48 protein-coding genes, 1 pseudogene and 1 riboswitch (2 of these 50 cut by a window edge) are annotated in these 57,671 nt (G+C 59.2%); of the genes and pseudogenes, 21 read left to right on the forward strand and 28 right to left on the reverse strand.

Annotated elements, in window-relative coordinates; genetic code table 11:
* Positions 1-1,075 carry the 3' portion of a TrkH family potassium uptake protein gene (locus AO068_RS23940; RefSeq protein ID WP_058409652.1) on the forward strand. 380 nt of this gene lie to the left of the window's left edge, so the window shows 1,075 of its 1,455 coding nt (coding positions 381-1,455); the start codon falls outside the window, past its left edge; its stop codon occupies positions 1,073-1,075.
* A gap of 184 nt (positions 1,076-1,259) precedes the next feature.
* Here AO068_RS23940 and AO068_RS23945 read toward each other — a convergent pair whose 3' ends face one another.
* The 5 genes from AO068_RS23945 to AO068_RS23965 form a co-directional block, all read right to left on the reverse strand.
* Positions 1,260-2,798: a DHA2 family efflux MFS transporter permease subunit gene (locus tag AO068_RS23945; RefSeq protein ID WP_005731352.1), complete on the reverse strand. Its 1,539-nt coding sequence runs from the start codon at positions 2,796-2,798 to the stop codon at positions 1,260-1,262.
* Between the two features lie 63 nt (positions 2,799-2,861).
* Positions 2,862-4,070 carry an HlyD family secretion protein gene (locus tag AO068_RS23950; RefSeq protein ID WP_058399936.1) on the reverse strand — a complete coding sequence of 403 codons (1,209 nt, stop codon included), beginning with the start codon at positions 4,068-4,070 and terminating at the stop codon, positions 2,862-2,864.
* Between the two features lie 76 nt (positions 4,071-4,146).
* Positions 4,147-4,635, reverse strand: coding sequence for a MarR family winged helix-turn-helix transcriptional regulator (locus tag AO068_RS23955; protein WP_058409653.1), 489 nt, complete (start codon positions 4,633-4,635; stop codon positions 4,147-4,149).
* Positions 4,636-4,788: 153 nt separating this feature from the next.
* On the reverse strand, positions 4,789-5,400 hold the full coding sequence (locus tag AO068_RS23960) for a tRNA-(ms[2]io[6]A)-hydroxylase (protein WP_058409654.1): 612 nt from the start codon (positions 5,398-5,400) through the stop codon (positions 4,789-4,791).
* An 84-nt stretch (positions 5,401-5,484) separates the two neighbouring features.
* Complete coding sequence (locus AO068_RS23965) at positions 5,485-5,955, reverse strand: DUF1289 domain-containing protein (protein ID WP_002554470.1); 471 nt, start codon at positions 5,953-5,955, stop codon at positions 5,485-5,487.
* Between the two features lie 402 nt (positions 5,956-6,357).
* Between AO068_RS23965 and acnB the strand changes: the two genes are divergently transcribed.
* Both acnB and mntP read left to right on the forward strand, forming a co-directional pair.
* A complete protein-coding gene (gene acnB / locus AO068_RS23970) occupies positions 6,358-8,958 on the forward strand; it encodes a bifunctional aconitate hydratase 2/2-methylisocitrate dehydratase (RefSeq protein ID WP_005731348.1) in 2,601 nt (866 codons plus the stop codon).
* Between the two features lie 107 nt (positions 8,959-9,065).
* Positions 9,066-9,231: riboswitch (yybP-ykoY riboswitch) on the forward strand.
* A 6-nt stretch (positions 9,232-9,237) separates the two neighbouring features.
* Positions 9,238-9,807: a manganese efflux pump MntP gene (mntP, locus tag AO068_RS23975; protein WP_058409655.1), complete on the forward strand. Its 570-nt coding sequence runs from the start codon at positions 9,238-9,240 to the stop codon at positions 9,805-9,807.
* A gap of 86 nt (positions 9,808-9,893) precedes the next feature.
* Here the strand turns inward: mntP and AO068_RS23980 are convergent, their stop codons facing one another.
* A complete protein-coding gene (locus AO068_RS23980; RefSeq protein WP_058409656.1) occupies positions 9,894-14,753 on the reverse strand; it encodes an NAD-glutamate dehydrogenase in 4,860 nt (1,619 codons plus the stop codon).
* 368 nt (positions 14,754-15,121) lie between these two features.
* Here AO068_RS23980 and AO068_RS23985 point away from each other — a divergent pair, with 368 nt between their 5' ends.
* The 10 genes from AO068_RS23985 (at position 15,122) to AO068_RS24030 (ending at position 28,233) form a co-directional block, all read left to right on the forward strand.
* On the forward strand, positions 15,122-15,481 hold the full coding sequence (locus tag AO068_RS23985; RefSeq protein ID WP_057402596.1) for a hypothetical protein: 360 nt from the start codon (positions 15,122-15,124) through the stop codon (positions 15,479-15,481).
* A gap of 46 nt (positions 15,482-15,527) precedes the next feature.
* Positions 15,528-16,274, forward strand: a complete 747-nt coding sequence (locus AO068_RS23990) for an amidohydrolase family protein (RefSeq protein ID WP_058409657.1) — start codon at positions 15,528-15,530, stop codon at positions 16,272-16,274.
* Positions 16,275-16,484: 210 nt separating this feature from the next.
* Positions 16,485-17,444 (forward strand): AAA family ATPase, encoded by a 960-nt coding sequence (locus tag AO068_RS23995; protein WP_002554476.1) that lies wholly within the window; start codon positions 16,485-16,487, stop codon positions 17,442-17,444.
* Positions 17,445-17,448: 4 nt separating this feature from the next.
* Entirely contained in the window at positions 17,449-18,393 is a 945-nt protein-coding gene (locus tag AO068_RS24000) for a DUF58 domain-containing protein (protein ID WP_002554477.1), read from the forward strand.
* A complete protein-coding gene (locus tag AO068_RS24005) occupies positions 18,390-18,884 on the forward strand; it encodes a DUF4381 domain-containing protein (RefSeq protein WP_004660770.1) in 495 nt (164 codons plus the stop codon). Before AO068_RS24000 ends, AO068_RS24005 begins: the two co-directional genes overlap by 4 nt.
* Positions 18,877-19,935, forward strand: a complete 1,059-nt coding sequence (locus AO068_RS24010; RefSeq protein WP_002554479.1) for a vWA domain-containing protein — start codon at positions 18,877-18,879, stop codon at positions 19,933-19,935. Before AO068_RS24005 ends, AO068_RS24010 begins: the two co-directional genes overlap by 8 nt.
* Positions 19,932-21,650, forward strand: a complete 1,719-nt coding sequence (locus AO068_RS24015) for a VWA domain-containing protein (protein ID WP_058409658.1) — start codon at positions 19,932-19,934, stop codon at positions 21,648-21,650. The genes AO068_RS24010 and AO068_RS24015 overlap by 4 nt, the downstream gene beginning before the upstream one ends.
* Positions 21,647-23,305, forward strand: coding sequence for a BatD family protein (locus AO068_RS24020; RefSeq protein WP_058409659.1), 1,659 nt, complete (start codon positions 21,647-21,649; stop codon positions 23,303-23,305). The genes AO068_RS24015 and AO068_RS24020 overlap by 4 nt, the downstream gene beginning before the upstream one ends.
* A gap of 42 nt (positions 23,306-23,347) precedes the next feature.
* Positions 23,348-24,592, forward strand: coding sequence for an exonuclease SbcCD subunit D C-terminal domain-containing protein (locus AO068_RS24025; RefSeq protein WP_005781813.1), 1,245 nt, complete (start codon positions 23,348-23,350; stop codon positions 24,590-24,592).
* The gene (locus AO068_RS24030; protein ID WP_058409660.1) at positions 24,589-28,233 is read left to right on the forward strand and encodes an AAA family ATPase; all 3,645 of its coding nucleotides are present in this window, start codon (positions 24,589-24,591) and stop codon (positions 28,231-28,233) included. Before AO068_RS24025 ends, AO068_RS24030 begins: the two co-directional genes overlap by 4 nt.
* Before the next feature lie 279 nt (positions 28,234-28,512).
* Here AO068_RS24030 and AO068_RS24035 read toward each other — a convergent pair whose 3' ends face one another.
* From AO068_RS24035 to AO068_RS24055, 5 genes are all read right to left on the reverse strand, one after another.
* Positions 28,513-28,707 (reverse strand): hypothetical protein, encoded by a 195-nt coding sequence (locus AO068_RS24035; protein WP_004665916.1) that lies wholly within the window; start codon positions 28,705-28,707, stop codon positions 28,513-28,515.
* Between the two features lie 177 nt (positions 28,708-28,884).
* The gene (locus AO068_RS24040; protein WP_058409661.1) at positions 28,885-30,057 is read right to left on the reverse strand and encodes a lactonase family protein; all 1,173 of its coding nucleotides are present in this window, start codon (positions 30,055-30,057) and stop codon (positions 28,885-28,887) included.
* Between the two features lie 80 nt (positions 30,058-30,137).
* Positions 30,138-30,422 (reverse strand): DUF5629 family protein, encoded by a 285-nt coding sequence (locus AO068_RS24045; RefSeq protein WP_003368505.1) that lies wholly within the window; start codon positions 30,420-30,422, stop codon positions 30,138-30,140.
* Positions 30,423-30,549: 127 nt separating this feature from the next.
* Positions 30,550-31,542 carry an AraD1 family protein gene (gene araD1 / locus AO068_RS24050; RefSeq protein ID WP_058399924.1) on the reverse strand — a complete coding sequence of 331 codons (993 nt, stop codon included), beginning with the start codon at positions 31,540-31,542 and terminating at the stop codon, positions 30,550-30,552.
* Positions 31,543-31,577: 35 nt separating this feature from the next.
* Positions 31,578-32,891, reverse strand: a complete 1,314-nt coding sequence (locus tag AO068_RS24055; protein WP_057402602.1) for an MFS transporter — start codon at positions 32,889-32,891, stop codon at positions 31,578-31,580.
* 214 nt (positions 32,892-33,105) lie between these two features.
* Between AO068_RS24055 and AO068_RS24060 the strand changes: the two genes are divergently transcribed.
* From AO068_RS24060 to AO068_RS29395, 5 genes are all read left to right on the forward strand, one after another.
* Positions 33,106-34,848 (forward strand): IlvD/Edd family dehydratase, encoded by a 1,743-nt coding sequence (locus AO068_RS24060; RefSeq protein ID WP_058409662.1) that lies wholly within the window; start codon positions 33,106-33,108, stop codon positions 34,846-34,848.
* A gap of 93 nt (positions 34,849-34,941) precedes the next feature.
* Positions 34,942-35,655: a FadR/GntR family transcriptional regulator gene (locus AO068_RS24065; protein WP_002554489.1), complete on the forward strand. Its 714-nt coding sequence runs from the start codon at positions 34,942-34,944 to the stop codon at positions 35,653-35,655.
* A 330-nt stretch (positions 35,656-35,985) separates the two neighbouring features.
* Complete coding sequence (locus AO068_RS24070) at positions 35,986-36,570, forward strand: PAAR domain-containing protein (RefSeq protein WP_058399921.1); 585 nt, start codon at positions 35,986-35,988, stop codon at positions 36,568-36,570.
* 6 nt (positions 36,571-36,576) lie between these two features.
* Positions 36,577-37,503 carry a DUF6402 family protein gene (locus tag AO068_RS24075; protein ID WP_058409663.1) on the forward strand — a complete coding sequence of 309 codons (927 nt, stop codon included), beginning with the start codon at positions 36,577-36,579 and terminating at the stop codon, positions 37,501-37,503.
* Positions 37,494-37,940 (forward strand): hypothetical protein, encoded by a 447-nt coding sequence (locus AO068_RS29395; RefSeq protein WP_080394826.1) that lies wholly within the window; start codon positions 37,494-37,496, stop codon positions 37,938-37,940. The genes AO068_RS24075 and AO068_RS29395 overlap by 10 nt, the downstream gene beginning before the upstream one ends.
* Here the strand turns inward: AO068_RS29395 and AO068_RS29400 are convergent.
* The 17 genes from AO068_RS29400 to AO068_RS24160 all read right to left on the reverse strand — a co-directional run bounded on the left by AO068_RS29400 (position 37,878) and on the right by AO068_RS24160 (position 56,294).
* Complete coding sequence (locus tag AO068_RS29400; protein ID WP_236717214.1) at positions 37,878-38,660, reverse strand: hypothetical protein; 783 nt, start codon at positions 38,658-38,660, stop codon at positions 37,878-37,880. The two genes, AO068_RS29395 and AO068_RS29400, sit on opposite strands and share 63 nt — an antisense overlap.
* A 217-nt stretch (positions 38,661-38,877) precedes the next feature.
* Positions 38,878-41,268 carry an efflux RND transporter permease subunit gene (locus tag AO068_RS24085; protein ID WP_058409664.1) on the reverse strand — a complete coding sequence of 797 codons (2,391 nt, stop codon included), beginning with the start codon at positions 41,266-41,268 and terminating at the stop codon, positions 38,878-38,880.
* A 27-nt stretch (positions 41,269-41,295) separates the two neighbouring features.
* Positions 41,296-42,339: a WD40/YVTN/BNR-like repeat-containing protein gene (locus tag AO068_RS24090; protein WP_058409665.1), complete on the reverse strand. Its 1,044-nt coding sequence runs from the start codon at positions 42,337-42,339 to the stop codon at positions 41,296-41,298.
* A 232-nt stretch (positions 42,340-42,571) separates the two neighbouring features.
* Complete coding sequence (locus tag AO068_RS24095; RefSeq protein ID WP_058409666.1) at positions 42,572-43,927, reverse strand: DUF1329 domain-containing protein; 1,356 nt, start codon at positions 43,925-43,927, stop codon at positions 42,572-42,574.
* 505 nt (positions 43,928-44,432) lie between these two features.
* On the reverse strand, positions 44,433-45,590 hold the full coding sequence (locus AO068_RS24100) for a glutathionylspermidine synthase family protein (protein WP_058409667.1): 1,158 nt from the start codon (positions 45,588-45,590) through the stop codon (positions 44,433-44,435).
* A gap of 11 nt (positions 45,591-45,601) precedes the next feature.
* Positions 45,602-46,348 carry a DUF1190 domain-containing protein gene (locus tag AO068_RS24105; RefSeq protein ID WP_058409668.1) on the reverse strand — a complete coding sequence of 249 codons (747 nt, stop codon included), beginning with the start codon at positions 46,346-46,348 and terminating at the stop codon, positions 45,602-45,604.
* A gap of 27 nt (positions 46,349-46,375) precedes the next feature.
* A complete protein-coding gene (locus AO068_RS24110) occupies positions 46,376-46,801 on the reverse strand; it encodes a DUF350 domain-containing protein (RefSeq protein WP_004657435.1) in 426 nt (141 codons plus the stop codon).
* A gap of 13 nt (positions 46,802-46,814) precedes the next feature.
* On the reverse strand, positions 46,815-47,480 hold the full coding sequence (locus AO068_RS24115; RefSeq protein ID WP_058409669.1) for a DUF2491 family protein: 666 nt from the start codon (positions 47,478-47,480) through the stop codon (positions 46,815-46,817).
* 82 nt (positions 47,481-47,562) lie between these two features.
* Positions 47,563-48,117, reverse strand: coding sequence for a rhomboid family intramembrane serine protease (locus AO068_RS24120; protein WP_058399913.1), 555 nt, complete (start codon positions 48,115-48,117; stop codon positions 47,563-47,565).
* Between the two features lie 30 nt (positions 48,118-48,147).
* Positions 48,148-48,855 carry a PspA/IM30 family protein gene (locus AO068_RS24125; RefSeq protein ID WP_058399912.1) on the reverse strand — a complete coding sequence of 236 codons (708 nt, stop codon included), beginning with the start codon at positions 48,853-48,855 and terminating at the stop codon, positions 48,148-48,150.
* 26 nt (positions 48,856-48,881) lie between these two features.
* Positions 48,882-49,535 carry a YjfI family protein gene (locus AO068_RS24130; RefSeq protein ID WP_058399911.1) on the reverse strand — a complete coding sequence of 218 codons (654 nt, stop codon included), beginning with the start codon at positions 49,533-49,535 and terminating at the stop codon, positions 48,882-48,884.
* 230 nt (positions 49,536-49,765) lie between these two features.
* Positions 49,766-52,432: an aminopeptidase N gene (gene pepN / locus AO068_RS24135; protein WP_058409670.1), complete on the reverse strand. Its 2,667-nt coding sequence runs from the start codon at positions 52,430-52,432 to the stop codon at positions 49,766-49,768.
* Between the two features lie 12 nt (positions 52,433-52,444).
* Positions 52,445-53,278, reverse strand: a complete 834-nt coding sequence (locus tag AO068_RS24140) for a DUF2797 domain-containing protein (RefSeq protein WP_004665926.1) — start codon at positions 53,276-53,278, stop codon at positions 52,445-52,447.
* Positions 53,275-53,535 carry a YeaC family protein gene (locus AO068_RS24145; RefSeq protein ID WP_002554502.1) on the reverse strand — a complete coding sequence of 87 codons (261 nt, stop codon included), beginning with the start codon at positions 53,533-53,535 and terminating at the stop codon, positions 53,275-53,277. Before AO068_RS24145 ends, AO068_RS24140 begins: the two co-directional genes overlap by 4 nt.
* A gap of 28 nt (positions 53,536-53,563) precedes the next feature.
* Positions 53,564-54,436, reverse strand: coding sequence for a rhomboid family intramembrane serine protease (locus AO068_RS24150; protein ID WP_058409671.1), 873 nt, complete (start codon positions 54,434-54,436; stop codon positions 53,564-53,566).
* Positions 54,433-55,404, reverse strand: coding sequence for a metallophosphoesterase (locus tag AO068_RS24155; RefSeq protein WP_054098078.1), 972 nt, complete (start codon positions 55,402-55,404; stop codon positions 54,433-54,435). Before AO068_RS24155 ends, AO068_RS24150 begins: the two co-directional genes overlap by 4 nt.
* A complete protein-coding gene (locus tag AO068_RS24160; RefSeq protein ID WP_003409651.1) occupies positions 55,404-56,294 on the reverse strand; it encodes an NAD(+) kinase in 891 nt (296 codons plus the stop codon). The genes AO068_RS24155 and AO068_RS24160 overlap by 1 nt, the downstream gene beginning before the upstream one ends.
* Positions 56,295-56,530: 236 nt before the next feature.
* On the opposite strand from AO068_RS24160, the pseudogene AO068_RS24165 reads away from it, so the two are divergent.
* The 3 genes and pseudogenes from AO068_RS24165 to AO068_RS24175 form a co-directional block, all read left to right on the forward strand.
* Positions 56,531-57,034, forward strand: a pseudogene (locus AO068_RS24165) (PAAR domain-containing protein); the annotation flags it as partial.
* A 79-nt stretch (positions 57,035-57,113) separates the two neighbouring features.
* Positions 57,114-57,551, forward strand: coding sequence for a hypothetical protein (locus AO068_RS24170; RefSeq protein WP_058409672.1), 438 nt, complete (start codon positions 57,114-57,116; stop codon positions 57,549-57,551).
* Positions 57,552-57,614: 63 nt separating this feature from the next.
* Positions 57,615-57,671, forward strand: the beginning of a protein-coding gene (locus AO068_RS24175) for a DUF1853 family protein (protein ID WP_058409673.1). Its footprint extends 927 nt past the window's final position; the window shows 57 of its 984 coding nt (coding positions 1-57); it begins with the start codon at positions 57,615-57,617; the stop codon falls past the right edge of the window.

The following is a 57,671-nucleotide window of genomic DNA, read 5'->3' on the forward strand; positions in this document are numbered from 1 at the left end:
GGGCATTCTGATCTGGCGTTCGATGCTGCACTGGCTTGGCGGTATCGGCTTCATCGGTATGGCCGTGGCGATTCTGCCGTTGCTGCGCATTGGTGGCATGCGCCTGTTCCAGACCGAATCCTCGGACCGCTCGGAAAAGGTAATGCCCCGCTCGCACATGGTGGCCAAGTTCATTGTGCTGGCCTATGTCGGCTTTACCGCGCTGGGCAGCCTGGCCTTCTGGGCGGCGGGCATGAGCCTGTTCGATGCGATCAACCATGCGATGTCGGCCATTTCCACGGGCGGGTTCTCTACCTCCGACCTGTCGCTGGCCAAGTGGCCGCAGCCTGCGGTGCATTGGGTCGCGATTGTGGTGATGATCCTCGGCAGCCTGCCCTTTACCCTGTATGTCGCGACCCTGCGCGGTAATCGCAAGGCGTTGATCAAGGATGAGCAGGTGCAGGGGCTGATCGGGCTGCTATTGGTCACCTGGCTGGTAATGACTGTCTGGTACGCCAACACCACCGACCTGCCGTGGACCGAGACGCTGCGTCACGTGGCGCTGAACGTGACGTCGGTGGTGACAACTACCGGTTTTGCACTCGGTGACTACAGCCTGTGGGGCAACTTCTCGCTGATGTTGTTTTTCTATCTGGGTTTCATCGGCGGCTGTTCGGGCTCGACGGCGGGCGGGGTGAAGATCTTCCGCTTTCAGGTCGCCTATATCCTGCTCAAGACCAACCTTAATCAACTGATTCACCCACGCGCGGTGATGAAGCAGAAATACAACGGCCATCGACTGGACGACGAAATCGTTCGCTCGATTCTGACCTTTTCGTTTTTCTTCACCATCACTATCTGCCTGATCGCACTGATGCTGTCGCTGCTCGGGCTGGACTGGATGACTGCACTGACCGGCGCTGCCAGCACTGTGTCCGGCGTAGGGCCGGGGCTGGGCGAGGTGATTGGGCCTGCGGGCAACTTCTCTACCCTGCCCGATGCTGCCAAGTGGATTCTGTCCGGCGGCATGCTGCTTGGCCGACTGGAGATCATTACCGTGCTGGTGCTGTGTGTACCGGCGTTCTGGCGGCATTGAGGTCTGGCTGGGCGCAGGAGCGGACCAGACGACGCTTCGCTTATTCGCGAAGACGGCATTTGATTTATCGTTCCCACGCTCCGCGCAGTAATGCAGTCGCACTCTGCGTCGTCAATGCCATCGCGGTTGAAAAGCGCCTTGGGGCAATTTGGCCAAGGCACGGTTCAGTCAGGCGCATAAGCAACTAGTGCCCGCCCCCCGCCGCTGGCCCCGCCTTGGCACCAAACGGCGGTTTGGCCAGCCAGACCAGCAGAATCAGCCCCGCAAATACCCAGCCCAGCAGGTAGAAGTAGTCCACCGTGGACATCATGTAGGCCTGCGCGTTGAGGGTGCGTTCCAGCTGGGCGTAGGCCTGCGGGCTCGCGCCGCCCAGGCTGTCGAGGGCATGCCGGGTTGTCGGGTCGAAGGTGCTGATGTTTTCACTCAGGTAGGCATGATGCTGGTTGGCGCGGCGAATCCAGATCCAGGTGGTGAGCGAGGCTGCGAAGCTGCCGCCCAGGGTGCGCAGGAAGGTTGCCAGCCCTGAACCATCGGCGATCTGATTGGGCGGCAGGTCGGACAGCAGAATGCTCAGGGTGGGCATGAAGAACAGCGCCACACCAATGCCCATGAACAACTGCACCATTGCCACGTGCTCGAAGTCCACGTCAGTGTTGAAGCCGGCACGCATGAAACAGCTCAGCCCCATCGCCAGAAACGCCAGCCCTGCCAGCAGACGCAGGTCGAATTTGTGCGCGTACTTGCCGACAAAGGGCGACATCAGCACCGGCAGGATGCCAATCGGTGCGACGGCCAGCCCCGCCCAGGTCGCGGTGTAACCCATCTGGGTCTGCAACCACTGCGGCAGAATCAGGTTGATACCGAAGAAGCCTGAATAGCCGCCGATCATGACCAGCGTACCGATACGGAAATTGCGGTAGGCAAACAGCCGCAGGTTGACGATCGGATGCTTGTCGGTCATTTCCCAAATCACGAAGAAGACCAGCGCGACCAGCGAAATCAGCGAACCGAAGATGATGAAGTTCGACTCGAACCAGTCCAGATCATTGCCTTTGTCGAGCACTATCTGCAACGCGCCGACACCGACAATCAAGGCCAGCAAGCCGATGTAATCCAGCGGTTGATGAGCGGTGCTGACCGGCCTTTTAGCCATCTGCGAACGCACCACCAGCACAGCGAACAGGCCGATGGGGATGTTGATAAAGAAAATCCACGGCCAACTGTAACTGTCAGTGATCCAGCCACCGAGGATCGGCCCGGCGATAGGCGCAACCACCGTCACCATCGCCAGCAATGCCAGCGCCATGCCCCTTTTCGCCGGAGGATAAACCGCGATCAGCAATGTCTGGCTCATCGGATAAAGAGGACCGGCCACCATGCCCTGCAACGCCCGGAACCCCACCAGTTCCGGCATGGACTGGGAAATGCCACACAGAAACGACGCCATCACGAACAGAATGGTGGCCCATAGAAACAGCTTCACCTCGCCAAAGCGGCGACTGAGCCAGCCGGTCAGCGGCAAGGCAATCGCGTTGCTGACTGCGAACGAGGTAATAACCCAGGTGCTCTGCTCGGAGCTGACCCCCAGGTTGCCGGCGATGGTCGGCAACGCCACGTTGGCAATCGTGGTATCGAGCACTTGCATGAAGGTCGCCAGCGACAGACCGATGGTGCACAGCAACAGGCTTGGCGGGGTGAAAGAAGCGGGGGCGTTGTTGCTCATCGCAAATCCCTGAAGACGAGTGCGACACCCCGGCCAAGCGGCCGGGGTTCACGGATTGGCGGTTCAGCGCTGAACGGCAGTCTTGCCACTGGAAGCACTGTTCTCGTGAATCAGACGGGCGATCAACGCATCAGCGTCGGCCAGCTGCGCGGCGTAAACCTGAGTACTGAAAGCGGCCTGCTTGCGCGGCTGTTGCGCCAGCACCGGACCGCTCTGGTCATGCAGATTGACCTCGACGGTGGTCGACAGACCGATGCGCAACGGATGCTTCGCCAGCTCTTCAGGGTTGATATGTACACGGACCGGCACACGCTGGACGATCTTGATCCAGTTACCCGTCGCGTTCTGTGCCGGCAACAGCGCAAAGGCACTGCCGGTGCCAGCCCCCAGGCTGTCGATAGTGCCGCTGTACTTCACATCGCTGCCATACAGGTCGGAGCTGATTTCCACCGGCTGACCAATGCGCATCTTGCCCAGTTGGGTTTCCTTGAAGTTGGCATCGATCCACAACTGATCCAGCGGGATCACAGCCATGGTCGCGGTGCCCGGCTGAATGCGCTGGCCCAGTTGCACGCTGCGCTTGGCCACATAACCGGTGACCGGCGCTACCAGCGTACTGCGTGCATTGGCCAGAAAGGCCTGACGCAACTGGGCGGCAGCAGCCTTGACGTCGGGATGTGAAGAGACAACCGTGTCATCGACCAGCGCCACGCTGGTGCTCAATTGCTGCTGAATATTGTTCAACTCACTTTGCGCGCTGGTCAGGCTGTCTCTGGAATGCGACAGCTCTTCCTGGGAAATCGCCCCGCCCGCGGCCAGACTGCGCCGCCGGTTATAGTTCTCCTGAGCGGTCTGCACGGCGGTACGCTGCGCAGCCAGTTGTGCCTTCATGCCATCGACATTGCTGTACAAACCACGCACCTGACGTACAACCTTGCCCAGATTGGCCTCGGCGCTTTGCAGCGAGACTTCGGCATCGCTCGGGTCGAATTTGAGCAGTACCTGCCCTTCGTGCACCAGATCCCCGTCATCGGCACCAATGCTGATAACGGTTCCGGTGACCAACGGGGTGATTTCGACGACGTTGCCATTCACGTAGGCGTCATCAGTCTCTTCGCTCCATTGGCCGTAAAACTCGTACCAGGCCCAGATGGCCAAACCAAGAATCACGACGATGACGGCGAGCCCGATCAGCAGGAACTTGCGCTTGCCGGGCTTCGGCGTTTGCTGTGAGGACGGGGCAGATGTGTTTTCAGTGGCGGCAGTGGCCATGGCAGTTACCTTTTTATCAGCGAAGCGGCGAGACAGGGACGAGGGGCAGGCGCACGCCTGCCGACAGGTCTGCCGCTCAGCTTTTAGCTTTGGGGTTGAAGCTCAGACGAGTCAGGGTGATGTGGTCATCGGCGGCCACCAGTACTTTGGTGAGAATCCTTGTCAGGGTCTCGACCTCTTCACTGTCGAGCGCGGCGAACGTGTCATTCATCGCGTCGGCGCCAATCTGCGGCAACAGATCGGAAAGCGCCTGTCCCTGCTCGGTCAGCGCCAGACGCACCTGACGACGATCGGTCGCGGAGCGCTTGCGCACCACCAGCCCTTTCTGTTCCAGACGATCGAGCATGCGGGTCATCGAACCGCTGTCCAGTGACAGGTGCCGACACAATTCCACGGGGGTATCGGTAGAAAACTGGGCAATGATGATCAGCACCTTGAACTGCGCGAACGTCACGTCATAGGGCAGCAGGTACTTGTCGAGCATGCGGTCTTTGAGCGCATTGGTACGACCGACCAGCAGCCCGATGAGGCTGGATTCGAAATTGTCGGGGCTGAAATGTTTCACGGATTGACCCAGATAGCTGCCTAGGCAGTGATTGCAAAATATTACTGCCTAGGCAGCCGTTGTCAAAGCATTTATTAGTGTGCTTACTAAATCCCCATAAAAAAACGACCGCTGGCAAGGCGGTCGTTTTGGGGGGCGGACGTGCGAGAGGAATCAGGCGGCGACAGGGACGCCACTGTGAAAGCGGAACTCTTCGTCAGGGCTTTCGATCAGCTCACGCTCGGCCAGACGGATCTCCTCGATCTTGGCATCGATATCAGCCTTGTCGCCATAGCTGTAAGCCAGCTTGAGGTAATCCTGAAAGTGCCGCGCTTCGGACTTCAGCAGACCGCCATAGAATTTGGCCAGCTCTTCGTCAAGATGCGGCACCAGCGCGGCGAATCGCTCACAGGAACGAGCCTCGACGATGGCACCGACGATCAGCGCATCGGTCAGCCGGTAGGGGTTGTGATTGCGCACCAGCTTGCGCAGCGCTCCGGCATAACGGGCCGAGCTGATGTTGGCCATGGGGATCTCGCGCTTTCTGATAATGCTGATGACTTGCTCGAAGTGGCGCAGCTCTTCCCGGGCCAGACGCGACATCTTGCTCAACAGGTCGAACTTGTCGTTGTACTGAAACATGAACTGGAACGCAGCCCCGGCGGCCTTCTTCTCGTTGTTCGCATGGTCGATCAGCAGGATGTCCAGATTGCGCAGCGCGGCCTGGACCCAGCTGTCGGGGGTGCGGCAAAGCAGAAAGGCTTCGATTTCAGGGATCGGGTACATAGGCTCACAGAATGACGGAGAGGCACGGCCGCGCATTATACGAGGAGCCACGGTACCTCGCGACACAAAAGCATGCCGGTTTTGTCACGCGCCGAATGCGTCGCGCAGAAAGCCCGGCGCGATATAGCGCTGATAGTGCGCCTCGGAGAGCAGGAAAAACTCGCGGTCGATGGCATCGCGCAGTTCCGGCAGCGTCCAGTCGCGAAACTCCGGCAACAACACGAAACCGTAGGCCTCGACCTGGCTGATGACCCGTGCGCCACGGGCGATCAACTGGTAAGCCCAGCAGTATTCGGACTGGTGTGGCACAAAGCGGATCTTGCGCTGGGTCAGCTGCGCACGCAGCTTGTCGGCATCGAAGACTTCGAGCTTGGCAGTCATCACCTGGACCAGCAGTTGCTCCAGACGCAGCCAGACCGCTCTTTTTTCATCCTCGTTATAGCCGTTCCAGTGGATGACCTCGTGGTGGAACCGCTTGCAGCCACGGCACACCAGGTCCCCGTAAACAGTGGAGCAAAGGCCGACGCAGGGGGTTTTGATAATGTAATCGGGCATGTCAGGCAGGACTGGGGAAGGCGAAACAGGGGCTCATGTTAGCCCTTTGTCTAAGCAAGTTCACCCCCGAAGATGTAGGGGCTAACTTACCTTTAGCGAAGTTTTGGCGTAGAATCAGCGAGCCTTTTAAGGCGCCAATGTCCGTTGGAAGCTGTTTTCAAAGCGTCACGAGCACAGTCAGGTTAACCCCGCATTGCGGCGTCGACAGGCCATTCCCTCATCAAGAATGGCCGTGTCGACCGTCACTCCCCCCGTTCTGCAGGCGTAAAACTTTGAAAACAGCTTCTGTTAGGAATCGCCGACACCCTGCCAACAAGGCTCAATAAGCCTTGCGTGGGTACGGACGATTTCTGGATGAGCGTCCCGGACACCCATTTGGGACCACTGATGAGGGTTAATACTGTGCTTGAAGCCTACCGTAAACACATCGAAGAGCGTGCCGCCCAGGGCATCGTGCCCCAGCCGCTTAACGCCGAACAAACTGCAGGCCTGGTCGAGCTGCTGAAGAATCCCCCGGCTGGCGAAGAAGCTTTCCTTGTCGATCTGATCACCAACCGCGTTCCGCCAGGCGTTGACGAAGCCGCTTACGTCAAGGCCGGTTTCCTGTCTGCCCTGGCCAAGGGCGAAGCCACTTCTCCCCTGATCGACAAAAAACGTGCAACCGAACTGTTGGGCACCATGCAGGGCGGCTACAACATCGTCACCCTGGTTGAACTGCTCGACGACGCCACCCTCGCGCCGGTCGCCGCCGAACAGCTCAAGCACACCCTGCTGATGTTCGATGCCTTCCACGACGTGGCCGAAAAAGCCAAAAACGGCAACGCTCACGCCAAGGCTGTCCTGCAGTCCTGGGCTGACGGCGAGTGGTTCAAGAAGCGTCCGACGCTGGCCGACAAGATCAGCCTGCGCGTCTTCAAGGTCACCGGCGAAACCAACACCGACGACCTGTCCCCGGCACCTGATGCCTGGTCCCGTCCAGACATCCCGCTGCACGCCCTTGCCATGCTGAAAATGGCCCGTGACGGCATCGTTCCAGACGTTCAGGGCTCTATCGGCCCGATGAAACAGATCGAAGAAATGCGCGGTCAGGGTTTCCCTATTGCCTACGTCGGCGACGTGGTCGGTACCGGTTCCTCGCGTAAATCGGCAACCAACTCGGTACTGTGGTTCTTCGGCGACGACGTTCCTTACGTACCGAACAAGCGTGCCGGTGGTTTCTGCTTCGGCAGCAAGATTGCCCCGATCTTCTACAACACCATGGAAGATGCCGGCGCCCTGCCAATCGAATTCGATGTCTCGAACATCAACATGGGTGACGTGATCGACGTTTACCCGTACGCCGGCAAGGTGTGCAAGCACGACAGCGACGAAGTCATCACCACTTTCGAAATGAAGACTCCGGTGCTGCTCGACGAAGTTCGCGCAGGCGGCCGTATTCCGCTGATCATCGGTCGCGGCCTGACCAGCAAGGCGCGCGCCGAACTGGGCCTGCCTGAGTTCGACCTGTTCAAGACCCCTGACCAGCCAGCCGAAAGCACCAAGGGTTACACCCTGGCGCAGAAGATGGTCGGCAAGGCGTGCGGCGTTGCAGGCGTTCGTCCTGGCACCTACTGCGAGCCGAAGATGACCACCGTCGGTTCCCAGGACACCACTGGCCCGATGACCCGCGACGAGCTGAAAGACCTGGCATGCCTGGGCTTCTCGACCGACCTGGTCATGCAGTCGTTCTGCCACACTGCAGCCTATCCAAAGCCTATCGACGTCAAGACGCACCACACGCTGCCTGACTTCATCATGACCCGCGGCGGCGTTTCCCTGCGTCCGGGCGACGGCATCATCCACAGCTGGCTGAACCGCATGCTGCTGCCGGACACCGTCGGCACCGGTGGCGACTCGCACACCCGCTTCCCGATCGGTATCTCCTTCCCGGCCGGTTCCGGTCTGGTGGCGTTTGCCGCTGCCACCGGCGTCATGCCGCTGGACATGCCTGAGTCGATCCTGGTTCGCTTCAAGGGCAAGATGCAACCCGGCATCACCCTGCGCGACCTGGTTCACGCCATTCCTTACTACGCGATTCAGGCTGGCCTGCTGACCGTAGAGAAGAAAGGCAAGAAGAACGCATTCTCCGGCCGCATCCTGGAAATCGAAGGCCTCGACAACCTGAGCATCGAGCAGGCTTTCGAGCTGTCCGACGCCTCTGCCGAGCGTTCGGCTGCCGGTTGCACCATCAAGCTGGCCAAAGAGCCAATCATCGAATACCTGAATTCGAACATCACCCTGCTGCGCTGGATGATCGAACAGGGTTACGGTGATCCGCGCACCCTGGAGCGTCGTGCTCAGGCGATGGAAGCCTGGGTTGCCAACCCGGAGCTGCTGGAAGCCGACAAGGACGCCGAGTACGCCGAAATCATCGAAATCGATCTGGCCGACGTCAAAGAGCCTGTGCTCTGCGCGCCGAACGACCCGGACGATGCCCGCCTGCTGTCTTCGGTACAGGGCGAGAAGATCGACGAAGTGTTCATCGGCTCCTGCATGACCAACATCGGCCACTTCCGCGCTGCGGGCAAGTTGCTGGATCAGGTCAAGGGCCAGCTGCCGACGCGTCTGTGGCTGTCGCCGCCGACCAAGATGGACGCTCACCAACTGACCGAAGAAGGCTACTACGGCATCTACGGTAAAGCTGGCGCGCGTATGGAAATGCCGGGCTGCTCGCTGTGCATGGGTAACCAGGCACGCGTAGAACCGAACTCGACCGTAGTGTCGACGTCGACCCGTAACTTCCCGAACCGTCTGGGTGACGGCGCGAACGTCTATCTGGCCTCCGCCGAGCTGGCGTCCGTTGCTTCGATTCTGGGTCGCCTGCCGACCGTCGAAGAGTACATGGGCTACGCCAACCAGATCGACACCATGGCAGCGGACGTGTACCGCTACCTGAGCTTCGATCAGATCGCCGAGTTCCGTGAAGCCGCTGCGAACGCCAACATCCCGGCCGTTCAAGTGTAAGCACGAAAGCAGGCACCATAAGAACCCCATCCTCGCGATGGGGTTTTTTTTGCCCTCAATCGAACACGTACATATATTTTTCACATTCACATGGCTATAGTGGCGGCCCTTGTTGGGGAGTAGCCTGCTCTTGACTCCGGTCACAGAGCGTTCGCATCAACATTCTCGGCAGCATGCCGTGGTGCGAACACCTTCTGGTTGGCGAGACCAACGATGCATCCATGCCTAAAGTCGGGCGTGTGGTTGCGTCGTTGACTCATAGCCCGACTGGATATAACCGTGAATCCGATTTCCCTCCTCTTTCTCGCGCTTGCCATGTCCACGGACGCCTTTGCTGCGGCCCTTGGTAAAGGAGCAAGCCTGCATAAACCGCGCTTTATCGAAGCGTTGCGTACCGGTTTGATATTCGGCGCTATCGAGACCATCACCCCGGTGATCGGTTGGGGCATCGGCCAGGTCGCCGCCCGCTTCGCTGAAAGCTGGGACCACTGGATTGCCTTCACCTTGTTGCTGGTACTGGGCCTGCACATGATCTACAACGGCATCAAACACGATGACGATGAAGAGCAGGAAAAACCCGGCCAGCACTCGTTCTGGATTCTCGCCGTCACCGCATTCGCCACCAGCATCGATGCACTGGCGGTCGGCGTAGGTTTGGCATTTGTCGACGTCAATATCGTGATTGCCGCCCTGGCGATTGGTATGGCAACCACGGTAATGGTCACCATCGGGGTGATGCTGGGCCGGGTGCTCGGCACCATGGTCGGCAAGCGCGCTGAAATCGTCGGCGGCATCGTATTGATCATCGTCGGCGCGACGATTCTGTACGAGCATCTGTCAGCGGCTTGATCGACAGCCTGAAGCCTGTAACCACGCACAAAAAAACCGCATCTTTCGATGCGGTTTTTTTGCTTACGGCCTTGCTACGACAGCGGTCAGACCGTCAGGGCCTGCCCACTCATGGCCAGGTCCAGCAGCTCACGGTTGGCAACGGCGTACATGGCGTAATCCGTGCCGCTTGCCGCACGAAGCTCGACCAGCATGGCACGCCAGCGCTCGACCATCAGCGAGTGCTGCTCCAGCCACAGGGCCAGACGCGCATCGATTTCCGAAGGACCGTCAGCCATTTGCAGGACCGACACGGTGATCGCCCGCTGTTGCCAGTCAACATCGTCACGGAACGCTTCACGCGCCAGGGCCTGCCAGTTGTTTTCCACCGGCAGGCTGCTGATCTGTTGCAAGTACCAGGTGATGTCCAGCGCGCTGCCCACGGCAAAGTACGCCTTGGCCACGTCGGCAGCGTTCTGCCCGGTCACGTCGGAGGCTTCGATAATCGGCAGCAGCGTGTACAGGTGCGTCGTACCCGCCACCATACGCGCCAGCAGTTCCGGCACACCGGCTTCGACATAAGCCTGATAACGCGTCTGCCAGATCTCGCGGGTAGGCCCGTCTTCCAGCAACTCGTCAAGCTTGAGGCCCAGTGCAGCAAGGTGCGGACCGAAGTGCGCCACGTCACGACCGGCATCCAGCTCGTTGCGGCGACTGCGCAGGAACCAGCGCGTCGCACGACGCCCCAGACGCATCAGTTCATCCATCAGCGCCAGCTGGATCTCGGCGGAAACCTTGTAGTCCAGCGCTTCGATCTGACGGAACCAGTGCGGCAGGTGGAAGATGTCGCGCACAATCACGTAAGCACCGGCCACAGCCGCAGCACTCATGCCGGTCGACTCCTTGAGCCGCTGCACGAAGGTGATGCCCATGTGGTTGACCAGATCGTTGGCGATCTGCGTGCTGACAATTTCGCGTTTCAGACGATGACTGCGCATGGCCGTTGAAAATCTGGCACCCAGCGATGGCGGGAACGCAGTTTCCATATCGCGCGCCAGATAATCGTCATCCGGCACACGGGATTCCAGCAATGCTTCCTTGAGGTCGATCTTGCTGTAGGAGATCAATACCGACAGCTCGGCACGACTCAAGCCCTGTTTGGCCGCCACGCGCTCGGCAATCTGTTCTTCGGCAGGCAGGAACTCGATGGCCCGGTCGAGCTTGCCACGGGCCTCCAGGTCATTCATCAGACGTTTGTATTCGGCAATCCGCTCGTAAGCGCGGCGTGCTGCCAGCGACAGTGCCTGAGTCTGCTTGTAGTTGTTACCCAGCACCAGGTGGCCCACTTCGTCGGTCATGCTTTCGAGCAACTGGTTGCGCTGCTTCTCGGTCATGTCACCGGCCTGCACCACCTCGTTGAGCAGGATCTTGATGTTCACTTCGTGGTCGGAGCAGTCCACACCACCGGCGTTGTCGATGAAGTCGGTGTTGGTCGCGCCGCCATTGAGGCCGAACTCGACACGGCCCAGTTGGGTCATGCCCAGGTTGCCGCCCTCGCCCACCACCTTGCAGCGCAGCTCGTTGCCATCGACGCGCAGCGCATCGTTGGCCTTGTCGCCCACGTCGGCGTGCGACTCTTCGCTGGACTTCACGTAGGTGCCGATACCGCCGTTCCACAACAGATCGACCGGAGCCTTGAGCAGCGCGTGGAGCAATTCGGTCGGGGTCAGCTTGTCAGCCTTGATGTCGAAGCGCGCCTTCATCTGCTCGGTAATGGCGATGCTCTTGAGGCTGCGCGGGAAGATCCCGCCGCCAGCGGACATGATGCTGGTGTCGTAGTCGGTCCAGGACGAGCGCGGCAGATTGAACAGGCGCTGGCGCTCGACAAAGCTGCTGGCCGGGTCCGGATTTGGATCGATGAAAATGTGCAGGTGGTTGAATGCGGCAACCAGTTGCAGCTTGTCGGACATCAGCAAGCCGTTGCCGAATACGTCACCGGCCATGTCGCCGATGCCGATCACACTGATGCTGTCCTGCTGCACATTGATGTCGCGCTCACGGAAGTGACGCTGCACGCCTACCCACGCGCCCTTGGCGGTGATGCCCATCTTCTTGTGGTCATAACCGGCCGAACCACCGGACGCGAACGCGTCACCCAGCCAGAAGCCGTAGTCGATGGCGATGCCGTTGGCGATGTCGGAGAAGGTCGCGGTGCCCTTGTCGGCGGCAACCACCAGATACGGGTCATCGTCGTCATGACGCACCACATTGACCGGCGGCACCAGCACGCCTTCCTTGAGGTTGTCGGTGATGTCCAGCAGCCCCGAGATGAAAATGCGGTAGCAGGCAATCGCTTCAGCCTGCACCTCATCACGGTTGCCGGTGGTCGGCAGACGACGCGGCACAAAACCGCCCTTCGCGCCGACTGGCACGATGACCGAGTTCTTCACCTGCTGGGCTTTTACCAGGCCCAGCACTTCGGTACGGAAGTCTTCTTCGCGATCCGACCAGCGCAGGCCTCCACGCGCCACGTTGCCGAAGCGCAGGTGCACGCCTTCGACGCGCGGCGAGTAGACGAAGATTTCAAACTTGGGCACCGGCTTTGGCAACTCGGGGATCAGGCGCGGGTTGAACTTGAAGCTGAAGTAGCCCTTGCTATGCCCGTTGGCATCAGCCTGATAGAAGTTGGTCCGCAGGGTGGCCTTGATCAGGTCCAGATAACGACGCAGGATGCGGTCTTCGTTGAGCACCTGAACGTCGTCCAGGGCAGTCAGAATCGCCTGTTCCAGGCGCAACTGCTTGTCATCAAGATCATCGGAACCCAGCTTGCGCGCCAGGTAGAAACGGGTCTTGAACAGACGCGTCAGCTCGCGGGCAATGCCGGTGTGGTTGTTCAGGGTGCTGGCGATATAGCCCAGATCGAAACCCAGACGAATCTGCTTCAGGTAGCGCGCATAAGCACGCAGCAGGGCCACGTCGCGCCACGGCAGGCCGGCAGTCAGCACCAGACGGTTGAACGCATCGTTTTCAGCGTCGCCGCGCACGATATGCACGAACGCATCCTGCAAGGTGTCATTGAGCTGCTGGATATCGAGGTTCAGACCTTCGCCATAGGTAAAGGCGAAGTCATGAATCCAGAATTCGCGACCATTGGCGTGGTGCAGACGGTACGGGAACTCGCCCAGTACACGCAGCCCGAGGTTTTCAAGAATCGGCAGCACATCGGACAGTGCCAGCGGCGTGTCGGCGTGATACAGCTTGCAATGCAATTGCTGGCGGCCACCGGCCAGTGGCTGATAGAAGCTCATCACCAGCGGATTGGTTTCGCTCAGGCTCAGCACGTGCTGCATGTCGACCACCGCCGAATGCGCAGCAAAGCGCTCGCGGTAGCCGGCCGGGAAACCTTTCGGGAAATCGGCCAGCACGTTGGTGCCGTGGGCCTCGCCAAAGCTCTCGACCACCAGACTGGCGTAATCGTCTTTCCACGAGCGGCAGGCCTGAATGACTTCGTTTTCGAGCTGGGCAACGTCGATGTCCAGATTGACCTTCGGATCGACCCGCAGGATCAACTGCACGCGCGCCAGCACGGATTCAGAGAAGAACGTCCAGAACTCGCAATCGCTGGCTTTCAGGCGATCCATCAATACCTGCTGGATCTTCTGACGCACTTCGGTGGAGTACACGTCGCGCGGCACATAAGCCAGGCAGTAGCAGAAACGGCCGTACGGGTCCTTGCGCAGGAACACGCGAATCTTGTTGCGCTCCTGAATCTGCACGATGGACATGACCGTGGTGAACAACTCGTCCACCGGCGTCTGGAACAGGTCGTCACGGGGCAGCACTTCGACGACCTGCGCCAGTTCCTTGCCCAGGTGCGCCTTGGCGTCGAAGCCGGAACGGCGCTCGACTTCTGCGACCTTGCGACGGATATACGGGATCTGCCGTACGCTCTCGCCGTAAACCGACGAAGTGTACAGGCCCATGAAGCGGCATTCCTTGATGACCTTGCCCGAGGCGTCGATCTGCCGGATCGATACATAATCCGGGTAGGCCGGACGGTGTACGCGGCTAGGATGCGCAGCCTTGGCAAACGACAGCAGCACCGGCTCTTGCAGGTATTTCACTGCGTAGTCTTCGATGTGCAGCTCTTCGCGGGTCAGGCCCGGGCGCAGCAGTCGGGTCAGGCCCAGGAAGGACGACTCGTCGTAGACCAACTGGCCGCCTTCGGCGTCGTTGCGCACTTCAAACTCTTCGTAGCCCAGAAAAGTGAAGTGGTTATCTACCAGCCATTGCAGGAAGACCTTGATCTCGGCCTTCTCTTCGACATCGGTGTTGGACTCGTTGGCATCGATGCTGGCCAGCAGCTCGTGCAGACGCGCTTTCATCGGCCCGAAGTCTTCGACGGCAGCACGCACCTCGCCCAGCACCTGCTCCAGCTCGCGAGCCAGCACATTCAACTCGCTGACGTTGGCGCAGCGGTCGATCTCCAGGTACATCAGCGATTCCTGCAGCACGTCCTCGCCGGTGGTGCCCTTGGGCAGCAGCTCCAACAGTTCGCCAGCAGCGCCGCGACGCACGCTCAGTACGGTGGTCTGCAGGGTGTGGATGCTGTAACCGCGACGGTTCAGCTCGGTACGCACGGAGTCGACCAGAAACGGCAAGTCGTGATGCAGCACTTCAACGGCAGTATGAGTCGACTGCCAGCCGTGGCGCTCGTAATCAGGGTTGTAGACCCGGACCTGCGGGTGAGCATGTTCGAAACGCTCCAGCAGGCGCCATGCGGACAAGGTGCAGCCTGCCAGGTCGGACAGACGCCGCTGGGTGAGTTCGTCGAGGGAAATGATGCCGAAGAATTGCTCGGCAAACAGCGCCACTTGTGGCAGTGCCTGTTCGCTGATGTGCTGAGCCAGTGCCGCTTGCAGTTGATGCTGGAAGTCGGCCTTGCTGGCTGCGGTGAAGAACGCCATCTGTGGTACTCCGCTTTGGCTTTTATTGGGGAGGCTTGAAGAAGGTGTTGCGACCGGTGTGCCCTTACATTCAATTGCGTGGGCATAACCTGATCGAGTGTAAAGCTAAAGTACTAACGCGCGCTGTGTCAGGGTAGTCACATTTGAATGCGGGAATAAAAAAAACTGCGCGCATCCGACACCGTACACCACTCGTCTGCCATGCAGCTTAACGAGAGCTGACGGCGTGCTGCTTACGAGGCTGCGACATATTCGGTCATCAGGTCGCGTTAAAATACGCACGATGGTGCCAACATCCCCCGACAAAATTGACTCGGGACTGGCAAAATCCACCTCACGCCTCAACTGCTTAGACCCGGAGCCCCACCATGCAAATCAAGACCGCCAGCCTCATCGCCAACCCGTGCGACGACGAATACGACGACATGGCGCTGCTTTGCTGCCACGCAGAGAACGGCGTGCTGTTTTCCCTGACCCGCTTCCCGGACGAGAATGAAGTGGAAATCACTGTCAGCGATGAAAAGTCACTGAATGTGTCCAGCCTGAAAGTCAGCTTCAGTGCCGAGCGTCTATTGGTGGAAATCACCCCGGAGGACGCTAAGCAGCTCGATGGCCATCACCAGTATGAAATTCTCCACAGCACCGACGCAGCCGAGCTGCAGGATGTTCACCAAACGTTACAGATCATTCTTGAAAACGTGGGCGAGTACACCAGCACGATCAGTTAACGGGCAAAACCGCTAGAGTGAGTACTTCGCCGTACAGGAGCCCGTCATGAACCGCATTTTCGATGCCCACTGTCACATCATCGACCCGCATTTCCCGCTGATCGCCAATAACGGCTACCTGCCGGACCCGTTCGGCGTCGGTGACTACCTTGCAACAGTCCAGCCTCTGGGTGTTCAGGGTGGCGCGGTGGTGTCCGGCTCCTTTCAGGGCTTTGATCAGGGTTACCTGCTTGAGGCGCTACGCTTGCTGGGGCCGGGCTTCGTCGGTGTCACTCAACTGCCCGCCAGCGTCACCGATACAGAACTGGACACCCTCAATGCCGCAGGCGTGCGCGCTCTGCGCTTCAACCTCAAGCGCGGCGGCTCGGAGCAGCTCGACCAGCTGGAAGCGCTGGCCGTGCGGGTCCATGAACGCGCTGGCTGGCATTCGGAGCTGTACATAGACTCCCGAGAACTGGCAGAAATCGAAACCCGCCTGCTGCAGTTGCCAGCGATCAGCATCGATCACCTGGGATTGAGCGCCGAAGGATTGCCCGTGGTGCTGCGTCTTGCCGAGCGCGGTGTGCGGGTCAAGGCCTGTGGTTTTGGACGCGTTGACTTCCCGGTGCGCGAAGCACTCAGGGATATCCATGCCGCCAATCCGAATGCGTTGATGTTCGGCACTGACCTGCCCTCCACGCGAGCGCCCCGCCCTTTCCAGCCTGACGATATCGAATTGCTGATCGACGCACTGGGTGAAGACGGCGCTCGTCAGGCGTTGTGGGATAACGCGGCTGAATTCTATCGGCTCTAACCCTTTCGCACTCGACGGCCTGAGCCCATCTTCCTACATGCTCATACACAGAACATGTAGGGCAATTCCCAGCCAAATGACGTATGCGTCTCTAAATGCAATAAAAAACGCGGTAGTCGTTAGTCGATACCTGCCTGGATGGATTAAAGTATCGCCCCCAGCTCAGCAGTCACCAGACACAGCTGATCACCCTGCCAGGAACCGTCACCGATGGAACATCGTGAAGCGCTGATTGCGCTGCGAACCTTTCTTTCAACGCAGATCCTTGGCCAGGAAAAGCTGATCGAACGCCTGCTCATCGCCCTGCTTGCCGACGGCCACATGCTGGTCGAAGGCGCACCCGGCCTGGCCAAGACCAAGGCCATCAAGGAACTGGCAGAAGGCATCGAAGCACAGTTCCACCGCATTCAGTTCACCCCTGACCTACTGCCTGCCGACATTACCGGTACGGAAATCTATCGCCCGGAAACCGGCAGCTTCGTGTTCCAGCAAGGGCCGATCTTCCACAACCTGGTGCTTGCCGACGAAATCAACCGTGCGCCGGCCAAGGTTCAGTCGGCGCTGCTCGAAGCCATGGCCGAACGCCAGGTGAGCGTGGGCCGCAGCACCTACGACCTGTCACCGCTGTTTCTGGTCATGGCCACCCAGAACCCGATCGAGCAGGAAGGCACTTACCCGTTGCCCGAAGCCCAGCTCGATCGCTTTCTGATGCACGTCAAGATCGGTTTCCCGGATGCCGCCGTCGAACGCAAGATCCTGCAACAGGCGCGTGGCGAAGCCCTGAATGGCGAAACCAAGCCGGAACGCCGTGTCAGCCAGCAGGCGATCTTTGCCGCACGCAAGGAAATTCTCGGCCTGTACATGGCCGATGCGGTCGAGGAGTACCTGGTGCAACTGGTCATGGCCACCCGGACCCCGGCCAAGTTCGACCCGGAACTGGCCGAGTGGATTGCCTACGGTGCCAGCCCGCGTGGTTCCATTTCGCTGGACCGCTGCGCCCGCGCACATGCCTGGCTGGCCGGACGTGACTTCGTCAGCCCCGAAGACATTCAGGCAGTGCTGTTCGATGTATTGCGCCACCGGATCATCCTGTCGTTCGAAGCCGAAGCTGCCGGTATCGATCAGGATCGCGTGATTCAGCGCATCCTCGACGTCGTGGCCGTCGCCTGAGCCCATGCAACCCTACCTGATCCCCCAGCCGGGCATCCGCGTCAGCCTCAGCGAGCTGATCGAGATGCGTCATCGGGTGCGGGAAGTGCAGCTGTTCTCCACGCCCAGCCAACGCAGCCCGTTGATCGGCCTGCACCATTCCAAACTGCGCGGGCGCGGCGTGGATTTCGATCAGGTGCGGGTCTATCAGGCTGGCGACGACGTGCGCAGCATTGACTGGCGCGTGACCGCACGCACTCAGGAGCCGCACACCAAGCTGTTCCACGAAGAACGCGAGCGGCCGATTTTCATTCTGGTGGAGCAAAGCCGTCGATTGTTCTTCGGCTCCGGCCTGATGTTCAAGTCGGTACTCGCGGCCCAGGCTGCCGCGCTGATCGGCTGGGCGGCGCTGGAGCACAACGACCGGGTCGGCGGGCTGGTGTTCGGCGATAACGAGCACTACGAGATCAAGCCCCGACGCAGCAAACAAAGCCTGTTGCAGTTGCTCAACCGACTGGTGCGGGTCAATCAGTCATTGCACACCGAAATCCCGGCAGACCGCGATGCCTTCGGCACTGCGCTGCGTCGCGCCCGGGAAGTGCTGCGCCCTGGCAGCCTGGTCATCGTGTTGTGCGACGAACGCGCCCTTTCCGATGCTGCCGAACAACAGTTGAGCCTGCTGTCACGCCACAGCGACCTGCTGTTGCTGCCATTGTCCGACCCACTGGACCGTGCGCTGCCCGCTGCGGGCCTGCTGCGCTTTGCCGAACGCGGCGCGCAGCTGGAACTCGATACCCTCAACCCCGAACTGCGCCGCGCCTACCGGCAACAGGGCGAAGACCGCTCTGCGCGCTGGGAATTGCTCGCGCAGAAACTGCGGGTCTTGCTCATGCCCTTGAGCACCCAGGCGGAACTCGTTGAACAATTGCGCGAATACCTCAACGCAAAGCGTCCGGTGAAGCGCAAATGAATCCGCTTGATCAGCTCGAGCCGCTGATTGCTCCCGAAGCCGTCGGCTTTTGGCCGCTTGCCCCGGGGTGGTGGCTGCTGCTGTTGCTGATCCCGGCAGCGGGCTGGGGCCTGTGGCGTTTGCGTGTACTGCTGCCGGTCAAGGCGCGCAAGGTTCGCAGCGAACAACCGCTGGACCCGGTTCGCCTCGCCGCCCTGGCGGAACTCGCCAGCTTGCCCAAGCCCTACGATGGCGCTCCGGCAGGTGCCTGGCTGCAGCAGATCAACGGCCTGCTCAAGCGCCTGTGCCGCAACCATTACCCGCACAGCCAGAGCCACACGCTGAACGGCCGTAAATGGCTGGCATTCCTCGACAATCGCTGTCCGGCGGCAGGCCTGACGCGCTGGATGATTCTGGTCGAAGGTGCCTACAAGCCCGAGTGCAAGCTGGACGACAAGGCCATCACCGGGCTGACTCAGGCGGTCGATACCTGGATCCGCAAACATGTTTGAGTTCGTCTGGCCCTGGGTTTTCGCCCTGCTGCCGCTGCCGTGGCTGATGCGTGCCCTGCTGCCCATGGCCGACAGCGGCGAGCCGGCGCTCAAGGTCAGTTTTCTCAGTGAACTCGAAGGGCTGAGTGGACGCCGCGCCAAGGCCAATCTGCCGGTCTGGAGGCAGCGTGCGCCCTTTCTGCTGATCTGGCTGTTGCTGTTGATTGCCACCGCGCGACCACAATGGCTGGGCGAGCCACTGCCAGTGGCTGCCAGCGGGCGCGACCTGCTGGTGGCGGTCGACGTGTCCGGTTCCATGGACTACCCGGACATGCAGTGGAAAAGCGATGAAGTCAGCCGACTGGTGCTGGTGCAACAGCTGCTCGGTGACTTTCTTGAGGGCCGCAAGGGCGACCGGGTCGGTTTGATCCTGTTTGGCACTCAGGCTTTTGTCCAGGCACCGCTCACCTATGACCGGCGCACTGTAAGGGTCTGGCTTGACGAGGCAAAAATCGGTATTGCAGGCAAGAATACTGCGCTTGGCGATGCTATCGGTCTGGGCCTGAAACGCCTGCGCCTGCGTCCGGCCACCAGCCGCGTGCTGGTGCTGGTCACCGACGGTGCCAATAACGCCGGTCAGATCGATCCGATCACTGCCGCGCGGCTGGCTGCCGAAGAAGGCGTAAAAATCTACCCTATCGGTATTGGCTCGGACCCCGACAAGGACGCGCTGCAAAGCGTCCTCGGCCTCAATCCGAGCCTTGATCTGGACGAACCGACGCTCAAGGAAATCGCCAGCCTCAGTGGCGGCCAGTATTTCCGTGCTCGTGACGGCGACCAACTGGAAAAGATTCGCGCCACCCTGGACAGCCTGGAACCGGTTGCCCAGCAGCCCACCCAGGCACGTCCGGCGCAGACGCTTTATCAATGGCCGCTGGCGACAGCCCTGCTGTTGAGCGTACTGCTGGTGCTGCGTGAACTGTGGCCAAACAATGCGCTGCAACGCCTGCTGACTGTCGTGCGTTCCGTCAACTGGCGTGAGCGCGTCAAAAGCCTCTGGAGGTCGCGATGATCGCCTCTCTGTGGCCGCACTGGTTTCGCCCCGAATGGCTGCTGATCCTGCCGTTGCTGGCGCTGTTGATCTGGCGGCTCTGGCATCGGCAGAAACGCGCCGGGCGCTGGCAAATGCTTCTGCCGACCCACTTTCATGCCGTACTGCTCAACGGTGGGCGCGGCAGCAACAGTAAACTGCCGTGGGTCGCACTCGGGCTGGCATGGCTGCTGGCGCTTTTCGCCTTGCTGGGACCCAGCTGGCAGCGCGTCGAACAGATCAGCCAGAAACCGGTTGATCCGCTGGTGGTGATACTTGAACTCACCCCGCAGATGCTCGCCACCGACACTGCGCCCACCCGTCTGGAACAGGCGAAACGCAAACTGCTGGACCTGTTGCAAAAACGCAGCGATGCGCAGACCGCCATCGTCGTCTATGCGGGCAGCGCGCACACGCTGGTGCCGCTGTCAGATGACCTGGTCACCAGCCATAACCTGCTGGAAGCCATCAGGCCGTCGATCATGCCCATGACCGGCCAGCGTGCCGATCTGGCGGTCCAGAAAGCCCTGCACCTGCTGAAACAGGGCGCACTGGGTCAAGGGCGGATTCTGCTGATTACCTCGTCACTGAGCGAACAGGAACGTCAGGGCATCCGTGCGGCGTTGCGCGGGCAATCGCCGCCGTTGCTGATCCTTGGCATCGGCACGGCTGACGGCGCGCCGGTCATGCAGGAAAACGGCAGCCTGCTCAAGGACGACCAGGGCGCCATTCTGGTGTCGCGCCTGGACAGCAACAGCCTCAACGAATTCGCCGATCAGGTCGGCGGCAACTATCGTCAGGCACGAGGCGATGAAGAAGATTTGCGCAGCCTTGGCCTGCTGGCCAGCCCCCAGCACATGAGCAGCGACGGGCAAGTCGTGCAACTCGATACCTGGGCCGATCAGGGCCACTGGTTCCTGCTCCCGCTATTGTTGATCGCAGCCCTGGCTGGTCGGCGCGGCTGGCTGTTCTGTCTGCCGCTGCTGTTCATGTTTCCGCAGAACAGCCAGGCGTTCGAGTTTCAGGACCTGTGGCTGCGTCCCGATCAACAGGGCCAGCGGCTACTGGAGCAACATCGGCCAGCCGAGGCCGCACAACGCTTCGAAGACCCGCGCTGGAAAGGCGTGGCCTTTTACCAGGCCGAAGACTACGTCAGCGCCGCCCAGCAGTTTGCCGAAGGCAACAGCGCCGCCGACCATTACAATCGCGGCAATGCCCTGGCGCGCAGCGGCGAACTGGCGGCAGCACTGGATGCCTACGAACAGGCCCTGGACCGTCAGCCCGAGTTTCCCGCCGCACAAGCCAACCGGGCGCTGGTACAAAGCCTGCTGGACAAGGCCGATGTCCAGAAGCCTGCCGAGGATGAGCAGAACAAGGCCGATCAGGGCGAAGAAGGCCAGCAAGCGTCACAGGACCCCAACAGCAGTGCATCGCCAGCCGATCAAAACCCGTCCCGCTCGGATCAGCCAGGTGCCAGCGAGAGCCTGCCGCCAGACGTCAGCGGTCAGGCCACCTCAGGCGAATCAATGGACGATGAGCAAACCACCCGCCCACCGCTGCAGGCCGCAGACACCCCTATCACTGGCGAGCGGCGTCAGGAACTGGAACAGTGGCTGAGGCAGATTCCGGATGATCCGGGCGAACTGCTGCGGCGCAAATTTCGCTACGAACAGCAACATCAGGAAAAGACCCGATGAGTCGCGTGTACACCTTATTGATCGGCCTGCTGCTGAGCCTGATCAGCTTGTCACTGCAGGCTGCGCAACTGACCGCCAGCGTCGACCGCACGCGCCTGAACGCCGGGGAAACTGTCGAGTTGACGCTGGAAACCGACGATGTCACCCAGTTTGGCAAGCCAGACATGAGCGCTCTGGAGAGCAGCTTCGAGGTGCGCGATACGCGTCAGCTCAACAGCCTGAAAACCCTGGACGGCAGCAGTCAGGCCACCACTCGCTGGATCGTTACCCTGCTGCCTCGCGAGACCGGCAGCGTGTTGATCCCGTCGTTGCAACTGGGTGAGCTGAAAAGTCAGCCACTGACGCTGCAGGTGCTGCAAAGCGAGCCCCAGGACCCAGGCAGCCATCTGGCGTCGATCTTCATCGAAGCGAGCCTCGATCAGGACAGCGTGTATGTTCAGGCCCAGGCCGTGCTGACCCTGCGCGTCTACCACTCGGTGTCGCTGTTCGATGACAGCAGCCTGAGCCCTTTGCAAGTACCGGACGCACGGGTCGAAAAACTGGGTGATTCGCGCACCTATGAAAAACTGATCAATGGTGTGCGTCATGGCGTGATCGAAACACGCTACGCGATCTATCCGCAGCAAAGCGGCGTGCTGAAGATACCGGCGCAAGTGTTCAGCGCCACGCTGGTGCAGACACCTGCCGAAGGCTCGCAAGGCCAGGAGGCCAACCCGTTCGGCCCGCAACCAGGCCGATCCGTGCGGGTCAAGTCCGCTGAAGTGCCGTTGACCGTCAAACCCAAGCCCGCCGACTACCCGGCCGATGTCGCTTGGTTGCCGGCGCGCAGTATCAGCCTTGATGAGAGCTGGAGCCCCGAGCCAGGCACCACTCAGGTCGGCGACTCACTGACCCGCACCCTCATACTCAAGGCCGAAGGCCTGGCCGGTGCGCAACTGCCACCCTTGCCGCCCACCGAAGTGCCCGGCCTGCGGCGTTACCCGGATCAGCCGCAGCTGCGCAACCTGCCCAGTGAACGTGGCCTGATCGGCACCCGCGAAGAACGCGAGGCACTGGTGCCCGGCCGGGCCGGGGCAATCGACCTGCCTGCGGTTGAAGTGACCTGGTGGAATACCCGTGAAGATCATCTGGAACACACCAGTCTGGCCGCCCGCACACTGAAGATCAGCAACAACCCCGGCCTGGCAGTGGACACGCCAGTGAACAACGAGATGGGCGGCGTGACGGTGATCGGCCCGCCGGTCTGGCCGTGGCAACTGAGCACGCTGTTGCTGGCTTGCACCACCTTTTACGGTTTCGCCCTGTGGTGGCGGGCCCGCGGGCAGCCGGCAATCGCCCGTGCCGTGCAGACCGGGCCCAGCCCGCGTACCGTACTGGATGACCTCAAACGCGCCTGTCTGGCCAACGACCCTCAAGGCACCCGTCAGGCACTCGACGCGTGGGCACGCCAGCAGCCGGAAACCCTGGCCGAAATGGCCGCGCGTTTCGTGCCGCTGTCCGATGCACTGGACGGTCTGAACGGCGCGCTTTATAGCGAAACCGGCAAGCTGTGGCTGGGTGAAGACCTCTGGCGCGCCGTGCGCAAGCTGCCCGCCGCCGAACATATCAAGGACCCGGCAGGCGATGCCGGGTTGCCACCGCTGTATCCCAAGTGAGGATGCAGCTCAGGCAACACCTCTACACGACAAGGTAAACCAATGCGTCTGTTTCACACCTCTGACTGGCATCTGGGTCAGAACCTGCACGGTCAGGAGCGGGATTTCGAACACGCCTGCTTTCTGACCTGGCTGCTGGCCCGTCTGGCCGAACGAAAACCTGATGTACTGTTGATCGCGGGCGACATCTTCGACACCGTCAACCCGCCGGTCAAGGCGCAGGAACGCCTGTACGACTTCATCGTCAACGCCCATGAACGGCAGCCGCTGCTGACCATCGTGATGATCGCAGGCAACCATGACTCCGGCTCGCGTATCGAACTCCCTGCACCCCTGATGCGCCGTTTGCGCACACACGCACTGGGCAGGGTGATGTGGCTGGACGACGGTGTGCTGGATGCCGAACGCCTGCTGTTGCCGTTGCCGGACGCCGAAGGCAACGTCAAAGCCTGGTGCCTGGCGCTGCCCTTCCTGCGCCCTGCCGAGGTCACCGGCCCGACGCTGGGTGACGACTACCTGCGCGGTATCGGTCGGGTTCATGAGTTGCTGATCGAAGCAGCCAACCTCAAGCGCCAGCCCGGTCAGGCACTGATCGCCATCAGCCACGCGCACATGGCAGGCGGTTCGGTCTCGGAAGACTCCGAGCGCAGCCTGATCATCGGCAACGCCGAAGCGTTACCGGCCAGCCTGTTCGGACCAAGCATCACCTATGTCGCGCTGGGCCACCTGCACAAACCGCAGCGGGTCAACGGCGAAGAGCGCATTCGCTACAGCGGCTCGCCGATTCCACTGTCCTTTTCGGAAATCAGCTATCAGCACCAGATTCTCGAGATCAATTGCGACGGTGAGACGCTGACCAGTGTCGAGCCGTTGCTCATCCCTCGCGCCGTCAACCTGCAACGCCTGGGGCCTGCACCCTTGGCCGATTTGCTGGTACAGCTCAAGGCGCTGCCGGACATCGACCTGCTTGCCGACCCGGACCGCCAGCCGTGGCTGGAAGTGCGCGTGCGTCTTGATGAACCGCAACCGGACCTGCGCAACCAGATAGAAACCGCGCTGCAGGGCAAAGCCGTGCGGTTGGTGCGCATCGGTGCTGAATACGCCGGTAAAGGCAGTGCCGACGGCAATGAGGGTGAAGCCGCCCTGATCGAGCTGGACCAGCTAACGCCTCAGGAATTGTTCAGCCGTGCCTGGCAGGACAACTTCGGCAGCGAGGTCGACGAACAGACCCTGACCGATTTCGCCACGCTGCTGCGTGAAGTCCAGCAGGAGAGCGAACAGCCATGAAAATCCTTGCCATTCGCCTGAAAAACCTTGCCTCGCTGGCCGGGCCGTTTGAAATCGATTTCACTGCCGAGCCGCTGGCCAGCGCCGGTCTGTTCGCCATTACCGGCCCGACCGGCGCAGGTAAAAGCACCCTGCTCGACGCCTTGTGCCTGGCGCTGTTCGGAGCGATTCCGCGGCTGAGCAATATCGGCCAGTCCAAGGTCCCGGACATCGACGGCGACATCACCACCAGCGACCCGCGCACCCTGCTGCGGCGTGGCACGGGCAGCGGTTACGCCGAAGTAGACTTTATCGGCATCGATCAGCGGCGTTATCGCGCGCGCTGGGAAACCAACCGCGCACGCGACAACGCGACCAAAAAGCTGCAGGCCAGCCGCCAGACTCTGACCGACCTGGACAGCGAACAGGTGCTCAGCAACCAGAGCAAGCGTGAATTCGAGCAACTGATCGAGCAGCGTCTGGGGCTCAACTTCGAGCAGTTCACCCGTGCCGTGATGCTTGCCCAGAGCGAGTTCAGCGCCTTCCTCAAGGCCGACGACAAGGAACGCAGCGAACTGCTGGAGAAGCTGACCAATACCGCCATCTACAGCCAGCTCGGGCGGCGCGCTTACAGCAAGAGCAAAGAGGCCGAGGAAGCGCTTAAAACCCTCACTGCTCAAGCCAGCAACATCGTCCCGCTGGCTCCGGAGCTGCTGGCCGAACTGGAGCAACGCCTCAACGATGCGCAGCAGCAGCTCAAGGCGCACCAGACACAGCAACGGCAACTGGAAATCAAACAGCAGTGGCTGATCGAGCTGCACCGCCTGCGCGACGAACATCTTGCCGCTCAGGAAGCGATCACCCGTACTCAACAGGCCTGGGACGACCAGAGCGAAGCACGTCAGACCCTCGGCCAACTGGAACGCTTGGGCCCGCAACGCCACCGTTTCACGCGTCGGGTCACGCTGAACGCCCAGCTCACCCCGCTGGCGGAACAAATTCTTCAGCATCAGCAACAGCAGGCTTCGCTGCAAGATCAGCAGCGACAACTGGAGACCCGCCGCACCCAGGCGCAGGCCAGTCTGCTGGAGGCCCAGCAAAACCACAGCAGCGCCAAGCCACTGTTGCAGCAGGCTTTTGACACACAGAACACGCTTAACCACCTGGCTCAGGAACTGGCCAAGGTGTCTGACCTGCATCAGCAAACCGGACAGCTTTGTACTGAGGGTCAGGCCAGCCTGCACATTCTGCTCGACCAGCAGCAACAGGTTTCGCAGCGCCTTGAACGTATTGCCGAGCAACTGGAGCACAGCAGCGAACTTGCCCCGCTGGCTCAGGCCTGGAGCGCCTGGCGCGACCGCCTGAAATCCCTCACGCTGATCGCCAACCGCCTCAAGCACGGGCAGAGTGAACTGCCTGCACTGCAGCAACGTGCCAGCACGGCTGACCAACAGTTGACCGAGCAACGCAGCGCGCTGGAATTGCTGTACCGCGAAGCCGATTGCGAAGTGGATGCGGTGACTGAACAGGTACAGATTCTCGGCAGCCTGCTGCAGGACAATCGCAAGCAGCAACGCGCATTCGAAGACCTGGCCCGTCTGTGGGCCAGCCAGCAGGACGTAGACCGGCAACTGGCCGATCTGGCGCAACAACAGCAAAGCGCTCAGCAGCAACGCGAACAGCTCAACAGCGAAGGCATTCGCGTTCGTGATGAACTGACCGTCGCCGAACAGACCCTGACCGTTACCCGGCAACTGCTGGAACGTCAACGTCTGGCCCGCAGCGCCAGTGTTGAAGAATTGCGCGTCCAGTTGCAGGACGACCAGCCCTGCCCGGTCTGTGGCAGCATTGAGCACCCTTGGCATCAGCCGGAAGCTTTGCTGGAAAGCCTCACGCAACATGATGACAACGAGCAGGCCAGCGCGCAGAAGGCGGTGGACCAGCTGACCGAACAGCGCAACCAATTGCGCGAGCAGGTTGGCGGCGTGATCGCTCGCCAGAAAGAGCTGCTTCGCCAACACGAGCAGCTCACCCTGCGTCATCAAGCCCTGGCACCGGATCTGGAATCTCATCCCCTCGCGGCTCAATTGCTCGACCACGACGCAGGCAAGCGTGACAGCTGGTTGAGCCAGCAATTGAATAACCTGAGCGAAGTCATCACCCGTGACGAGCAACGCCAGGAAGCGTTGCTGACCCTGCAGAAAGACGCCGCCCGCTTGCAGCAGCAACTTCAGGCAGCCACAGAAGCCAGTCAGACCGCGGCGAGCCATGTTGCCGAGCAGCTCAAGCAGCTGGACGTCGACAGGCAGCGGCTGGAAGAAGAACTGAGCGCATTCACGCCGCTGGTCTCGCCACACGTGCTTGAAGGGCTGCGCAGTAATGCATCGGCGACAGTGATGCAGCTTGAGCAGCAGGTGACTCAGCGTCTGGATCAACTTGAGCAGCAACACGAAGAGCAGCAGGAGCAGAGCGAGCGCCAGCAGAAGATCGAAAAGCAGCAGATCGAGCAGCAGACTCGCCTGCACCGCCAGACCGAACTGGCGCAGGAAGTCACCCGGCTCGGCGAGCAACAGCAGGCCAGCCAACAGGCACTGACCGGCTTGCTGGGCGAGCATGCGACTGCCGAGCACTGGCAACAGGCGCTGGAAAGCACCATCGAGCAAGCCAGGCAAACCGAAAGCTCGGCCGCCGAGGCTCTGCAGCAGATTCAAAGCCAGTTGATCCAGCTGGCTGCCGAACTCAAGTCCGCCCGGCAACAACAGCAATCCTTACAGCAGGAACTGGCTGAACTTGATGTGCAGATCAGCGAGTGGCGCGGCCAGCATCCCGAGCTGGACGATACCGCGCTCGACACACTGCTGACTTACGATGACGCGCATGTCGAGCAACTGCGTCTGCAACTGAACGCTACCGACAAGGCGTTGGAGCAGGCAAAAGTATTGCTGCAGGAACGCGATCAGCGCCTGCAACAGCATCAGGCGCAACACAGCGACCTTAACGACAGCACGCAACTGGCGGCAGCGCTGCAACAGGCCCAGGAGCAGTCAGCGCTCGGCGAGCAGCAGTGCGCCGACCTGCGCGCCGAACTCAGCGAAGATCAACGCCGCCGCAACGCCAACAGCGAGTTGCAGGCGCGCATCATCGACGCCAACAACGAATACCTGCGCTGGGCACGCCTGGCATCGCTGATCGGCTCGGCCGAAGGCGACAAATTCCGCAAGATCGCCCAGGCCTACAACCTTGACCTGCTGGTCCATCACGCCAATGCGCAGCTCCGGCAACTGGTGCGTCGCTACCGCCTGAAACGCGGCGGCAGCATGCTCGGCCTGCTGGTTATGGACACCGAAATGGGCGATGAACTGCGCTCGGTGCATTCGCTATCAGGCGGGGAAACCTTTCTGGTCTCGCTGGCGTTGGCGCTGGGCCTGGCCTCGATGGCCTCCAGCACGCTACGTATCGAGTCGCTGTTCATCGACGAAGGTTTCGGCAGCCTAGACCCGGAATCGCTGCAACTGGCAATGGACGCACTGGACGGCTTGCAGGCACAGGGCCGCAAGGTCGGCGTGATCTCCCACGTACAGGAAATGCATGAGCGGATTCCGGTGCAGATCAAAGTGCGTCGTCAGGGGAATGGGTTGAGCACAATCGAGGTGGGTAACTGAGAGACCTGTGACGCGGAGCGTCACGAACGGCATTCCCACGCTGGAGCGTGCGGAACGATAATCTCAACTATCGTGTTCTGGACGCTTTCAATTATCGTGCGGCGCTCCGCGTCGCATGCCGTTCTGGACGCTCTGCGTCCGCTCTTGTACGCCATCGCCGTCAATGCTTTCGCGAACAGGCTCGCCTGACATTCCGTGCATGGTCTGCCGCGCAGTGGGCAGTAAGTCGCAGGGACCTGTGTTGGCGAACATGCTCGCGAAAGCGTGACGGCTAATGAATCATTGAGCGGATTTGTGATCCAGCGCTGCGTAGAAATTAGCGCTCTGTTGCAGATATTTCGAGGTGTAGGTCTGAGTGTAGGTCTGAGCAGCGTGGGCTTTTTTGTCAGTTACATCGACACTGGCACTGGCTGGAAGCGCGACGCTTGCGGAAACAGCCGATGCAGCAATGATGGAGAAAAGATTGAAATTCATGTCGGTCACCCCTCGTTATCCGGTTAGTACGTTTGCTTGAAGTGTTGGCCGTCTTGGCCGTGACTCAAACTTACGCCCGAGGGTGGTTCAGCAGAAATCTTTTGTAGCACTAACCCATATCATCAAGAATGATAACAGCTCCAGCCCTTGTAGCTTGAGGGCTGGAGCCGTAGCAGCTTACTTGTCAGTCAGAAAACGCAGGTAAGAAGGTGAATCTGCATCAAATTTCTGCACAGTCTCACCGATCTTCCCGCTCTGCGGATCGCGGCGCACGGTCACGATCTGGTTGCTCTTCTGATTGGCGAACAGCATGAACTTGCCGGTCGGGTCAAAGGCGAACTCGCGAGGTTCCTTGCCTTCCAGAGAACGACGCTGAATTTCTTCCAGCTTGCCGCTGGCCTGATCGATCCGGAACACCACGACCTGGTTCGCGTCACCCCGATTGGTCACGTACAGAAACTTGCCATCCGGTGAGGTGTGCAAGGCGCCGCCACCATTTTTCTCCTGCACACCCTTGTTCTTCATATCAACCAGTTGGGTCTGCTTGAAGACGCCGTCATGGTAGTCAAACACCGCGACCTGCGCCGTCATCTCCAGCACCAGCCAGGCATGCTTGCCATCCCCACTGAAAAGGGTATGACGGGGTCCGGAGCCGCCCGGCAACTGCACGAACGGCACCTTGGCTGGCTGCAACGGCTTGGCCTGGCTCGCGTCGTACTGATAAACAAACAGCTTGTCAGCGCCCAGGTCGGCAGTCACTACGTACTTGTCATCCGGGGTCGGCACGGCCAGATGCACATGGGACGACATCTGCCGCTCACTGTTGACCTTGCTTCCAGGACCCAGCGGCAGCACCTGAACGGCTTCGCTCAACTGACCGTCCTTACCCACAGGCACCACGGTCAGCGCGCCGCCCGGGTCCGGGTTTACAGCGTAGTTGGCCACGAACAGGTAACGGCCATCGTAGCTCAGGCTGGAGTGCGTCGGTTCTTCACCGCGGCTTTGAACCTGATTGATCGGCGTGATCTGACGGGTTTTCGGGTCGATTGCAAAGCTGCTGACCTTACCGACCACATCTTTTTGCCCTGGGCCGTTTTCATTGACCGCGAACAGATAACGCTGGTCTCTGGAGACGGTCAGCCACGACGGGTTTTCGGTTTTGACCACTTGCAGCGGCTTGGCGTCGATCATCCCGGTTTCGCTGTTGAAGGCAAAACGATAGATCCCTTCACTCTTGCCTTGCGTGTAGGAACCTATCAGCAATTCAGTATCGGGCATGGCTTGGGCCTGCAGGGTAAACGCGCTCATGGCACTGGCAATCGCCAGCCACGGCAGAAATTTATGGGGCATGGGGGGCATCCCTTTTTATCGAAATTATTGATGCCTGTTACGGCACTGTCGGGTCTATGACAGCGCCAGCCCGCATTTACTCAATCCTGCGCGGAATCATCTTCATCGGAAGGGGTGAAGGCATCCAGGCAGATGATCCGGTGATCGGCGTTGCCGTCATTGATCACCCAGCTTTGCAGGGATTCATCGAAGGTCGCAGCATCGACTTGCGCCTTGGTGAAGCGCCATACCTTGCGCTCACGGCCGTCCATGCATTCGACGTTCAATTCCTCGCCCAAAGAGAAGTCCCAGGCGTGCAGACCGTCGATTTCCAGCATGGTGGTGGCTTCGAGTGCGGCGAGCAGTGTGGTGGGTGTGGTAGTCATGAAATTCATCCGGCCAGCAAAAGCGCGAATGATAGGGCAAAAGGCAGGCGCAGATACAGTCGGAGCGCAAGTAGAGCCGTACCAGCGCAGAGCGCTGGCACGGTGAGCAATCAAACAGGGACTGCGCTTACAGCTTGCCGATGCCGCCCGGCTGAAACACCGGCTCGCTCGGTGCCAAACCGTTGACCAGCGGCTTGCCGAACTCGGCCTGACTGATCTCGAAACGATCGCCCGGCTGGGTGCGCACGCCATCGGCAAACGACAGCGTCGCGGTGCCGAAGAAATGCACATGCACGTCACCGGGCCTGAGGAACTGTGCGTACTTGAAGTGATGGTATTCAAGGTTTTCCAGGCTGTGGCACATGTTCGCTTCGCCACTGAGGAACTCTTTTTCCCACAGCACCTTGCCGTCGCGCCAGACCCGGCTGGTGCCCGACAGGCTTTGCGGCAAGTCGCCCACGCGCAACTCCGGACCGAACGAACAGGCGCGCAGTTTCGAATGCGCCAGATACAGGTAGTTGCGACGCTCCATGACGTGGTCGGAATATTCGTTGCCGATGGCGAAGCCCAACCGGTACGGCTTGCGGTCATGACCGATCACATACAGGCCACTCAGTTCGGGCTCTTCCCCGCCATCTTCGGCGAAAGGCGGCAGGGAAAACGAATGGCCGGGGCGCACGACAATGCTGCCGTCACCCTTGTAGAACCACTCTGGCTGAACACCGGCCTGCCCCGCCACCGGCTTGCCGCCTTCAACGCCCCATTTGAAGATACGCATGGTGTCGGTCATCGAGGCTTCGTCGCCGGACTGCTGATGCATCTTGTCGCGTGCCGACGCACTGCCCAGATGGGTCAGCCCGGTGCCGCTGACCAGCAGGTGCGCAGGGTCAGGATGGTCGAGCGGCGGCAGAATCCTCAGTTCCTCAAGCAACTGCGAATAGTCGTGCGTCTCGCCAACACCACGCTGCTCGACCTGATGCGCGAGAGCCGAACCTGCCTCGATCGCCGCCAGCGCCAGCTCGCGAACACTCTCGACACCCTGGACCTCACGCACCTGATCACCGTCGACCAGACCGACCCGGCGCTGACCGTCGCTCAATTCAAACTGTACTAACCGCATGAAATTCTCCTTCCAGATAATGGGCCGCTGAAAACCTATCTCGCCTTGGCACTCGCCGCGAAGTCGGACACTGGCAGCACATGCTTGCGCTCCAGCACGTGATAGACGATGCCGGTCAGCAGCAGCCCGAAGACCATGACGCCCGACAGAAAATACAGGCCCGATGCCAGGCTGCCGGTGATTTCTTTCAACGCACCGATTACGAACGGCCCGATGTAGCCGCCTAGGTTGCCGACCGAATTGATCAGCGCGATACCGGCTGCGGCACTGGCACCTGCGAAGAATCGCCCCGGTAGGGTCCAGAACACCGCCGTGCAGGAAAACAGCGCGAACGCCACGACGCACAATGCAGCCAGCTGCGCCACCGGCAGGGTCAGCCAGGCGCTGCAGAACAGGCCGATGGCACCCAGTACATACAGCACGGCCAGATGCCCGTAACGGTCGTTGAGGCGGTCGGAACTGCGCGGCACGATCAGCAGGCCAATGATGCCGAAAATGTACGGCACCGAAGACACAAAGCCGGTGGTCAGATCACTGCCACCGAACTGTTTGATCAGCGTCGGCAGCCACAGGCCCAGACCGTAGATACTTAAGGTCACTGGCAGATAGAACAGCGCGAGAAGCAACACACGCTTGTCTTTCAAGGCGTGCAAGGGATTGCCGTGGCGAGTCTGGCCGTATTCTTCCAGGTCCTTTTTCAGCTCACCGGTCAGCCAGTCTTTCTCGGCCTGGTCCATCCATTTGACCTGTTGCGGACCGTCCGGCAACCAGCGCAGCACCGGCCAGGTCAGCAGAATCGCTGGCGTACCAATGACGATGAACAGCCATTGCCAGCCATGCAGACCGAGTATGCCGTCCATGCCCAGCAAACCGCCGGAAACGGGCCCGGTGATCATCATGGCGATGGGTTGCGAGAGGATGAAAAGGCCAAGAATCTTGCCGCGATGGCGCACCGGAAACCATTGGGTGATGTAGTACAGCACGCCGGGAAAGAATCCCGCCTCGGCTGCACCCAGCAGAAAACGCATCACATAGAAGCTGTGTGGCCCCTGCACGAAGGCCATGCCGATGGTGATTGCGCCCCAGGTGATCATGATCCGCGCGAACCAGCGACGTGCGCCGAAACGCTCGAGCATCAGGTTACTGGGGATCTCCAGCAGGAAGTAACCGATGAAGAACAGGCCGGCACCCAGCCCGTAGGCGGCGTCGCCGATACCGATGTCCGCGCCCATGTGCAGCTTGGCAAAGCCCACGGCAGAGCGGTCTACATAAGCGATCAGGTACAGCAGGATAAGGAAAGGAATCAGTTTGAACGTAATGCGGCGTATAAGCCGCAGTTCCTGGCTCATGTAGGCGGTCTCCCATTGTTTTTGTTATGGAACCTGCGGGGATCGCCTCTGTGCCTGGGGGCTGAATAACGCAGCACATGCGCCAGGATGATCCCTCGTCTACGACCGACTATATAGTAATACTATTTAAACTGACAACTCTTCCAATACGCGTTTTTTAGGCTTACCTTAGCCAGCAGTATCGCCATTAAGTCTTACAATAAGAGAGCCGATCATGTCTGACTCCGATAAAAAACCGACCCTCCGTTCTGCCCAGTGGTTTGGCACCGCTGACAAGAATGGCTTCATGTACCGTAGCTGGATGAAGAATCAGGGTATTGCCGACCATCAGTTCCAGGGCAAGCCGATCATCGGCATTTGCAATACCTGGTCGGAGTTGACCCCCTGCAACGCGCATTTCCGGCAGATCGCCGAACACGTCAAACGTGGCGTGATCGAAGCAGGTGGCTGGCCGGTCGAGTTTCCGGTGTTTTCCAACGGCGAATCCAACCTGCGCCCTACCGCAATGTTCACTCGCAACCTGGCGAGCATGGACGTTGAAGAAGCGATTCGCGGCAACCCCATCGATGGCGTCGTGCTGCTGACTGGCTGTGACAAAACCACGCCTGCCCTGCTGATGGGTGCCGCCAGTTGCGACATCCCCGCCATCGTCGTGACTGGCGGACCGATGCTCAACGGCAAGCATCAGGGCAAGGACATCGGCGCCGGCACCATCGTCTGGCAGATGCATGAGTCCTACAAGGCCGGGACCATCAGCCTGGATGAATTCCTGTCCGCCGAAGCCGGCATGTCTCGCTCGGCAGGCACCTGCAACACAATGGGCACGGCCTCGACCATGGCCTGCATGGCCGAAGCGCTGGGCACTTCATTGCCACACAACGCCGCCATTCCTGCAGTGGATTCGCGGCGTTACGTGCTGGCCCACATGTCCGGCATGCGTGCGGTGGACATGGTTCGTGAAGACCTGCGCCTGTCGAAGATTCTCACCAAGGCCGCATTCGAAAACGCCATCCGGGTCAATGCGGCCATCGGCGGTTCGACCAACGCCGTTATTCACCTGAAGGCCATTGCCGGGCGCATCGGCGTCGACCTGGACCTGGACGACTGGTCGCGCATGGGCCGCGGTATGCCGACCATCGTCGACCTGCAACCCTCAGGGCGCTTCCTGATGGAAGAGTTTTACTACGCCGGTGGCCTGCCTGCCGTGCTGCGGCGCATGAACGAAGCCAATTTGCTGCCCAACCCGGACGCACTTACGGTCAATGGTAAAAGCATTGGAGAAAACACCTGCAATTCACCGATCTATGGCGAGGACCAGGTAATACGTGCGCTGGACAATCCGATTCGCGCCGATGGCGGTATCTGCGTATTGCGCGGCAACCTCGCCCCCCTCGGCGCAGTACTCAAACCGTCTGCCGCTACACCGGCACTGATGCAGCATCGTGGCCGGGCGGTGGTGTTCGAGAACTTCGAAATGTACAAGGCGCGGATCAACGATCCGGATCTGGACATCGACGCCACCTCGGTCATGGTCCTCAAGAACTGTGGCCCCAAGGGTTATCCGGGCATGGCCGAGGTCGGCAACATGGGCCTTCCGGCCAAACTGCTCGCGCAGGGTGTGACCGACATGGTGCGCATTTCCGATGCACGTATGAGCGGCACGGCCTATGGCACAGTGGTTTTGCATGTGGCACCGGAAGCCGCGGCCGGCGGGCCATTGGCCGTGGTCAAAGAAGGCGACTGGATCGAACTGGACTGCGCCAGCGGGCGCTTGCATCTGGACATCCCACAAGCCGAACTTGATGCACGTCTTGCCGAGTGGCAGGCCCCGCCGCAACTGCTGCTCGGTGGCTATCGTCAACTGTACGTGGACCGGGTGATGCAGGCGGATCAAGGCTGCGACTTCGACTTTCTGGTCGGTTGCAGAGGTTCAGAAGTGCCTCGCCACTCGCACTAAAAGAAGCGGCGGTCCCTTGTTCTGGGGACCGCCGTCACTGTTGTGCGATGGTATGATGCCCAGCAATCACCGCCAGGACCCAATTGCGCTCTCATGGATTATCGAAAGCCTTCCGACCGAAAAAGCATGCACGCGCGCATTGTCCAGGAACTGGGCATGCAAATCGTATCCGGCCGTTTCAAGCCTGACGAAAAGCTGCCTGCCGAAGCACTGCTCTGCGAAGAGTATGCCGTCAGCCGCCCGGTACTGCGTGAAGCCACACGGGTTCTGGTCGCCAAGGGGCTGGTCTACTCGCGGCCGCGTGTCGGCACGGTGGTCAAGGCCCGACGCGAATGGCACCTGCTGGACCCGGATGTGCTGCACTGGGTGATGCAAAGTTCGCCGCAGAATGAATTCTTCAACCTGCTGACCAGCGTGCGCGCTGTCATCGAACCGGCTGTTGCCGCACTGGCTGCGCAGCATGCCACCGACGCAGAGATCGAGTCGATCCACGAAGCCTACCTGCGCATGGAGGCCGCACCGACCCCGGAAGACCTGCTGCAACCCGACCTGGACTTCCACAGCCGCATCGCCGACGCCACCCACAACGACCTGCTGGCGCACTTGTGCAATATGTTGTCACTGGCGTTGCGCGAAGCGCTCAAATACTCCAACAAACGCCCCAACCTGCACGAACTGGCCATGCCTCGTCACAAGGCAATCCTCACCGCCATCCAGAACCGCGACGCACTGGGCGCACGCCATGCTTCGCTGGTGCAACTGGACGATGCGCGCAATGCGCTGAGTGTGGTCCTGGGTGGCGGTTGATTGGCTCGACTGAGTCGATAACTCTTTGAGCCTGTATGTTCGCCGTGTTTATCAATCAAATATGGCGAACCCTCTTTATTGCTGATACCCGCCTCTGAATATTCTATTTCCGTGGGAAATATCCATACTATTTGTAAGAGCCTTATCAGCCCAGCGTAAGCTCAGTCCTTAATTATCGCAAATGACGCTCCGTCATTTCCGAAAACATAAAGTAATGATATCTCTCCCTGCACATTAATTAAAACGCTGCACCTGTTCATAAACGTCGATTAAACCTATCAGACGTCAGAGACTCGTGCTGCTGATAAAAAAGTGCGCAAGGAGCATTGCATGAAACTTCTGGCCATCGTTCAGGGCGATACCACAGACCACGGAGGGTCTGTTATCAACGGCGATCAAACAAAGCGCATCAATGGTTTCCCCGTGGCGCACAGAGGCTGTGACGTCATCTGCCCACTGCATGGCGCCAGCAAAATCATCGGTGAAGAAAACAACTTTCATATCGAAGAAAACATCATCGCACTGGAGGGCGACCTCACCAGTTGCGGGGCTCGATTGATATCCAGGCAACAAAGTTTCTTTCGGGTTGAGAGGCGGTCGAGTGTTGTGCAGTCTGCGCCCGATCCTTCGGTTGGTAATGATCAGGAGGCGGCCAGCGAAAGTATGGTGGATGGGAGTGTGCAGCCAGTTAAATCGGTGGTGGGCCAGCAACAGCTACCTGATTTCAATGAGCGTTTTCAATTCACCACGCATCAGTACGTCAGTCTTGGGCATATGAGTTATGTGATTTTGCAAGACGATCAGTGCACTGCCTGCGGCGCGCTTGATAGCCAAGGTAATAGCCGAAGCCACTGCAGCACAGCACCCATTACGCTGCAACCCGCGATATTCGCCCCTTTGCCGATGATGGAGTAACGATACATGTCACTGAATGACTTTCAACGCACCAACGCATTGGGTCCCGACACCTACTTCGCCCTGCCACAGGGTATCTCGCGCACCTACGCACCTCTGGACACACCCCCTAAAAAGGTCATCATTGAAAACCTGGCTCTGTCCCGTGTCCCGGGAGCCATGCGCAACATGGGATGGGACACGGCAGCGGCGCTGATGCAGCGATGGTTTGACAGTCCAGCGTGGGAGATGCCGGAGGAGTGGAAGGAGCGAGAAACACAGCCTGACCCAATTAGTCTGTCTCCTGCGCAGTGCGATGAAAGCATCGTGAAGATGGAATGGGCAATGCAGTTTGAGCGTTGCAGGCAGGCTGTTGAGGTGGCCGAGTCAAGATTGAAAACAGTTAACGCCGTCAATCGATTGAAAGAACTGCTAAAAGAAGCTGGCTGGCGTGATCACATTGACTGCCAACTGGGTTCAAATACGATGTCCGCCAGACAAATGGACGCGTGTGCTCAAGTAAACTTCGCTAAATTCGGTAGCGCGTGGAGCACGCTAGATGATATGTACGGAGCATTGGGCTTTGCAACGATAAAAGTTGGTGTAACCGGAAAAACCTTCAGCCAGAAAATGTCTGGCACCCAACATCGCCAGCACTACTTTCAAGTTGAGCATGTAGGTTTTTATATCCGAGATCATTACGACTTCAATGGCATACAATACCTAGGCACATGGACAGAAGATCGCGTACTCACCAAATCAGAAACACTCATAACCTTACACCCTCAAGGAAACTTAATAGTCAGATTGAAAGACGGGCCCTTTGCTGCAATCACAAATGCAAACTTTCGAAATTATCGTGTAGAAAAAATCAAAGGGGGCGATTTCATAATTTACTCGGACATCATGTGGAAGAAATCTGATCAAATCATTGAGCTAGGAACATGGCTTTGAAAAAGTCATCTCGCACAATAGTATTTTTTTTGTCGTACGTCATCGTCGCAGGCAGTCTCTGGATAGCTTCTGAATGGTGGGAAAAAGGATTGGCTGAAAAATCGAGCGGTCCGCATGTAAGTCCGGGTGGATGTTATCGAGTAGATATATTTAAACCATTTTGGGTCTTACCTATGATGTTTCATCGAGAACCCGACCCCAACGAAGATCAACCACCCACGTGGTTTCCCTGGTGGGGCTACCCGGCTTTTTTTCGACTTTATGATCACCGCACTGGCGTATTGATTTCAGAGACGAAGATTTACGATCTGGAATCAGCGGGCGATAAACTGTCTTGGGGAAGTGGCTCGGGAGTGGTAATGTCCGGCTTGATCTTAATTGGCCCCAATCTCCCCGATTGCATGGGTGATCGCCCTACTCGCGTAAAGCCTCAATAACGAGAGCATCACGATGCTGGACGTTTTTAAATGATCGTTCCAACGCTCAGGACGCTCTGCGTCCTGTCCCAAGTAAGCGGCGCGGCGCAAATTTGTGACGCGGAGCGTCACGAACTGCATGCCAACGCGGAGCATTGGCACGATAGTCATCTTGAGGCGTAACTCATCGTTCCAGCGCTCCGCGTGGGAATGCCGTTCTGGAAGCTCTGCGTCCTGTCCCAGGTAAGCGGCGCGGCGCAAATTTGTGACGCAGAGCGTCACGAACTGCGTGCCAACGCGGAGCATTGGCACGATAGTCATCTTGAGGCGTAACTCATCGTTCCAGCGCTCCGCGTGGGAATGCCGTTCTGGAAGCTCTGCGTCCTGTCCCAGGTAAGCGGCGCGGCGCAAATTTGTGACGCAGAGCGTCACGAACTGCGTGCCAACGCGGAGCATTGGCACGATAGTCATCTTGAGGCGTAAGTCATCGTTCCAACGCTCCGCGTGGGAATGCCATTCTGGACGCTCTGCGTCCTGTCCCAAGTAAGCGGAGCGGCGCAAACCTGTGACGCGGAGCGTCACGAACTGCATGCCAACGCGGAGCATTGGCACGATAGTCATCTTGAGGCGTAAGTCATCGTTCCAACGCTCCGCGTGGGAATGCCATTCTGGACGCTCTGCGTCCTGTCCCAAGTAAGCGGAGCGGCGCAAACCTGTGACGCGGAGCGTCACGAACTGCATGCCAACGCGGAGCATTGGCACGATAGTCATCTTGAGGCGTAAGTCATCGTTCCAACGCTCCGCGTGGGAATGCCGTTCTGGACGCTCTGCGTCCTGTCCCAAGTAAGCGGCGCGACACAAATTAGTAACGCAGAGCGTCACGAACTGCGTGCCAACGCGGAGCATTGGCACGATAGTTAATAGTTAAAAGGACCCAGAGTTACAGGCCGCCACAGCCTTAATGCGAAAACAATGAATTGCCCACCTTCCCCGCCATCTTCTCCGGCTTGATTAGAAACCGTGCCAGCGCGGGCAGCAGCCACAGTGCGCCGAACATGTTCCACAGCAGCATGAAGGTCAGCATCAGGCCCATGTCGGCCTGAAACTTGATCGCCGAGAAGATCCAGGTGCACACGCCGATAGCCAGGCACAGACCGGTGAACAGCACGGCCTTGCCGGTGGACTTCAGGGTTTCGTAATAGGCTTGCTGCAGCGGCAGACCGGCGCGCAGGAAGCTTTCCAGGCGGCTGTAGATGTAGATGCCGTAATCGACACCAATCCCCACTCCCAGCGCCACAACCGGCAAGGTCGCGACCTTGACGCCGATGCCCATGAACGCCATCAGCGCGTTGCCCAGCACCGAGGTCAGCACCAGCGGCAGCACGATGCACAGGGTCGCGGCCCATGAGCGGAAAGTGATCATGCACATGGCTGCCACGCAGAGGTAGACCAGCACCAGAATGACCAGCTCGGACTGCTTGATGACCTCGTTGGTCGCGGCCTCGATCCCGGCATTGCCTGCGGCCAGCAGGAACTGCAGGTCCGGCGTGTCGTTCTCCTTGGCGAAGTCCTGCACGGCATGTACGGCACGGTCCAGGGTTTCGGCTTTATGGTCGTTGAGGAATACCAGCAGCGGGGCCAGGGAACAGTCGGTGTTGTACAAACCATCAGCGCGGGCGATGGAGTTGTTCAGCACGTCCTTGTTGCGCGACAGGCTTTCCCACTTCAGGTTGCCCTCGTTCATGCCCTTGATGACCTGCTTGGAAACGGTCACCAGCGAAATGGCTGACTGCACGCCTTGGGTGTTTTCCATCTTCCAGGCCAGTTCGTTGATCGCTGACATAGTCGAATACGCCGAGCAGCCTTCGGGGGCTGTCTTGACCATGACCACCAGCACATCGGAACTGGTCGAGTAGTGATTGATGATGAACGCGTTGTCCTTGTTATAGCGCGAGTCGGGGCGCAGCTCAGGTGCGCCCTGGTCCAGATCACCGATCTTCAGGTTCTGGCTGTACCAGAGCCCGCCACCGAAGGCCAGCAACGCCAACACAATCGACACCGGCGCGACTTTGGCACTGGCAAAGTTCGACAGCAGTCGCCAGAAAGGATGCTCGCAGACCGCATCCTGCTTGCTACGGCTCACCGCCCTTTTGCTGATACCCACGTAGGAAATGGCCACAGGCAACAGAATCAGGTTGGTGAACACGATCACCGCAACGCCGATGGAAGCGCCGATGGCCAGTTCGCGGATCACGCCGATGTCGATGATCAGCAAAGTAATGAACCCGACGGCATCAGCCAGAATGGCGATCATGCCCGGCAGAAACAGCTGGCGAAACGTGCGACGCGCAGCAGTCAGCGCGTTTTCGGCCTCGCTGGATTGCAGGGCGATACCGTTGATTTTCTGCACGCCGTGAGAGATGCCGATAGCAAAAATCAGAAACGGCACCAGCATCGAATACGGGTCAATACCGAAGCCGACGACGTGCATCAGCCCCAGTTGCCAGATCACCGCAATGAGCGTGGTACTCAGAACCGCCACGGTACTGCGGATACAACGGGTGAACCAGATCAGCAATACCAGAGTGATCAGGAACGCGATGCCAAAGAACATCACCACCATGAACAGACCGTCGATCAAGTCGCCGACTTTCTTGGCGAAACCGACGATGTGAATCTTGATATGGGGGTTTTGTGCCTGGTATTTGTCGCGGATCTTCTCTTCAAGCTGATGAGAGAATTGCTGGTAGTCCAGCGCCAGCAACGTGCCCTGGTCTGCCGGGTCCGGGTAAGACTCCTGCAGCGGAACATCAATGATGCTCGACCTGAAATCGTTGGCGACCAGTCGCCCGACCTGCCCGGACTTGAGCACGTTGTTGCGCAACTGATCCAGACTGGCGTCAGAGCCGTTGTAACTCTGCGGTATGACTTCGCCCCCCGCAAACCCCTCTTCCGTCACTTCGGTCCAGCGCACGCTGGGGCTCCAGAGCGATTTGAGACCGGAGCGGTCCACGCCGGGAATGTAAAACACTTCGTCACTGATCTGGCGCAGGGTCTCCATGTACTCTTTGGAGAAAATATCGCCATCCACCGCTTCGACGGAGATACGCACGGTGTTGCCCAGGTTCGCCAGATCGTTGCGGTGCTTTATCATGTTCTGAATGAACGGATGAGACAGCGGGATCATTTTTTCGAAACTGGTGGAAGGCCGAACCTGCGTGGCCTGCCAGAACAGAAAAATACTCGCCAGCAGACAGAGGATAATCACCGCGGGGCGATGATTGAAAATCAGGCGTTCAAGGAAGGTTGCCTTTTCATCCGAGTGTTGCGTGTGTTGAACAGTGCTCATGCCGGAATGTCCCCGCCCTGAAAGGTCTTATTGTTGGGTCGTATCGGCGCCCGTCGGCGAGGTGACGCGCACGCCGCCTTGTCCTACCAGAATCAGATTGCCTTGAAGGTTGCCGGTGACCCCGGCCAGCGAGATGCGATCGGGCCTATTGAAGACCTCGAACGTTTCGCCATCATCACTGCTGCGCATGACGCTACCGCCGTTACCGACCAGCACCAGCGAACCGTCGCCCAGCAATGTGGCGCTGGCCAGACCGAACTCGACCGGGCCGCGTGCGTCCTTCAGTTCAATGGGCTGCCAGCTTTCACCAAAATCGCTGGAACGAAACAGATTGCCGCGCAAACCATAAGCCAGCAGCGTAGAAGGCTGGGCCGTGCCAATCACGCCAAATAGCGAACCTTGATAGGGGCCTTCGAGTTTCTCCCAGGTCTGCCCCTGGTCACTTGAGCGAAACATGCTGCCCGCCTCACCGACAATGAACAGGCCTGCGTCTTTCACCTGAGCAATGCTGTTCAGGTGATACTGATCTTCGTTGTCCAGCCGCTCGCTGACATCCTCCCAATGCTGACCGCCATCAACGGTGCTCAACAGCGCACCGTAAGCGCCCACGGCAAAACCGGTGTCGAGGTCCTTGAACCAGACGTCCAGCAGCGGTGCCTCGCGCTTCAAGTCCTCGAACTGCTTGCTCCAGCTCTTGCCACCATCGTTACTGGCCAGTATCTGGGCGTCATGCCCCACGGCCCAGCCATGCTGTTCATCCACGAAAAACACAGCCGTCAACAGCTGGCGGGTCGGCACGCGAGCCTGGCTCCAGGTCTTGCCTTGATCATCGGAGAACAGGATATGCCCATGATCACCCACCACGACCAGACGCGCGCCAGCATGGGCGACATCCAGCAACAAACCGCGTGAGGCTCTGGCCGATTCGACAGCGTAAACAGCCTTGCCCGCAGCAGCAGCTGAAGTCGATGCAGAGTCGGCCATTGCAGATACCGCAAAGGAACATGAAGTAAAAATCGCCAGGGAAAGACCCGCGCATAACCGGATGCGTCGATGGACAGGATCACGCATGGACTTCTCCGCTCTTATTATTATCAGGTAGCTGTTATCGACTGCGTGTATCAACCGGCTCGTATTGACCCGGACGTCCACAGCCGTCCGGCTTTACCTGTGTGGAAGACCGTTCATCCTAGGCAGTTTTGCAAATGCCTGACAATCAACATGTCGTTATCTTTTGTTAAGCGCACGAATGTGATTGATGGATCATCACGATGGTTGATTGCCCAGTTTCGCCAGACGCTCGTCAGTGAATACCCCGACGACGCAATGCGGCGGGTTTGAAGGCATTTACACTGGGCACAGGCTGGGAAAAATCGCTGGTGCCGGGTTCCTGATTGTCCAGGTTCTGTACGTGATAACGCCGCGCCTGCAAGTCATGGAAAACGTCCAGTGCAGACCAGGTGGTCGGTAGCTCGTAATAGTTTTTCAGGTAGGCCATGGAGACCCGCCACAATTGCCCTCTGCCGTCATATTGATCGACAACTGCGGCCTGCCAGCTGTCTTCATCCAGGTACAGCGTGCGCCGAGAGTAGACATGCCGCGCGGTAGGTTTGAGCCTGCCCTCCACCACCCATACACGATGCAACTCATGGCGTGTATAAGCCGGGTTGAGGTGGCCGACCTGCAATAACTGTCGATAGCTAATATCAGGACTGGATATCCGGTAGTTGTTGTAAGGGATATAGATTTCGCGTTTGCCCAGCAACGTCCACTCGTAACGGTCCGGTGAACCGTTGAACATGTCGGTGTCATCTGCGGTGCGCAACCCCTCGGAGGCCGGGATCGGCATGTCGTAAGCCAGACTCGGCGCCCGTCTTACCCGACGCTGCGCAGCACTGTAAGCCCACGCCTGTCGAGGCTCCTGCACCTGATCAAGTGTTTCATGGACCAGCACGGCAGAACCGGCCATACGTGTCGGGCACTGGATAAACGACAGGTAATAAAACAGCACATTGTCCAGACTGGCAAAACTGCCCGCAGGGTCATAAAAGCGGAACAGCACTTTCTGACGCGAGGTGTTCAATTTGAAACTGCCGTCACGCTGTATGGCGACCTCCGAAGTCCCCCGTACCACGTAATGACCGCGATAGCGGGCAATGTGATTCCACACGGCCTGAATGCCCTTTTCCGGAACAGGAAATGGAATGCCGCCATAGGCATCGACAAAACCGTTACCGCCACCGATCAACCGGGCGTTTTGCGCATTATGGCGTGTGTTGTCGTATACCCATTGCGGTGCCGACCCGGAACGTCGGGTGGTGTATATCGGCATCTGATAACTATCAGGCCAGGTTTCGAACATCGCCACCTGCCCAGGTGTCAGGTAGCTGCGATAGTGCTGCATATTGGCGTGGGTAATAGTGAACAGGGGCTTGTCTGCAGCATACGGGTCGACATGCCGTGTGCCTGAGCCCTTGTATCCGGGCGGAGGCCGGGTGATTCCGCCACGCCAGGGCGGGATGGTCCCTGCTGCGTTACCCGACACCTCGCCTCCCAGCGGTGTCAGGCGGCTTCCGAGCAGCGTAGCGCCAGCTGCCAGACTGGTGTTGAGCGCGAGCAGCATCGCCAGCGCGAACCCCGGCAGTTGTTTCATGAGCATGTTGGCTCTCCTTGCGTGGCCTGTCCGTAACCAGTGTCTGACGTTCAGGCCGATAGTGTTTACGATGTAAACGGAGTGTTGTGAGAGGCGTATAGATTGACTGTTCGACCATCAAACTTTTAAACGGATAAAACAGCCACTGTTATTATTGATCTCACGAACACTGTGTCGGTCAGGCAAGTGCCTGTAGGAGACTTCTTGCACGTGCGATACCGCACACTATGTGCCAATGAAACGGGCACTCAGAGTCGCTCACGGTAATGCAACGCAAATGCCAATAAGCGCAAACATACAGATCACTCTACAGAGCCGGTACAGATCAGTTAATTAATGGACCTTCTGTATGGGCAGCATTAAAAACACGAGCACAGTCTGTTTGATTGTCAGACATAACATCAGACTAGTCACCGATTGATGCCGGTCATTGCGGGCTCTATAAACGTTCGGTAACAGCGAGAGTGTTACGTGTATTGGACAAGTAACACTTATTGAGGGTAAGCAGCGTTCAGTCGATAACGACGTGGGGCAGGAACCGGCTGGTGTCTTTGGTGATCAGACTGTCGTCTTCACGAATGCCGATTCCGGAGGCAAGGTCGCCGATGACCCACGAGCCAATCAGCGTGTAGCTTTCACCAAATCGCGGCAGCGGCGAGTACGCCTGCAAAATATAAGGCGCATCAGTGTAAGGCCCATCAACTGAAATCACCTGATCGCCAGGCGTGCGCATTTCGATGTTGGCACCTTCGCGGGAAAAGTAAGGTTTGCGCACCCAGCCTTTGGGAACCGGTCTGCTCGGGTCCTGATCGACACGCGAAGGCAGCAGGTTCGGATGGCCTTCATTGAACTGCCACAACAACGGCAGAATTCCCTTGTTGCTGAGAATCGACTTCCAGGCAGGTTCAACGAACTGAGTGCCACTGGCTGGAACGTGCTGGCCAAACTCCTCGTGAAAGATATGTTCCCAGGCGTGAAGCTTGAACAGCCGCTCGATCCAGCGTCCGTCCAGGTCGACAAAGCGGCCCTCGGCACTGAGCCCTATGTCCTCGATATCGATATGCCGAGCATCAATGCACACGTGCGCAGCCATGCGCCGCAGAAAATCGGTAGTACCACGGTCCTCGACAGAGCCGGACATCGCCGAAAAGTAGAACGGGCTCGCCCCCGGAAACTCGGCAAACGCCCGAACAAGATCCTCGGCAATCGAATTGAACTGGCTGGCATGCGCAGGCAGAACGCCGCGCGCCATCTGCTCATCCAGCCAGAGCAACTGAAACGCACCGGCTTCCATCAGACTGGTGGGCGTATCGGCATTGATTTCGTACATCTTTGCCGGGCCCGTGCCGTCGTAGGCAAAGTCGAAGCGCCCGTAAAGGTGCGGATGCCCCTGCTTCCATGACGTGCGGATCACATCAAAGAACGCGTCCGGAATCGCCAGCCGGTGCAACAACTCTTCGCTGTCCACCACCCGCGCGACTGCGTCCAGACACATCTGGTGAAGCTCCTGGGTAGGCACTTCAAGGTCGCGGGTAATCTGCTGCTCGGTGAACAGATAATACCCGCGCTCATCCCAATAGCGCTCGCCGTCGATGGTGTGAAAGTTGAACCCTTCACGTTCCGCCGTGGCGCGCCAGTCCGGGCGTTCCTCGATACTGATCTTTTTCATGGCCCGGACCGTCAGCCTCCGAAACTGCTGCTGCCAACGCTGCTCTTGCCGCCCCAGCCACTGCGTGCCGAGGCCTGGCTGCCGAAGCCGCCGCGCGAGATGGTCGACGACACCGAGGACGAGCCGGAGCCCGAACTGCCCAGGTTGCGCCCCAGCGTGCTCTTGCCATAGCTGCGATCGGAACTGGATTGCGCCTGGGTCGAACGGCCGAAGGTCTTGCCGCGATCAATCTGACTTGGCAAGGACGAGCTGTAGTAACCGCCGCGGTCATCGCGCGTCTGGTAGATAGGTTGCGAGTAATAGCGATTGTTGCCGAAGCCATTGCTGAGCAGATTGCCGATCAGCAGACCAGCCATCAGCCCGGTGGTGCCGCTCATGCCTGCGGGAGCGGACTGGGCGACTTCCTGATTGGCCCGGTCCAGCGCCTCTTTGGGAACACGCCCGGAAAAACCCAGCTCAAAGCCGCCGAGTTTCGGCATGTACTTGCCATCCGAAGTGACCTGGCAATAATCCGGTACAAAGTCCGCGTCGCAAGACGCCTTGTCATCATAGGTCGGCGCTATGCGGCGATGGTCGGACAGCGCCTGCATGTAGGCATCCGAACAGACATTTACCGGTACCTTGGCATCAACGCATTCCTGCACCGAACTGAAGTTGGCCTGCGCGTTGAAAGTATCCTTGTCTTCCGACGGGCCACACCCGGCGAGGGCCAGCGGAAGCGTGCTGGCAAGTACCAGCTTTACTGAACTGCGTCTCATCGTGAGTCTCCTTGTCCAAGGCTGCCGTCAGACCGAAGGGGTCATGCAGGCTGCGTTGAGAAGACCGACGCTGATTGCGACGCTGGCCGAGTAAATGGCGGCAGCCATTTCGCCCTTGGCAATACGTGTCGACAGGCCCTTGAGCACCAGGCTGGTAACACCGAACGCCAGCAGTTGCACAACAGCTGCGATCACTACCCAGACGATCACATCCAGAATGCTGATGCTGTAGCTGATGATGTTGCTGGCTGGCAGTGCGAAACCGATCAGCGAACCACCCAACGCCAATGCGGCAGCACTGTTGTTCTCGCGAATCAGCGCAAACTCCTTGTGCGGCGTGATCCTGCTGTAGATGAACTGGAAAAGGGCGAACAGAATGGCCGCCACCAGAATGTACATGATGAAGCCGATCACGGCAGGGGCATTGAGCGACATACGCAGCGCGTCGATCATGAAGATTTCCTTGTCAAAGAACGTTGATATCAGTGGATTGCAGCGTTATGCCAACGGCCGTGGTGAGGGTAATGCTGCCCTCTTCGTCTTCCTCGACGGAAAACAGCAGAAACTCACGGCGGTTGATCAGCCCCGTTTCGCGGGCATACAGCATGCTCAGGTGTTTGACGCGATACGCAGCATCAGGGCTGACAATATCCTCATCCAGCGGCGTCAGCTCGGTCTGGCCGGGCGACGTGCCCCATTGCCGTTCGAATACCTCGCCATCGTGTTCGTAGGTAGGCAGGCCGATCTTCGACGACGGACCGGTCAGGCGCAGCAACTCATCCTTGCTGGTGATCGGCTCGGCGCTGTAGTAACCGAACAGAATGATGTCCTGCACGTCTTCCGGATTGGGGCCGTTGCTGACCACCTGCAGGAAGTAGTCCTCGTTATCCAGGTAGAAGCGATGCAACGCCATCGACTGGCCCAGATCTACGCGCCCCACGGCCCAGACCTTTTCATCGTCTGGGACAACCACTTGCGAATGCTCGTCGAGCAACAGCTTCAACGAGCTGTCCAGGCACAACATGCGACCGGACGCCAACCCTAACGGACTGACCGTGCTGACGGGTTGCACGCCGTCACGACCTGATGCCTTGGGTGCTTCCAGCCCCATAGCACGTTTGAACCAACTCATAGTGCAATTCCCTTGAAGTCGACTGGAGCCGGTATGGACATGTCTTTAACCGGAATAAACACACCCTGTTCACGAGACTGGCTCACTGCTGCGCCAGCAACGCTCTGGAATGCATCAGCCACGCTACACAAATACCCGCCAGTGCGCCGGCAATATGTGATTCAAACGATACGCCAGCTACCGGGACAAAGCCGAAAACCAGTCCGCTGTAACCGGCCAGTACCAACAGCGCGACCAGCACGCTGGCGATACTGCGCTGATACCATGCCCGCGCGAGCAGGTAAGCCCACAAACCAAAAATCAGCCCGCTCGCACCGACATGGATATTGCTGCGACCGAAGCTCCAGACCAGCAGCCCGCCCAGCAGACAGACCAGCCCGGCGACCCACGCATAACGCCTGACACCCTCAGTTGCGACCAGCCAGCTCAGCACAATGAACGGCAGCAGGTTGCTGAGCAAGTGCTGAATCGAACCGTGCAGAAAAGGCGCAAACACAATGCCGCGCAACCCGGTCGCGCTGCGCGGAATGATACCGAAATGAATCAGGCCGTTGCCGGTGATCGAGTTCAGCACTTGCACCGCAATCATAACTGCCGACAGGGCGAGGATGACCTTGAGTCGTTTGGAAAACTCCATTCAACATCCTCGCCTGCCCTGTTGCGTCACTTACTGAGCCGGCGTCTGGTTTTTGGCTTTCAGACGCGCCAGTACATCTTGCGCACCGCCACTTTTGGCACCAATACCGGCATCCTGCAGACGACGCTCCAGGTCACTGCCGCTGGACTGGCTGGCCAGTTCTTCGGCCGCTTCGAGCTTGGCGTCCTGTTCATCCTGACGTTGCTTGAGACGCGCCAGCGACCCTACTGCGGTTTCGACTGCGCCACTGGCACCACCGGTTGCAGTGGCCGTTGCAACGCGAGCTTTTTGCACGGTTTCACGGGCCTTGGCCATCTCGACCTGTTGCTTGAGGCTCTTGATTCGCGATTCGGCCTTGACCACCTGCTCTTGCAGCAGGCTGACCTGCTTGTTGAACTGATCGGCCAGTTCCTGCTCCTGATCACGCAGGGCCTCGATCTCGGCGATCTTGTTCGCGCACTCTACAGCCAGCGCTTCTTCACCCTTGTTCAGAGCCTGCATGGCGCGGCCTTCCCAGTTGGCGATGCTGGTGGCGTGCTCTTCAAGACGCTGTGCCGAGAGTTTGTGCTTGGCCTTGATGGTGATCAGCCCGTCGCGGGCCTTGACCAGCGCGTTCTCGGCGTCACGAATTTCCTGATCCAGAATGCGGATGGCATTGGCATCGGCAATCGACTCGCCCACTTCGGAAGCGCCACCACGAACGGCGGTCACCAGTTTTTTCCAGATACTCGTAGTCATGAATATTCTCCGCCTGACAGCACTGTTCAGTAGATGAAATGATCTTCAAAAGCGTCGGCCGCACGGATCACGTTGTCCGCGAGGGTAAGGATTTCCTGCACGATTACGGTGAGCGACGATGCTGCGCTTAAAGCGCCAAACAGGCAGTAGACTTCCTGACCGTCACCGAGCTTTTCGATACCGACCGATGACAGCGGAAACAGATCGCGGCTGCGCAGAACGACGTCGTTGAACGCCTGCACGTTCTTGATCTTGTTCACTTCGATCAAGGTCGCGTCGGCCAGAATCTGCTCGCCTTCCACCGCGATGTAAATCGGCAGATCGCCATACTCGGCCATGGTCAGCCTGATGCCCGAGGCATCACCCTCGGTTACATCGAGCTCGATCTTTCCATTCGTCACCAGCTCCAGTTCGCAAAGCGCCTTCTGCAAAGAGCTGATGGTCCAGTGGGTATTCTCGGTCATGAAATCCTCCAGTTTTATTCTGTCGCCCAAAAAGGGCTGTCTTAAGGCTTTTTCAATGCCACGCAGGGCATCGACGTTCTCGGGCCGGATCCAGAATTCCCGCTTGACCAGCCCCGCCTCTTTGAGTCGCAGACGCATTTCACGCATGTAATCAGTGGAGCTCTTGGAAACCTTGGCCGGGACCGCTGCGTTGTCGCCCTGGGTTTTACGAGGCATTGGCGCTTCCCCCTTGCTGCTGGCCGTGAATCAGGTAAGCAACGTATCAGATGTTTTTGAAGATAGATACGCATCACATGTGAGATTTTTATGGACACCAAAAATTCTCGTTCCCACGCGGAGCATTGGCACGATAGTCAAAACACCGCACGGCGACGCACACTCCAAAAAAAAGCGCTGTCCGCATCAGCGGACANTCTCACAAGTGCCTGTCAGGCACTGGGCAACCCTTATTCAGCCAGGCTTTTGCTCACCACTTCATACACGTCCGCCGACAGTTTGCCGGAGGCGAGGATGCGCTCCAGCTCGGCTTTCATCAGCGCCTGACGGGCGCTGTCGTATTTGCGCCAGCGTGTCAGCGGAGCCAATTGGCGAGAAGCGATCTGCGGGTTCAGGGCGTTCAGTTCGATCACCAGATCCGCCAGGAAGCGGTAGCCGGAGCCATCAGCCGCGTGGAAGTTGACCAGGTTCTGCCCGGCGAATGCACCGATCAGGGCACGCACCTTGTTCGGGTTCTTGATGCTGAATGCAGGATGCTTCATCAGCTCCTGCACGCGTTGCAGGCCGCCCGGCTGGGTGCTGGCCGCCTGGACGCTGAACCATTGATCCATGACCAGCGCGTTGCTCTTGAAGTTCTCGGCGAACACGGCGAGCGCTTTGTCGCGCTCGGCCGTAAACGGCGAATTGACCAGCACCGCCAGCGCAGTCAGGCGCTCGGTCATGTTGTCACTGGTATCGAACTGGTCGATGGTCGCCGCCAGTACTTCAGGTTTGCCGCTAAGCATCAGGTACGACAGCGCAATGTTCTGCAGCGCGCGACGGGCGAAATGCGTGGACTCGGCGACGTATGGCGTGGCTCTGGACACCTCGCGGTTGGCCTTGTAGCGCGTCAGCAGACTGTCAAACAGGCCGTCGGCCAGTTGCTGACGGGCAAATTCGCGAGCGGCGTGAATGGCATCGACATCCGCCACTTCGCTGATCTCGGCCAGATAAGCTTCGCCCGGCAACGAAAGCATTTCTGCGACCATCGCCTGATCCAGACGCTCATCCGCCAGCACGGTGCCCAGCGCAGTGATCAGACGTTGATCCATGACCAGTGGCTGACCTTGCTGGTGCTGACCGATCAGTTCCTGCAATACCTGGACCGACAGTTGCTGACCGGCATCCCAACGGTTGAAACCGTCGCTGTCGTGCTGCATCAGGAACATCAGTTGATCGCGGTCATACGGAAAGCTCAGCTTGACCGGCGCAGAGAAACCGCGCAGCAGTGACGGCAGTGGCTTTTCGGCAACGTCAACGAAGGTGAAAGTCTGCTCGGACTCGGTGACCGAGAGCACTCGCGTGGTGCCGGCAGCTGCGGTTTCGTCCGCCAGACGCAGGGCAATTTCGCCGCCTTTGCTGTCCAGCAGCCCCAGTTCGACCGGAATCACAAACGGCTGTTTCTGATCGCCAGGCTGGCCTGGCGTACCTGGGCAGCTCTGGCGGAAAGTCAGGCTGTAGGTTTTCGCAGCAGCGTCATACGACTCGCTGACCGCCAGACGCGGCGTACCCGCCTGGCTGTACCAGCGCTTGAATTGGGTCAGGTCGACGCCGTTGGCGTCTTCCATGGCCTTGATGAAATCGTCGCAGGTCACGGCCTGGCCGTCATGGCGTTCAAAATACAGATCACTGCCCTTGCGGAAGCCTTCGGCGCCCAGCAGGGTGTGGAGCATGCCAACCACTTCCGAACCCTTTTCGTAAACGGTCAGGGTGTAGAAATTGGAGATTTCGATGAAGCTGTCCGGGCGCACTGCGTGGGCCATCGGGCCTGCGTCTTCGGCAAACTGGTGAGTTCGCAGGTAAGCAACGTCCTGAATACGCTTGACCGTGGCCGAGTTCATGTCCGCCGAGAAACCGGCGTCGCGGTACACCGTGAAGCCTTCCTTGAGCGACAGCTGGAACCAGTCACGGCAGGTCACGCGGTTGCCCGACCAGTTGTGGAAGTATTCGTGGGCAACGATCGCTTCGACCCGCTGATGCGCGGCATCGGTCGCAGTCTCGGCACGCGCCAGCACGGCACTGGAGTTGAAGATGTTGAGGCCCTTGTTCTCCATCGCGCCCATGTTGAAGTCGTTGACCGCGACAATCATGAAGATGTCCAGGTCATACTCACGACCGTAGGTTTCTTCATCCCAGCGCATGGATTTCTTCAGGCTGGTCATGGCGTGCTGGCACTTGTCGACGTTTTCTGGCTCGACATAGATGCGCAGGGTCACTTCCCGCTGGCTCATGGTGGTAAAGGTGTCTTCGATGCACCACAGATCACCGGCTACCAGCGCGAACAGGTAAGCAGGCTTCATGAACGGGTCTTCCCACGAAGCCCAGTGCCGTCCGCCCTCCTCTTCGCCGCTGGCAATCGGATTGCCGTTGGAGAGCAGAATAGGGAAATTCTGCTTGTCGGCGCTGAGCGTGGTGGTGAACTTGCTCATCACGTCGGGGCGGTCGAGGTAATAGGTGATCTTGCGGAAGCCTTCGGCCTCGCACTGGGTGCAGAACATGCCGCTGGACTTGTACAGGCCTTCCAGTGCGGTGTTGGATTCCGGATGGATGCGCACGGTACTGTCGACCGTGAAGCTTTCGGCTTGCGGATGCAGCGTCAGGTGATCTTCTGTCAGCTGATAATCCGTAGCGCTCAGCTCCACGTCACTCAGCTTGACCGAGATCAGTTCCAGATGCTGACCGTCCAGCACCAGCGGCGGCAGGCCTGCGCCGCGCTCGGGGTTGCGGCGCATGACCAGTTGGGCGTGGACCAGCGAGTGGTCGTCGAACAGTTCGAAGGTCAGGTTCGTCTCATCGATGAGGTACTCGGGAGCCTGGTAGTCCTTCAGGTAAATCATTTTCGGTTGTTCGGTGCGCATGCTGGAATCCTTCTACTGATGCACGGCCAGCTGATAGGCCGTGTACTTGCGAATATTGATCACGCCGGTATCGAAAATCAGGTATTGGCCCTTGATCCCCAGCAGCGTGCCCTCGGCAATCGGGTTCTTGTCCAGGTTGAAGCTGACAATCTTGGTCGGATACGCCTCGACCGGGTAACGAAACTCGACAGGCTCGGCGTCATGTAGCAATTGGATGGCTTGCAGACCGAATCGTTCTTGCAATCCCAGCAAGCCCGCGCCGCAACTGTCGAACAATTCCTGGCGAATGGCCTTGAGATCGACCGGCTGGGCATCACCTTTGAGCAGCGCACGCCAGTTGGTACGGTCGGCCACCTGACTGCGCAGCAAGTCTTCGACAAAGCCTGACTGCTGACGGGTGGCTACGCGCAGAATCGGCAACGCCTGGCTCGCGCCTTGGTCCAGCCAGCGGGTCGGCAACTGCGTAGAGCGGGTAATGCCGACCTTCACGCCTGACGAGTTGGCCAGGTAAACGATGTGATCGGTCATGCAGAACTGCTCGCCCCATGCCGGATCGCGACAGGTGCCCTGATCGTGATGGCATTTTTCCGGGCTCATGATGCACATGTCGCATTGCGCCAGCTTGAGCATGCACGGGTAGCAGTAGCCCTGGCTGTAGCTGGACTTGGTCTTGCGCCCGCAATGACTGCAATGAATGGCGCCGAGAAACTCCAGACGCAACGTCTTGCCAATCAGCGGGTTGACCGCGATCTCGGTCTCGCCCAGGCGAAAAGCGTATTGCACACATGACGCATCATCCTGACGCGCCGACATTTTGTTGACTGCTCCGCGACCAATTTCGATCAATGAATAGCATCCGATTTGAATAGGATATTGGGCACCGGGGCCGATTTCGAGGCGCATTCCTGCGGCCCCATGTAGCCCGTGCGCTGGTCTTCCGGCAGGTTCTGCACTTCCCAGGCGATCAGCGCCTGCAACGACAGCTCACGCTGTTCCTGAGTAAGCTTGCGGCCGTCGGACCATTTGCCGATTTCCACAGCCAGCTTCAGGCTCTCGTAGATATCCGGGGTGATGTTTTCGATCATTTCTATAAAAGACGACATGGCGCACTCCAGAAAATAGCGGGTAATTTTACGACTTGCGGCGCGCAATCGCACCGCCAACCAGGCCGGTAGCACAACCGATGATCAGACCGCCGACGTGCGCGCCGTTGGCGATCTCGCCGAAACCGAGCATGCTCACCAGGCCGGACAGGCATAGCGCCAGCCAGATGAGCATCATGATCAATACCCCACGTGGTAGACGGTAGACCGGGTTGGGCGCCAGTAACTGAAAGATCCAGCAGTGACCGAGCAAGCCATAGAGCACGCCGGACAACCCGCCAAACAGGCTCGGGCCGCTGAACAGGTATTGCACGTAATTTGAAACAGCTGAAAACAGCAGCGTGAGCAGCAATAAAGACAGGCTGCCCTGACGAATTTCGATACGTCGGCCCAGTTCCCAGAACCACATGCCGTTCATGGCCAGGTGCAGGATGCCGAAGTGAATCAGCATCGGTGAGACGATCCGCCACCATTGCCCGGCGGCCAGGCTGTCGGACAACGGCAGAAACGTCGCGTACTCGCCACTGATCCGGAAATCCTGAAAGGTCAGCCAGCGGATGACTTCGAGGTTGTCGCCCAGCAGCGTCATGCCCGCCACCAGCAGGGTGACCAGCAATACCAGGGCCGTTACCGGGCTGTTGCGTAGCTGCTCGATCAGGCCCGGCGACTTGTACGTCACGTTTGGGGCGTCTTGCGCCAGTTGAAAATGCTCGTCCCCTTCAGGAAAGCGCGTGTACAAGTCGCGCACCTCATCGGCCAGTTGCGGCGCATCCGGCACCCAAAGTACCTGCTCGCCAGCCTCTTCGCTGACCCTGTGGGGAATCCGCAAGCGCTGCAACAGGCTGACAAAGCCGCTCAGGTTGGTGGTCAACGGCAACCGCAGGACTGCAACAGCACTCATTCTGAAACCTCGGGACGCTGCACGTCGACCCAGACGAATTTGTCCGGGTCGATCTGTGTTTCCTGGTCCAGCCGATAGGCGACCAGCTTGCCGTAGAGCACGGCGCTGTAATCCAGACAGGCCAGGTTCGGACGGATGGGCGCAGGGACGCCGCTGCGCCAGTAATGACCGACAAACAGCAGCGGCTCATTGATACCGTAACGCAGCAATGCGTTTTTTTCCGACGTGGACAGCGGGGTCTTGGCTACGCCTTCAGGCAGCGCGTCGGGCTGAAATACTACGTCGCCATAGGTCTGCGGGTCATCTTCCCAGAACTTGGTACGAAAGAACTCGCGGGTCAGCCCGTCACCGCCGGTCAGGGTCAGACCATGCGGCAAACGCATGTCGGTGCCGCGCAGCAGACGGTTGAACACATTGCTGGCGAAACTGCCGGGCACTGCCGAGGCCTGGACAAAATGCTTGTCGATACAACCGGTGCCATGCAGGCCGCGCAACGGATCGATCAGAGTCGCATCCCAGCAGGCATGCACCACCCTGAAACGACCGGCGTCCATGTACAGCGGCAGCTCATAGAACCAGTTGACGAACTCGCTCCATTCATCCGGGTAGCGCTCGAACTGCGCCAGGGTTTCGCCGATCAGCCGGGCATGACGCGGGGTGTGCTCACGTACGAACTCATGACCGCTTTCCGGCAAGGCTGGCGTCATCCAGCCCAGCGCGTTGAACTCATGGTTGCCCATGATGCACAGGGCATGACCGGCCTGAACCATATCGCGGACGATATGCAGCGACTCGCGAATGCGCGGGCCACGGTCGATGATGTCGCCAAGGAAAATTGCAATACGCTCAGGGTGACGCCAGACGCCAGCCTGCAGACGGTAGCCGAGAAGCTCCAGCAAGTGCTCCAGGGTATGGGCGCACCCGTGCACGTCACCGATCAGATCGTAGCCACGCGCCGGATCGAGCATTAATCGCCCCCGCCGCCGAGCTTGCTGCCCCAGCCGAGCTTGGTGCGGCAGACTTCGTAATAATTGTGATCCAGCGGGTGAATCAGACGCAGCTTCTGCGGTTTCTTGCTGACCGTGATGGTGTCACCCGGTGCGCAGGTAAAGTGATTCTGGCCATCGCAGGACACTTGCGGATAAATGGTCATGTCCTTGGACACCACGATTTTCAGCTCGCTGTTGCCGTCGACCACGATGGGCCGCCCGGACAAGGTGTGCGGGTACATCGGCACGATGACGATGGCGTCGAGCTTGGGATGCATGATCGGCCCGCCCGCCGACAGCGCATAGGCTGTCGATCCGGTCGGCGTGGCGACGATCAGGCCATCGGCCTTCTGACTGCACACAAACTGACCGTCTATATAGATCTCGAACTCGATCATGCGTGTGGACTTGCCGGGGTGCAGCACAACGTCGTTGAGCGCATCGCCCTGACCGATGGCCTCACCGTGGCGGCGCACTTCGGCCTGTAGCAGGAAGCGGTTTTCAACCAGGTAATGCCCGTCGAGCACTTCGGCACATTTGACCTCCAGCTCGTCAGGACGAATGTCGGTCAGAAAGCCCAGGCTGCCACGGTTGATACCCAGCACCGGAACGTTATGCCGGGCCAGCGCCCGCGCTGCGCCCAGCAGGCTGCCGTCGCCGCCGACCACAATGACCATGTCGCAGACCTCGCCGAGCATCTTGCGCGATGAAGTCTGCAGGCCATGACCGGGCAGGACCTCGGCGATTGTCTCTTCGAGAATGACGTGCAGGTGGCGGTCCAGCAGGAATCTCTTGAGTCGGCGAACGGTCTCGAGCACCTGAACACTGCCCAGGCGACCGATGATGCCGATATTGCGAAATTGCTCCATGAGGCTCCTGCTGCGGTTTCGAGACGACTTAAAACAGCGATTATGGGCGAAACGGCCCGGTAGCAGCAAACCGGCACGTAAAGATCAAGCGAAACGCCTCATCACGAAGCGCTTCAATCAGCAGATTGGCTTTGAATAAATGAGCAGATTCCCGCAATAAACCCGGATTTGCCTTACATACCCCACAGAAGATATTCATTAGCTTCTTCCGTTTTCAATACACCTAAGGACGACACATGATTCCCTCAGGCCGCCAGGGCGACATGCACCTCTGCCCGTTGCCGGGCCACGGTTGCACCCCGATTATCACAGCCTCCTCCGACACCCTGATCAACGGCATGTCCGCCGCCAGAGTAGGCGATATGTGCGGCTGCGGCGCGGTGATCGTCACCGGCTTTCCCTCGATCCTCATCAACGGTCGCCCGATGGCCCACCTGGGCAGCCCGACCAGCCACGGCGGAACGATCATTTCCGGCAGCCCCGATGTGGGTGGCGGCTACGACTTCGGCGATGCCGCTGGCCCAGCCATCGATTTCTCCAGGCTCGGCATCCTTCGCAAGGACGGCACACTGGACGAACCGAAGCTGAATCAGCTTGTGAACGACCCTGGGTTGCAGGAGAAAGCCAAAGCGGCTGAAGCACTGTTCTCATCTGCAACTTCCAACACGGCCATAGCGCCAGTCTGTAATCACCCGGACCAGATGGAAGAACTGACCCGCTACATCGCTGACGAGATGAACCACAGATACCCAAGAGCAGGTGGGGTAAAGGAGTGAGAGTGCACTCATGCTTCAGCGCGACTGAAAACGAGGGCACTGCATGAAACGAAAAATCCTGATACACGCCATAGCCCGCTGGCCGAAGTTAGCGGCGACCTTTCTCATCCTCGCACTATGGGATTTCGCTACGCCCTACGTAAGCGTCTATTACTCAGACAAGGCAGACGGAGAGCTTAGCTACACATGGATTACCGATCACCGCATAAGCAGAGGTGGCATAAGGCCTGGCGGAGCAACTGGGGACAGCGGCCATATATTTCAAAAAAAAGATTTCTTCATGTATTTCCAATGGTGGGACAACGCAGGAATCAGCGGTTGCGTAAACATAGATCCGCAATGGCCAGAGACTACAATCTTCATAGATGCCAACGGCCGCATCGACCTGAACGTCAAGGGGGCAACCGACGTCAAGCGATTCTCGCCCTGCCCCGGTAGTGAAGACCCTGATTTTCTCGGACTGGCCAGGCCCGTTGGATAGCACAGCATCTTTTCGCCTTCACAATCAGCTCACCTGCACCTCAACTCACGCTATCCTCGGCAAATGACTCTATTCCCAAGCCTGATCGACCTCCCCCGCCAACTACGGCACTCCGAAGTG

Source organism: Pseudomonas sp. ICMP 3272 (assembly GCF_001466905.1).
GTDB lineage: Bacteria > Pseudomonadota > Gammaproteobacteria > Pseudomonadales > Pseudomonadaceae > Aquipseudomonas > Aquipseudomonas amygdali.

Excerpts from the sequence above, each read along its gene's own strand:
- AO068_RS24005 (WP_004660770.1), top strand. The coding sequence starts at position 18,390 with ATGAATCCGCTTGATCAGCTCGAGCCGCTGATTGCTCCCGAAGCCGTC.
- AO068_RS23990 (WP_058409657.1), top strand. The coding sequence starts at position 15,528 with ATGAACCGCATTTTCGATGCCCACTGTCACATCATCGACCCGCATTTC.
- AO068_RS24150 (WP_058409671.1), bottom strand. The coding sequence starts at position 54,436 with ATGAGTGCTGTTGCAGTCCTGCGGTTGCCGTTGACCACCAACCTGAGC.
- AO068_RS24155 (WP_054098078.1), bottom strand. The coding sequence starts at position 55,404 with ATGCTCGATCCGGCGCGTGGCTACGATCTGATCGGTGACGTGCACGGG.
- AO068_RS24060 (WP_058409662.1), top strand. The coding sequence starts at position 33,106 with ATGTCTGACTCCGATAAAAAACCGACCCTCCGTTCTGCCCAGTGGTTT.
- AO068_RS24025 (WP_005781813.1), top strand. The coding sequence starts at position 23,348 with ATGCGTCTGTTTCACACCTCTGACTGGCATCTGGGTCAGAACCTGCAC.
- AO068_RS23960 (WP_058409654.1), bottom strand. The coding sequence starts at position 5,400 with ATGTACCCGATCCCTGAAATCGAAGCCTTTCTGCTTTGCCGCACCCCC.
- AO068_RS24070 (WP_058399921.1), top strand. The coding sequence starts at position 35,986 with ATGAAACTTCTGGCCATCGTTCAGGGCGATACCACAGACCACGGAGGG.
- AO068_RS24085 (WP_058409664.1), bottom strand. The coding sequence starts at position 41,268 with ATGAGCACTGTTCAACACACGCAACACTCGGATGAAAAGGCAACCTTC.
- AO068_RS24065 (WP_002554489.1), top strand. The coding sequence starts at position 34,942 with ATGGATTATCGAAAGCCTTCCGACCGAAAAAGCATGCACGCGCGCATT.
- AO068_RS24015 (WP_058409658.1), top strand. The coding sequence starts at position 19,932 with ATGATCGCCTCTCTGTGGCCGCACTGGTTTCGCCCCGAATGGCTGCTG.
- AO068_RS24125 (WP_058399912.1), bottom strand. The coding sequence starts at position 48,855 with ATGACTACGAGTATCTGGAAAAAACTGGTGACCGCCGTTCGTGGTGGC.
- AO068_RS24055 (WP_057402602.1), bottom strand. The coding sequence starts at position 32,891 with ATGAGCCAGGAACTGCGGCTTATACGCCGCATTACGTTCAAACTGATT.
- AO068_RS24045 (WP_003368505.1), bottom strand. The coding sequence starts at position 30,422 with ATGACTACCACACCCACCACACTGCTCGCCGCACTCGAAGCCACCACC.
- AO068_RS24075 (WP_058409663.1), top strand. The coding sequence starts at position 36,577 with ATGTCACTGAATGACTTTCAACGCACCAACGCATTGGGTCCCGACACC.
- AO068_RS24120 (WP_058399913.1), bottom strand. The coding sequence starts at position 48,117 with ATGGAGTTTTCCAAACGACTCAAGGTCATCCTCGCCCTGTCGGCAGTT.
- AO068_RS24035 (WP_004665916.1), bottom strand. The coding sequence starts at position 28,707 with ATGAATTTCAATCTTTTCTCCATCATTGCTGCATCGGCTGTTTCCGCA.
- AO068_RS23995 (WP_002554476.1), top strand. The coding sequence starts at position 16,485 with ATGGAACATCGTGAAGCGCTGATTGCGCTGCGAACCTTTCTTTCAACG.
- AO068_RS23965 (WP_002554470.1), bottom strand. The coding sequence starts at position 5,955 with ATGCCCGATTACATTATCAAAACCCCCTGCGTCGGCCTTTGCTCCACT.
- AO068_RS24030 (WP_058409660.1), top strand. The coding sequence starts at position 24,589 with ATGAAAATCCTTGCCATTCGCCTGAAAAACCTTGCCTCGCTGGCCGGG.
- AO068_RS24100 (WP_058409667.1), bottom strand. The coding sequence starts at position 45,590 with ATGAAAAAGATCAGTATCGAGGAACGCCCGGACTGGCGCGCCACGGCG.
- AO068_RS24105 (WP_058409668.1), bottom strand. The coding sequence starts at position 46,348 with ATGAGACGCAGTTCAGTAAAGCTGGTACTTGCCAGCACGCTTCCGCTG.
- AO068_RS24095 (WP_058409666.1), bottom strand. The coding sequence starts at position 43,927 with ATGCTCATGAAACAACTGCCGGGGTTCGCGCTGGCGATGCTGCTCGCG.
- AO068_RS24145 (WP_002554502.1), bottom strand. The coding sequence starts at position 53,535 with ATGTCGTCTTTTATAGAAATGATCGAAAACATCACCCCGGATATCTAC.
- AO068_RS24040 (WP_058409661.1), bottom strand. The coding sequence starts at position 30,057 with ATGCCCCATAAATTTCTGCCGTGGCTGGCGATTGCCAGTGCCATGAGC.
- AO068_RS24090 (WP_058409665.1), bottom strand. The coding sequence starts at position 42,339 with ATGCGTGATCCTGTCCATCGACGCATCCGGTTATGCGCGGGTCTTTCC.
- pepN (WP_058409670.1), bottom strand. The coding sequence starts at position 52,432 with ATGCGCACCGAACAACCGAAAATGATTTACCTGAAGGACTACCAGGCT.
- AO068_RS23950 (WP_058399936.1), bottom strand. The coding sequence starts at position 4,070 with ATGGCCACTGCCGCCACTGAAAACACATCTGCCCCGTCCTCACAGCAA.
- AO068_RS29400 (WP_236717214.1), bottom strand. The coding sequence starts at position 38,660 with ATGCAGTTCGTGACGCTCCGCGTCACAGGTTTGCGCCGCTCCGCTTAC.
- AO068_RS24020 (WP_058409659.1), top strand. The coding sequence starts at position 21,647 with ATGAGTCGCGTGTACACCTTATTGATCGGCCTGCTGCTGAGCCTGATC.
- AO068_RS24000 (WP_002554477.1), top strand. The coding sequence starts at position 17,449 with ATGCAACCCTACCTGATCCCCCAGCCGGGCATCCGCGTCAGCCTCAGC.
- araD1 (WP_058399924.1), bottom strand. The coding sequence starts at position 31,542 with ATGCGGTTAGTACAGTTTGAATTGAGCGACGGTCAGCGCCGGGTCGGT.
- AO068_RS24170 (WP_058409672.1), top strand. The coding sequence starts at position 57,114 with ATGAAACGAAAAATCCTGATACACGCCATAGCCCGCTGGCCGAAGTTA.
- AO068_RS24010 (WP_002554479.1), top strand. The coding sequence starts at position 18,877 with ATGTTTGAGTTCGTCTGGCCCTGGGTTTTCGCCCTGCTGCCGCTGCCG.
- AO068_RS29395 (WP_080394826.1), top strand. The coding sequence starts at position 37,494 with ATGGCTTTGAAAAAGTCATCTCGCACAATAGTATTTTTTTTGTCGTAC.
- AO068_RS24130 (WP_058399911.1), bottom strand. The coding sequence starts at position 49,535 with ATGCCTCGTAAAACCCAGGGCGACAACGCAGCGGTCCCGGCCAAGGTT.
- AO068_RS24160 (WP_003409651.1), bottom strand. The coding sequence starts at position 56,294 with ATGGAGCAATTTCGCAATATCGGCATCATCGGTCGCCTGGGCAGTGTT.
- AO068_RS23980 (WP_058409656.1), bottom strand. The coding sequence starts at position 14,753 with ATGGCGTTCTTCACCGCAGCCAGCAAGGCCGACTTCCAGCATCAACTG.
- AO068_RS24110 (WP_004657435.1), bottom strand. The coding sequence starts at position 46,801 with ATGATCGACGCGCTGCGTATGTCGCTCAATGCCCCTGCCGTGATCGGC.
- AO068_RS24115 (WP_058409669.1), bottom strand. The coding sequence starts at position 47,480 with ATGAGTTGGTTCAAACGTGCTATGGGGCTGGAAGCACCCAAGGCATCA.
- AO068_RS23985 (WP_057402596.1), top strand. The coding sequence starts at position 15,122 with ATGCAAATCAAGACCGCCAGCCTCATCGCCAACCCGTGCGACGACGAA.
- AO068_RS23945 (WP_005731352.1), bottom strand. The coding sequence starts at position 2,798 with ATGAGCAACAACGCCCCCGCTTCTTTCACCCCGCCAAGCCTGTTGCTG.